The sequence below is a fragment of the Streptomyces sp. NRRL F-2664 genome, from assembly GCF_000719345.1.
Classification (GTDB): Bacteria; Actinomycetota; Actinomycetes; order Streptomycetales; family Streptomycetaceae; genus Streptomyces.
On the sequence record NZ_JOFX01000024.1, the window covers coordinates 56,033 to 112,973 of the forward strand.

Sequence of the window (56,941 nt, forward strand, 5' to 3'; positions counted from 1 at the left end):
CCGGGTCGACCTGAACTTCCTCGCCCACGCCAAACTCTGCGAGGGCCGCCCCGCCGAGGCGGCCGCGCTCTTCCACCGCATCGGCAGCCACGCCACCCGCGCTCCCTGGTCCTATCCCGACCTGGACCCGCAGAAGGCCTTCCTCGCCGCACGCAACGTGGCACTGGGCACCGCCTGACCCCCACGCCCCACCCCCGCACCACCCCACCCATCCGCCCCCGAAAGAACCGCGCCCCCGAAAGGACGCCGCCATGCCGACGGGCAGATCCACCACGCTTCAGGAGCCGGCCGAGATACGCACCTACAAGGGCCAGGACCGCGCGCTGCGCGCCGACCGCCTCGGCACCGCCGGCCTGCTGCTCTCCGCACTCGCCGCGAGCGCCCCCCTCATGGTGGTCGCGGGTGTCATGCCCACGACCTTCGGGCTCATGGGCGTCGTCGGCCAGCCCCTGCTCTTCGTCATCCTCGGCCTCGTCCTCGCCCTGTTCAGCGTCGGCTACGCCGAGATGAGCCGCCACGTCCACAACGCCGGTGCCTTCTACGCCTACATCGCCCGCGGCCTCGGCCCCACCGCCGGCGTCGCCGCCTCGCTCGTCGCCCTCGTCGCGTACAGCGCCATGCAGGTCGGCGTCTACGGCATCCTCGGCTTCGAGATCTCCGGCCTCTTCGCCACCTACCTCGACACCGAGATCGCGTGGTGGATCCCCGCCCTGCTGGCGGTCGCCGCCACCGGCGCCCTCGGCTGGCTCAAGATCGACCTCAACGCCAAGGTCCTCGGCGTCCTCCTCCTGATCGAGTGCGCCCTGGTCGTCGTCTTCGACGCCGCCGCCCTCGCCCAGCCCGGCCCCGAAGGCCTCTCCCTCCACGCCTTCAACCCCGAGACCCTCAGCGGGGCCGGTCTCGGCACCGCCCTCTGCTTCTGCATCGCCGCCTTCGTCGGCTTCGAGCAGTCCCCGGTGTACGCCGAGGAGACCAGCAGGCCGCACATCGTCGTCTCCCGCGTGATGTTCCTCGCCGTCGGCTTCGTCGCCCTCTTCTTCGCCTTCAGCGCCTGGGCGCTCACCGTCGCCACCGGCCCCGGCGAGGTCGTCAGGACCGCCGGCGAAGCCGGTCCCGGCCTGCTCTTCCAGCTGACCGAGTCCCGGCTCGGCACCACCTTCACCGACGTCCTGCACGTCCTCTTCGTGACCGGCATGTTCGCCGCCATGCTCAGCTTCCACAACGTCGTCTCCCGCTACGCCTTCGCCATGGGCCGCGAGGGACTGCTCCCGGCCGCCTTCGGCCGCACCAACGCCGGCACCGGCGCCCCCGCCACCGGCTCGCTCCTGCAGACCGGCATCGCGACCCTCGTCGTCCTCGCCTTCGCCGTCACCGACGACCTGCCCGCCGGCGACCCCACCGCCCCCGTCCTGCACCTGTTCACCTGGATGGGCAGTGTCGGCGCCCTCGGTGTGACACTCCTCATGGCCGCCGCCTCCTTCGCGGTGATCGCCTTCTTCGTGCGCCGCGGCACCGCCGGCGCCCAGGTCTGGCGCCTCGTCGCCGCCGGCGCCGCCGGCCTGGCCCTGCTCGGCATCGCCGCCTACACCGTCAAGGACTTCGGCGTCCTCGTCGGCGCCGAGAAGGGCTCCGCACTCAGCTGGGTCCTGCCCGGCATCATCGCCGCCGCCGCAGTGGCCGGACTGCTGTACGGGGCCTTCCTGCGGCGCAACCGCCCCGACGTCCACGCCCGCATCGGCCTCGGCAACGAAGCCTTCCGTCTGGATCAGGTGGCGGAGGCCACACCCGGCGACTGAGCCCTTTTCCCAGGCTGCGCCCGGCCCCCGGCGACCGTTTCCAAGGTCGTCGGGGGCTCGCGCGTTCAAGGTCGATTTTGGCGGCCGGCCGAGCCTCGTGGTCTCCTGGGTCGATCAAAACACCCGGAACGCGCCACAGAGGACACCACCCAGCTCCTCTGCGCGGCGCTCCGGGCTGCCTGTCCCACCCACGAAGGCGAAGTCATACATGAGTGACCGCACCTTGACCGAGGCACCCGCCCCGGCGTCCTCCCGCCATGTCGACGCCGGTGACGAGGGCTACAGCAAGGACCTGAAGTCCCGCCACATCAACATGATCGCGATCGGCGGGGCGATAGGCACCGGCCTGTTCCTCGGCGCCGGCGGCCGCCTCGCCGGAGCCGGCCCCTCCCTCGCGATCGCCTACGCGGTCTGCGGCGTCTTCGCCTTCTTCGTCGTCCGGGCCCTCGGCGAGCTCGTCCTCTACCGGCCCTCCTCCGGTGCCTTCGTCTCCTACGCCCGCGAGTTCATGGGCGAGAAGGGCGCCTACACGGCCGGCTGGCTGTACTTCCTGAACTGGTCCACCACCACCGTGGCGGACATCACGGCCGCCGCCGTGTTCGCCCACTACTGGTCGGCGTTCACCGACGTGCCCCAGTGGGTCCTCGCCTTCATCGCCCTCGCCATCGTCCTCACCGCGAACCTGATCTCGGTGAAGTACTTCGGCGAGATGGAGTTCTGGTTCGCGATCGTCAAGGTCGGCGCCCTGGTGATCTTCATGGCGGTCGCCATCTACCTGGTCGCCACCAGCCACCCGATCGACGGCCACACTCCCGGCCTCGCGACGATCACCGACAACGGCGGCCTCTTCCCCTCCGGCGTCATCCCGATGCTCATGGTGGTCCAGGGCGTCGTCTTCGCGTACGCCTCCGTCGAGCTGTGCGGCGTCGCCGCGGGCGAGACCGAGAACCCGGAGAAGATCATGCCGAAGGCGATCAACTCCATCATGTGGCGCGTCGGCGTCTTCTACGTCGGCTCGGTCGTCCTGCTGGCCCTGCTGCTCCCGTACACGGCCTACTCCGCCGACCAGTCCCCGTTCGTGACGGTCTTCGACAAGCTGGGCATCCCCGGCACCGCGGGCATCATGAACCTGGTCGTCCTGACCGCCGCCCTCTCCTCGCTGAACTCCGGCCTGTACTCCACCGGCCGCATCCTGCGCTCGATGGCCCTCTCCGGCTCCGCCCCGAAGTTCACCGGTGTCATGAACAAGGGCAAGGTGCCCTACGGCGGCGTCCTGTTCACCGCCGCCTTCGGCGTCGCCGGCGTCGGCCTGAACTACTGGATGCCCGGCGAGGCCTTCGAGATCGTCCTCAACCTCGCCTCCATCGGCATCCTCGGCACGTGGGGCATGGTCATGCTCTGCTCGCTCTTCTTCTGGCACCGCTCGAAGAACGGCCTGGTCACCCGCCCGTCCTACCGCCTGCCCTGGGCCCCGTACACCCAGATCGTGACCCTGCTCTTCCTGGCCACGGTCCTGGTCCTCATGTGGAGCGACGGCGGCGTCGGCCGCACCACGGTCATGCTCCTCCCGGCCATCGCCGCCGCCCTCGTCGGCGGCTGGTTCCTGGTCCGCGGCCGAGTGGCCGCCATGTCGTCCCCCCGCGACTGACGCCGCCCAGGACGCCACGAGACCCCCGCACCGTTCCGGTGCGGGGGTCTCGCCGCTTCTCGACGGACACCCGCCGTCCCGGCACCGCATCAGGTCCGCGGACATGCGAAAGGCCGGTCAGGGAGTTCCTGACCGGCCTTTGCCGTGGTGTCCGAGGGGGGACTTGAACCCCCACGCCCGATAAAGGGCACTAGCACCTCAAGCTAGCGCGTCTGCCATTCCGCCACCCGGACCGGGTGTGTGTCCTGCGGCCTCGCGGGCCGTTGCGACGAGCGAAACACTACCAAACATTCCGGGGTCGCCGCCGCCGTCGGCGGCCCGGTCCCGGGAACGCGGAAGGACCCCGCCGCAGCGGGGTCCTTCCGTTGGTGTCCGAGGGGGGACTTGAACCCCCACGCCCGATAAAGGGCACTAGCACCTCAAGCTAGCGCGTCTGCCATTCCGCCACCCGGACCGGGTGTGTGCCCTCCGGCCCTCGCGGGCCGTTGCGACAGGGAAAACACTACCGCACGGCCGGGGCCCCCGATCACACCCCCCGTACGGCCGGGGATCGCCCTTGGGGAGAGCGGCCCCGGGGCGCGAGGATGGGAGCGTTCGGTACTGAGTGGATCAGTGGGAGGAAGCAGCGTGAGCGAGTCGAGCGCGGGCAGGACCGTATCCGGCGAGGACGAGGTCGTCGACCTCTGCCGGGACCTCATCCGGATCGACACCAGCAACTACGGCGACCACTCGGGCCCCGGTGAGCGCAAGGCGGCGGAGTGGGTCGCCGAGAAGCTCGCCGAGGTCGGGCTGGAGCCGCAGATCTTCGAATCGCACAAGGGCCGTGCCTCCACGGTGGCGCGGATCGAGGGGGAGGACCCCTCGCGGCCCGCGCTGCTGATCCACGGGCACACCGACGTGGTTCCGGCCAATGCCGCGGACTGGACGCACGACCCGTTCTCGGGCGAGATCGCCGACGGCTGCGTATGGGGCCGAGGCGCCGTCGACATGAAGGACATGGACGCGATGACGCTGGCCGTCGTCCGCGACCGGATGCGCAGCGGCCGCAAGCCCCCGCGGGACATCGTCCTGGCCTTCCTCGCCGACGAGGAGGCGGGCGGTATCTACGGCGCCCGGTACCTCGTCGACAAGCACCCGGGGCTGTTCGAGGGCGTCACGGAGGCGATCGGCGAGGTCGGCGGCTTCTCCTTCACCGTGAACGAGAACCTCCGCCTCTACCTCGTGGAGACCGCCCAGAAGGGCATGCACTGGATGCGGCTCACGGTCGAGGGCACCGCCGGCCACGGCTCCATGACCAACAACGACAACGCGATCACCGAGTTGTGCGAGGCCGTGGGTCGGCTCGGCCGCCACCAGTGGCCGGTGCGCGTGACCAAGACCGTACGGTCCTTCCTGGACGAGCTCTCGGACGCGCTGGGCACCCCGCTGGACCCGGACGACATGGACGCCACGCTGGCCAAGCTCGGCGGCATCGCCAAGATGGTCGGCGCGACCCTGCGGAACTCGGCCGCCCCGACGATGCTCGGCGCCGGCTACAAGGTCAACGTCATCCCGGGCCAGGCCACCGCCCACGTCGACGGCCGCTTCCTGCCGGGCTACGAGGAGGAGTTCTTCGCCGACCTGGACCGCATCCTCGGCCCCCGGGTGAAGCGGGAGGACGTGCACGGCGACAAGGCGCTGGAGACGGACTTCGACGGCCGACTGGTCGAGGCGATGCAGGGCGCCCTGACGGCGGAGGACCCGATCGCGCGCGCGGTCCCGTACACGCTGTCGGGCGGCACGGACGCCAAGTCCTTCGACGACCTCGGCATCCGCTGCTTCGGCTTCGCCCCGCTGCAGCTGCCGCCGGAGCTGGACTTCGCCGGCATGTTCCACGGCGTGGACGAGCGGGTTCCGGTGGACGGGCTGAAGTTCGGCGTGCGGGTGCTGGACCGGTTCATCGACAACGCGTGACATTCGAGAAGGTGTGCGCATTCCACTGAGAAGAGTGAATGCACTCATACGCTCGTAGCCCCGGTGATCCTTCCTCGTTACAGGTGATGCGGTCCGCGGCTGGGACCGCACATTGCCTACTAGGAGGAACAATGCTCAAGAAGGTTGTCGCCGCTGCGGCTGCCACCGGTGGTCTGGTTCTCGCGGGTGCCGGCATGGCCGTCGCGGACGCGGGTGCCCAGGGTGCGGCCATCGGCTCCCCGGGTGTCCTGTCCGGCAACGTCGTCCAGGTCCCGGTCCACATCCCGGTCAACGTCTGCGGCAACACCGTGAACGTCATCGGCCTGCTGAACCCGGCCTTCGGCAACACCTGCGTCAACGCCTGACGCATCTGAAGTCTTCGGCCCCGGACGCACTCCAGCGTTCCGGGGCCACCGGCCTTTTACGGCCCGGAAAACCACTTTTTCGGCGTACCAGGCGGGGGAGCCTGGCCGGCCGGAGCGCCGAGGGCGCACCGGCCGGACACGTACACACCAGGGGACGAGTACAGATGCGACGACCGGCACAGGTCACCAGGAAGACCCTGTTCACCATGGCTGCCGCGGGGGGTGTCCTCGCGTTGGCCGGGGGCCACGCGCACGCGGATTCCGCCGCTACGGGGCATGCGAAGAACTCTCCGGGCCTGCTGTCCGGGAACACCGTGCAGGCGCCCGTGGAGGCGCCGGTGAACGTCTGCGGGAACAGCGTGACGGTGGTGGGAGGCCTCAACCCGGCCTTCGGCAACCACTGCGCCAACGGCTCCGGACCCACCGAGCCGGGTAACCCGGGCAACCCCGGCAACCCCGGTAACCCCGGTAACCCCGGTAACCCCGGTAACCCGGGCACTCCTGGAAACCCCGGGAGCCCCGGCAACCCGGGCCATCCGGGCGACGATGAACCGTGCGACGACCACCCCGGTAACCCGGGCAACCCCGGTAACCCGGGCAACCCCGGTAACCCGGGCAACCCCGGTAACCCGGGCAACCCCGGTAACCCGGGCAACCCCGGGAACCCGGGCAACCCCGGGAACCCGGGCAACCCCGGGAACCCGGGCACTCCTGGGAATCCGGGCAACCCCGGCAACCCCGGGACCCCAAGCACTCCTGGGAACCCCGGCAACCCGGGCACCCCCGGCGCCCCGGGTACCGGTACGGGCACCCCCGTCACCCACCCCGGCACGGGACCCGGCACGGGGCCGCAGCTCGCCGCCACCGGTTCCGGCGACGTCCTGACGGCCGGCCTCCCGGTCGCGGGCGGCCTGCTGCTCGCCGGTACGGTGCTCTACCGGCGGGCCCGGGCCAACGCCGCCTGACGGTCGCTCACCACGCGGGCCCCGCCCCCGGGGCCCGCGTTCACCAGGTGGCGCGGACCTGGCGGATGATCCGGCGGCGCAGCCGCACGCGGCGGCTGCCGTCCCGGTGCAGGCTCAGCCGGTCGATCTCCCAGTTCCCGTACTCGGCATGGTCGGTCAGCAGGCGGGTCGCCTCCTTGCGAGGAACCCCGCGGGGCACGTACACGTCGATGAATTCGTATTCCGGCATCGCATCTATTGTGCGGGCACGGGCCTGCTACGGATAGCGTCTGCTCCATGTCTGATGCCGCTCTGCCCACTGTTGCCGAGGTCCGCGCCGCCGCCGAGGCGGTCAAGGCCGCGCTCGACCGCCACCTTGCCGCGGTCGAGCGCAGGACCGGGGACGAGGATCCGGACGTCTACGCCGCCTTCAACGAACTCGCCGCCGCCGCCGAGGAGTACGACGAACTCCTCTACGACCGCTACGACGAGGTCACCCCCTTCGAGATCCCGACGCCCGAGGACGGCGTCCCGTACACCGGTCCCGCCGAACCCGCCGCCTTCAGCGTCCTCATCCGCCGCGACTACGCCGTCGTCGAACCGGCGCGGCTGATCGCCCAGGCCGAACGGGTCGCCGCCCACGACCGGGACGCCGACTTCGGCCACGACGGCGGCACCGCCGACGCCCTCGGCGTCCTCTACGGGGAGTACGAGCCCGACGAGATCGCCTCCCGCTCCAAGGACTTCGGGCTGGAGGAGGGTGACTCCACGCTGTGGATCGCCACCGCGGAGGAGATGGCCGAACCGGGGGAGTGGCTGGGCTCGCCCTTCGGGCACATCGATCCGCAGGACGTGCTGCACCGGTTCGACGTCAGCTCCGTCTTCGACGAGGAGCCCGACGCGTTCGACGACGCCGACGACGAGGACGAGACCGCCCGGCGGGGACTGACCCCCGCCTGACCTCCGCCCCGTTGCCGGACACCGCGGCCCCCACGCCACCGGGCGGCGGGCCGCGGTGTCCGGCGCTGCCGGCCTCCCGCCGCTACGGCTCGGACTGCTCGCTCGCGGCCGCGAGCCCCTTCAGCAGTCCCGTCAGCCGCGTCGTACGCGGCTTCGGGAGCACTTCGGAGACCGCCCGCGCCAGCGCCTGGTCCACCCCGTGCACCACCGACAGGTGCCGCTCGGCCCGTCCGAACGCCGTGTAGACCCAGTCCCGCGACAGCGCCGGCGCCGCATCACCCGGCAGGACGACGACCACCGCCGGCCACCGCGCCCCCACCGCCTGGTGCGCTGTCACCGCCCAGCCGTGCCGCACCTGGGACTCGACGAGCTCCTTCGCCACGACGACCCGCGCGCCCCCGCGGTCCAGGTGCAGCCCCTCCGCATCGGCCGACACCACGCGCGCCGGCAGGGCCCGCCCCGGCGACGGCACATAAACCACCCGGTCGCCGGGGTCGAAGCCCCCGAACCGGCCCGGGCCGGGATTGAGCCGCTCCTTCAGCGCGGCGTTCAACGCCCGCGTCCCCGCCGAGCCGCCGTGCCCCGGGGTGATCACCTGCACGCTGTCCGCCGGGATCCCGAAGGCCCGCGGCACCGACTCCGCCACCAGCTGCACCGCCCGGTGCACGGCCTCCCCGGCGTCCTGCACCGGGACGATGACGACCTCCTTGCCGGGAGCGTCGACCTGGTTCAGCTCACCGATCCCCACGCCGGAGACGAGCTCGCCGAGGGGACCCGGGTCCGGGGTGCGGGAGACCAGCTGGGGGCAGGTACGCGCCGCCAGCACATCGCCGAACACCCGGCCCGCCCCCGCGGAGCCGAGCACCCCGGGATCGCCGGACAGGACCAGCCGGGCCCCGTCCCGGACGCCTTCGACCAGCGCCGCCGCGCTCTCCACGTCCAGCTGCGGCGCGTCCAGCACGACCAGCAGGTCCAGCTCGAACTGCCCGTCCGCGTCGCGCGGCGGCCCCTCCCGGCCGGACAGCAGCCCGGCCACCGTCACCAGGTCGTCCGGGCCGTCGGGCGCATGCGCGGCGACGCAGACGCGCAGACCCAGCTCACGGGCCGCCGCGGCCAGGGCGAGCGGTTCGGCCCGGGCGGCCTCCCCACCCGTGTGGGCGACCAGCCCGTGGGCGGCGACCGCGCGGATCAGCTCGGCGCAGGACCGGTCCGGCGCGGCCGCGGCGGCCTGCTCCCAGTCCGCCGGGCCCTCGAAGGTGCCGGCCAGCCGGGCCAGACCGTCGGCCAGGCTCTCCTCGGCCATCGCGGCGCCCTCCAGGCCCACCAGGATCCGTACCGGCTGCTCCTCACCCTCCTCCGCCGCGGGCGCGTCGCCGAGCGGCTCGTGGAAGACCAGGACCGACGCCTCCGCGATCGAGTGCTCCAGCGCCGCGGCCGGATCCGGCACGCCGTACTGGGCCAGGGCCTTCTCCAGGACCGGAGCCTCCAGTGCGGTGTGCCCCTTCACGCCCGCCTGGGCCAGCAGCCAGCCCACCAGGACGGTCGTGCGTCGCTCGTCCCCGGGAGCGGCCGCCGGTCCCAGCAGGGCGCGGGCGAAGCCGTCCGCCTGCGTCGGGCGTACGGCGGGGACCGCCAGAAGCCGCCACGGGTTCTGCGCGAGCTCCTGCGCGGCGCCGTCGCCGAGGGCCGTCGCGACCGGCGCGGCGAGCGACTCGGGCGCGCCGCCCCGGGCCAGGACGGCCCGTACGGCCTCCACGGCCTCGGCGGAGGGGGCGGCTGCCGGCGCAGGGGTGGGGGCGGGGGCGGTCGGGCGCGGCGGTGGGGGAGCGGGGGCCGCCTTGCGGGGCGCGGCGGGAGCGTCGTCGAAATAGGCGGTGGAGGGCTTCGCGCCGCTCTCCACGGCCCGTACGGCCGCCAGCAGGTCGGCGGCTTTCCCGCTGAGCTTCGCCCCGGCCTCGACGGGCGCGTCCCGCTCGGCCTTGCGCCGGGCGATCCGCTCCCGCTCGACCCGCTGCGCGGCGAGCTCGGCCTGTGCCTCGCTGATCCCCCCGCCGGGTTCCTGCGCCTCGCCGGCTGCGCCGCCCGGGTCGGCCTGTGCTTGCGTAGCCCTGCCGTCCTCACCGCCGTGCGCGGGTGCCTCGGGGGCGCCCGGTGCCGGCCGTTCCCCCTCCGGGGCGTCGGCCGAGGGGGCGGGGTCGGCGGCTTCGCCGTGCGGCGGGAGGGCGCCGGCGGACTGGTCGTGAGGCGTGGCCGGATCGGCCCCGGGGCCGGTCGGGGCCTCCGCGGCGGCGGGGGCGGCTTCGGCCTGACGGTCCGTGCTCACAGCGTGCTCCAGTCCTGATCGGGATAGCGGTGCTCCGGTGCCGACACGTCGTCCAACGCCCGGCAGATCTCCTCGGGAAGACTAAGCGCCTCCACCGACAACGCCGCCGCCAGCTGCGCCGATGTCCGCGCGCCGACGATCGGCGCGACGACCCCCGGCCGGTCCCGGACCCACGCCAGAGCCACCTGGAGCGGGGTCACGGCCAGCCCCTGCGCCGCCGTCACCACCGCATCCACGATGCGGCCCGCCGCGTCGTCGAGGTACGGGTCCACCAGCGCGGCCAGGGACTCCGAGGCGCCCCGGGAGTCGGCCGGGGTGCCCTCCCGGTACTTGCCGGTCAGCACTCCGCGCCCCAGCGGGGAGGACGGCAGCAGCCCCACGCCCAGGTCCCGCGCGGCCGGCAGCACCTCCCTCTCCACCCCGCGCTGGAGCAGTGAGTACTCCATCTGCGTCGAGGCGATCCGGGTCCGTACCCCGGGGGCCGCCAGCTGCCAGGTCGCCGCCTTCGCCAGCTGCCAGCCGCAGAAGCCCGCCACGCCCGCGTACCGGGCCCGGCCGCTGCTCACCGCCAGGTCCAGGGCCTGCAGGGTCTCCTCCACCGGGGTCGCCGGATCGAAGGCGTGCACCTGCCAGAGGTCGACGTAGTCGGTGCCCAGCCGGTCCAGCGAGTCGTCCAGCGCCGCGAGCAGATGGCCGCGCGAGCCGTCGAAGCGCCGGCAGGGGCCGGGCACGCTGCCGGCCTTGGTCGCGATCACCAGGTCCCGGCGCGGTACGAGCCCGCCCACCAACTGCCCGAGGAGGTACTCCGCCTCACCGCCGCCGTACACGTCGGCGGTGTCGACGAGGGTGCCGCCCGCCTCCCAGAACGTCTTCACCTGTTCGGCGGCGGCTTCCTCGCCGGTGTCGCGGCCCCAGGTGAGGGTGCCGAGGCCGATCCGGGAGACGCGCAGTCCGGTGCGGCCGAGATGCCTCTGCTCCATGAGCGCTGAGACTACTGGGGCGCTGACGCGGAGCACTCGGGCGCGCTACAGTCCCCGCACATCAACGTTACTGATCGGTACACCGGTAAGGGGACGACACATGCGGCTCGGCATCAATCTCGGTTATTGGGGCGCGGGCATGGACGCCGACAACCTCGCAGTGGCCCAGGAGGCCGACCGGCTCGGCTACGACGTCTGCTGGGCCGCGGAGGCCTACGGCTCCGACGCCCCGACCGTCCTCGCCTGGGTCGCCGCCCAGACCGAGCGCATCGACGTCGGCTCGGCGATCCTCCAGATCCCCGCCCGGCAGCCCGCCATGACCGCGATGACCGCGGCCACCCTGGACTCGCTGACCAAGGGCCGCTTCCGCCTCGGCCTCGGCGTCTCCGGACCGCAGGTCTCCGAGGGCTGGTACGGCGTCAAGTTCGACAAGCCGCTCGCCCGCACCCGCGAGTACGTGGAGATCGTCCGCAAGGCCATGTCCCGCGAGCGGCTGAGCTACGAGGGCGAGCACTGGACGCTGCCGCTGCCCGGCGGCCCGGGCAAGCCGATCAAGCTGACCGTGCACCCGGAGCGCGAGCACATCCCGCTCTACATCGCCGCCATCGGACCCAAGAACCTGGAGCAGACCGGCGAGATCGCCGACGGCGCCCTGCTGATCTTCCCGGCGGCCGAGCACCTGGAGGCCACCGCACTCACCCACATCCGAGCGGGCCGCGAGAAGGCCGGGCTGACCATGGACGGCTTCGACGTCTGCCCGACCGTGCCGCTGGCCCTCGGCGACGACGTGACCGCCCTCGCCGACATGTTCCGCCCCTACACCGCCCTCTACGTGGGCGGCATGGGCAGCCGGAAGCAGAACTTCTACAACCAGCTCGCCCAGCGCATGGGCTACGAGAAGGAAGCCGCCGAGATCCAGGACAAGTACCTGGCCGGTGACAAGAACGGCGCGGCCGAGGCCGTCCCGCACTCGCTCATCGACTCCACGACACTGCTCGGCCCGGTCGAGCGGATCGCCGACGGAATGCGCGCCTACGCCGAGGCCGGGGTCACCACCCTCACGCTGGCCCCGGCCGGCTTCACCCTCGACGAGCGGATCGCCGCCCTGCGCGCCGGCACGGAGGCCCTGGAGCGCGCCGGCCTCGCCTGAACCGCCCGGGGTGACCCGGACGGCTGGGGCGCGTGGACGGCGAGCCGGCCCGCGCACGCCCTCGGGAGTTCTGCGGCCGTGGTGGGGGCTCGGGGGGTCTTCCCCGCCACGGCCGACACAGCAGACAACGTGCCGGACGTCCCCGGGGTTACGCGCGGCGGCCCGGCCGGAGGTTCGTTCATTCGGACGAGTCGTGCCACTCCTCGGTTGCCCGCCCCGCGGGCCGGCGTTTGACTCGTTCCATGCTCTCTGCCCGCAGCCTGTTCCAGGAGATCGTCGACAACGACGACTCCTTCCAGCTGTTCTGCTCCATCGCCGCCAGCGGGGAAGCCCAGGGCGGATGGGAGAACGCGCGTATCGCCGCCCTCGTCCCGGACGGCATGCGCGACCTCGCACCCAAGATCACCCGGCACGGAGCCGACGAGGACAAGCACGGCCGGATCTTCCACGCCCTGCTCCGCAGACGCGGCCTGGAGGCGGTCCCCGTGCCGCCCGAGACGGACTACACGATGCTGCTGGAGCGCCGCGGCATCGGGCTCGCGCACGACAAGCTGCGCCGCGAGGAGGCGCTGAGCGAGGAGGACATCGTCGTCTACCTCGCGCACAGCCGCGTCACCGAACAGCGCGCCGCCGACCAGATGGACATGCTGGTCGGGTACTTCGGCGACCACCCCGAAGTGGGCAGGGCCCTCCGCATGATCAGCAACGACGAGGACAACCACCTCGCCTACTGCCACGAGGAACTGCTGCGGCTGGCCCGCACCGGCCACGGCCGGACCATCCAGCGGGTGCTGCGCGAGAGCGCCCTCGCCGAGATCGCCGTCCACCGCGACGTCAGCCTCGCCGTCATGGACCACATGGGGCGGCTGCTGAACTGGCCCGCACCCAAGGCGGCGCTGCTCGCCGCCGGCATCCGCGCGACGTACGCGTACGAGCGCTTCAGCGGCTGGCACCGGATGGTCCGGCTGGCCATGCCCGCACGGCGCGACGCCCTCGGCGGCGCGCCGGTCACCGCCCCCGGATTCGCGTAGGGGGTGTCAGAGCCAGCCGCGGCGCTTGAACAGCCGGTGCAGGCCCAGGCAGGCGCCCGCCATGAGCAGCAGGACCCCCGGATAGCCCCACCACCGGTGGAGTTCCGGCATGTGGTCGAAATTCATGCCGTAGATCCCCGCGACCATCGTCGGGACGGCCGCGATCGCCGCCCACGCCGAGATCTTCCGCACGTCGTCGTTCTGCCGCAGACCCGTCTGCGCGAGGTGCGCCGACAGGGCGTCCGACAGCAGCCGGTCCAGGCCCTCGATGTACTCGCTCGCCCTGGTCAGGTGGTCGGCGACGTCACGGAAGAACGGCTGGGCGTGCGCGTGGACGAAGGGCACCTCCCCGAAGGCGAGCCGGTCCATCGGCGCCAGCAGCGGGTTCGTGGCCCGCCGGAACTCCAGCACCTGCCGCTTGAACCCGTAGATCCGGGCTGCGGTGTTCTTGGCGTCCGGGGCGTGCGGGGCGAAGACCTCGGCCTCCAGCTCCTCCAGGTCCGCCTGGAGCTCGGCCGCCACCTCGATGTAGTGGTCCACCACCGCGTCCGACACCGCGTACAGCACCGCCGTCGGGCCGTGCCGCAGCACCTCCGGCTCCTGCTCCAGCCGCCGGCGCACCGCCGCCAGCGGGGCCCCCGCGCCGTGCCGGACCGTGACGACGAAGGAGTCGCCGATGAACAGCATCAGCTCGCCCGTGGAGACCGTGTCCGTGTCCTCCGCGTAGAGCACCGGCTTCAGCACCACGAACAGCGAATCGTCGTACACCTCCAGCTTGGGGCGCTGGTGGGCGTTGAGCGCGTCCTCCACCGCCAGCGGGTGCAGGCCGAACTCGCGGCGCACATGATCGAACTCCTCCTCCGTGGGCTCGTACGTGCCGACCCACACGAAGGCGTCACCGCTCGCACGGGCCTCGTCCAGGGCGTCGGAGAAGTCCTCCGGGCCCTCGGAGCGGCGGCCGTCCCGGTACATCGCGCAGTCGACAATCACGCCGAACATTCTCCCCCGCCCCCGACCGGCCCGCACCGTCCCGCACCCCGCCCGCACCGCCTACGCTGGCCCCCATGGCCACGCTGATCCTCGTACGACACGGGCGGTCCACCGCCAACACCGCAGGGCTGCTCGCCGGATGGACCCCCGGCGTGGCCCTCGACGAGCGCGGCGCCGAGCAGGCCGCCGCGCTCCCCGGCCGCCTCGCGGGCGTGCCGCTCGCCGCCGCCGTCACCAGCCCGCTGCAACGCTGCCGCGAGACCCTCGCCCCCCTGCTGGCCGCGCGGCCCGAGCTGGAACTGCACACGGACGAGCGGATCGGCGAATGCCACTACGGCGACTGGTCCGGGCGCAAACTGTCCGAACTCTCCGAAGAACCCCTGATGAAGGTCGTGCAGCAGCACCCGTCGGCAGCCGCCTTCCCGGGCGGCGAGTCCATGCGGGCCATGCAGGCGCGCGCCGTGGACGCCGTACGCGACTGGAACACGCGGATCGAGGAGCGGGACGGCAGCGACGCCGTCTTCCTCATGTGCTCCCACGGCGACATCATCAAGTCCCTTGTCGCGGACGCCCTGGGCATGCACCTGGACCTCTTCCAGCGCATCCACGTCGACCCCTGCTCCGTGACGGCCATCCGCTACACGCCGACCCGGCCCTTCGTGTTCCGCCTCGGCGACACCGGAGACTTCGGCTCCCTCGTGCGGCGACCGGCCGCCCCCGAGCCCATCGCCTCCGACAAGGACGCGGAGGACACCGGGAACGCGGTCGTGGGTGGCGGCGCGGGCGCGGCGTGATCGCACGGCGCAGTAGGGTGGACGGGCCCACACAAGGGCGCAGACCCGCCCCGCCGCCGAGACTTGGAGACTGGACGTGCCCCGTCAGGTGTTCCTCTACGACCCGCCGGACCGCTTCGTGGCCGGCACGGTCGGCTTGCCGGGACGCCGTACGTTCTTCCTGCAGGCCTCCGCCGGCCCCCGCGTCACCAGCGTGTCCCTGGAGAAGACCCAGGTCGCCGCACTCGCAGAGCGGATGGACGAGCTGCTGGACGAGGTCGTACGGCGGACCGGGGGAAACGCCCCGGTCCCGGCCGTGGCCCCCGTCGAGGCCGCCGACACCGCTCCGCTGGACGTCCCCGTCGAGGAGGAGTTCCGCGTCGGCACCATGGCCCTGGCCTGGGACGGCGAGGAACAGCGGATGATCGTCGAGGCCCAGGCCCTGGTGGAACTCGACGCCGAGTCCGACGAGGACCTCGCCGAGGCGGAGGAGCGGCTGCTCCAGGACGAGGAGAACGGCCCGCCGATGCTGCGGGTCCGCCTCACCGGCGCCCAGGCCCGCGCCTTCGCCAAGCGCGCCCTGGACGTGGTCAACGCCGGCCGCCCGCCGTGTCCGCTGTGCAGCCTGCCGCTGGACCCGGAGGGCCACGTGTGCCCGCGCCAGAACGGCTACCGGCGCCAGGCGTGACCGGGCAGGGGGACATGGAGGAACTGCTCGCCCGGGGCGAGCTGACCATCGTGGGCCGCATCCGCGAGGCGTCCAACGCGGTCCTGCTCTGCACCGTCACCCACGACGGCGTGAGCACCGACTGCGTCTACAAGCCGGTCAAGGGGGAGCGGCCCCTGTGGGACTTCCCCGACGGCAGCCTCGCCCAGCGGGAGGTCGCCGCCTACCTGGTCTCCGAGGCCACCGGCTGGGGCCTGGTGCCCGCCACCGTGCTGCGCGACGGACCCTACGGGGAGGGCATGGTCCAGCAGTGGATCGAGGCCCGGCAGCCGCAGGAGGACTCCCCGGAGGAAGGGCTCCTCGCGCTCGTCGACGGCGAGGAGGCCGGTGAGGGCTGGAAGCCCGTGGCCTTCGCCCAGGTCGAGGAAGGCCGCACCGCGCTGCTCGTGCACGCCGACGACCCGAGGCTGCGCCGGCTCTCCGTGCTCGACGCCGTGATCAACAACGGCGACCGCAAGGGAGGGCACCTGCTGCCCGCGCCCGACGGACGGATCTACGCCATCGACCACGGCGTGACCTTCCACACCGAGGACAAGTTGCGCACCCTGCTGTGGGGCTGGGCGGGAGAGCCGCTGACGCACGAGGCCCGCGAGGCCCTCGCCGCGCTGGCCGCGGAGCTGGCCGACGGCGCCCCCCTCGCCACCCGGCTGGCCGAACTGATCACGGCGGCCGAGCTGGCCGCCGTACGGGAGCGGGTGGCGCACATGCTGCGCACCGGAACGCACCCGCTGCCCTCCGGGCAGTGGCCGTCCATCCCCTGGCCGCCGGTCTGAACGGGCCTTCGGCCGGGCAGGCGGGCAGCAGGGGGGTGGGGTGGGTGGCAGGGCAGGCGACAGGCAGCGGGCAGCAGGCAGTAGGCAGCACAGACCCGGCCGGGCCGCAAGAGTGCCGATCAGGACAACAGTGCAGGTCCAGTTCGTTACCGGAACATCCGTCCGGTTAGGCTCGACACATGCATGCCTGGCCCGCTTCTGAGGTCCCCGCCCTGCCCGGCAAGGGCCGCGACCTCCAGATCCACGACACCGCGACCCAGGGGACGATCACCCTCGCCCCCGGTCCCGTCGCCCGCATCTACGTCTGCGGCATCACCCCGTACGACGCGACCCACATCGGTCACGCGGCGACCTACAACGCGTTCGACCTCGTGCAGCGCGTGTGGCTCGACACCAAGCGGCAGGTCCACTACGTCCAGAACGTCACGGACGTCGACGACCCGCTCCTGGAACGGGCGCTGCGCGACGGCCACGACTGGACCGAGCTGGCCGAGCGCGAGACCGCGCTCTTCCGTGAGGACATGACGGCCCTGCGGATGCTGCCGCCGCAGCACTACATCGGAGCCGTCGAAGCCATACCGGGCATCGTGCCGCTGGTGGAGCGGCTGCGGGACGCGGGCGCCGCGTACGAGCTGGACGGCGACACCTACTTCTCCGTGGAGTCCGACCCGCACTTCGGAGGCGTCTCCCACCTCGACGCCGAGGCGATGCGGCTGCTCTCGGCGGAGCGCGGCGGCGACCCGGAGCGCCCGGGCAAGAAGAACCCGCTGGACCCGATGCTGTGGATGGCGGCGCGCCCGGGCGAGCCGAGCTGGGACGGCGGCTCGCTGGGCCGCGGCCGGCCCGGCTGGCACATCGAGTGCGTCGCGATCGCCCTCGACCACCTGGGCATGGGCTTCGACATCCAGGGCGGCGGCTCCGACCTCGCCTTCCCGCACCACGAGATGGGCGCCTCGCACGCACAGGCGCTGACCGGCGAGTTCCCCATGGCCCGGGCGTACGTCCACGCGGGGATGGTCGCCCTGCACGGCGAGAAGATGTCGAAGTCGAAGGGGAACCTCGTCTTCGTCTCGGCGCTGCGCCGCGCCGGGGTCGACCCGGCGGCGATCCGCCTGGCCCTGCTCTCGCACCACTACCGGGCGGACTGGGAGTGGACGGACGCCGTCCTCGACGAGGCCGTGGCCCGGCTGGAGCGGTGGCGCGCGGCGGTCTCCCGCCCCGACGGCATCCCCGCGGACGCGGTCCTCGAAGAGGTCCGCGAGGCCCTGGCGAACGACCTGGACGCCCCCGCGGCGCTGGCGGCCGTGGACCGCTGGGTCGACCGGCAGAACGCCACCGACGGCGACGACGAGTCGGCCCCGGGCCTGATCTCCCGCACGGTCGACGCCCTGCTCGGCGTGGCCCTGTAACACCCCGCTGCGGGTCGTGTCCGGGGGCGCCGCCCCGGATCCCGCGCCTCAAACGCCGGCGGGGCCGGATCTTCCGGCCCCGCCGGCGTTACGCGTGGAGGCCCGGCACACGGCGGACGGGCCGAAAGACAGCCCCGCCGGCGTTCGAGGCGCGGGGCGCGGGGCGGGGCCCCACGAGCCCCCGGCTACGCCTCCGGGGTGTCCTCACCCGGCTCCTCCGGCTGCGGTGGGGACACCGGCGGCTGCGGCTTCGGGGGCCGGGGGAGACCCCCGCTCGTGTCCCGCAGGTACGAGCCGTCGCCCGGCTCCGCCGCCGGGCCCGCCGCGGGGTCCCGCCGCCGCAGGTAGCGCTCGAACTCCCGGGCGATCGCGTCCCCCGAGGCCTCCGGCAGGTCGGCGGTGTCGCGCGCCTCCTCCAGGGTCTGGACGTACTCCGCCACCTCGCTGTCCTCGGCGGCCAGTTGGTCCACGCCCAGCTGCCAGGCCCGCGCGTCCTCCGGCAGCTCGCCCAGCGGGATCCTGATGTCGATCAGGTCCTCCAGCCGGTTGAGCAGGGCCAGCGTGGCCTTCGGGTTCGGCGGCTGCGACACGTAGTGCGGCACCGCCGCCCACAGCGACACCGCCGGCACGCCGGCATGCGTACAGGCCTCCTGGAGGACGCCCACGATGCCCGTCGGCCCCTCGTACTTGGTCTCCTCCAGGTCCATCGTCCGCGCCAGGTCCGCGTCCGACGTCACCCCGCTCACCGGCACCGGCCGGGTGTGCGGGGTGTCCCCGAGGAGCGCCCCGAGGATGACGACCATCTCCACGCCCAGCTCGTGCGCGAAGCCGAGGATCTCGTTGCAGAACGACCGCCACCGCATGGACGGTTCGATTCCGCGTACCAGCACCAGGTCGCGCGGTGTGGGACCGCCGATGCGCACCACCGAGAGCCGGGTCGTCGGCCACGTGATCTTCCGTACCCCGTTGTCCAGCCACACCGTCGGCCGGTTGACCTGGAAGTCGTAGTAGTCCTCGGCGTCCAGAGCCGCGAAGACCTCGCCCTTCCACTCCCGGTCCAGGTGCGCGACCGCACCGGAGGCCGCGTCACCCGCGTCGTTCCAGCCCTCGAACGCGGCCACCATGACCGGGTCGATCAGCTCGGGCACGCCCTCAAGCTCGATCACCCAGGTCTCCTTCCGAAGTTCCTTGCGTACGTGGGCCAGCCTAAGCCTTGAGGGGACACCGGCCACAGCCCACGACAGAGGGGCGGTTCCCCTCGGAACCGCCCCTCTTCCCCACCTGCCTGAGAGCTATGCCTTGCGGGCCAGCATCTCCGCGACGCGGGCCTTGACGGAGTCGTCGTCCAGGCCGCGGATCGTCACCGTCGTCCGGCGGCGCAGCACGTCGTCGACCGTCTCGGCCCACTCGTGGTCCCGGGCGTAGGCGACCTGCGCCCAGATCTCCGGGCCGTCCGGGTGGATGCGCTCGGCCAGGGCCGGGTCCTCGTTCGCCAGGCGGGCGATGTCGAAGGCCAGCGAACCGTAGTGGGAGGCCAGGTGGCGCGCGGTCAGCGGGTCCATCCGCGTGCCGGGCTCACGGTCCACCAGCAGCCGGTGCGCGACCGCGTTCGGGTTGGCGACACCCGGCAGGGCGATCCGGCGCACCAGGGACTTCACCGGCTCCATGTCCTCGGTCAGCGGGCTGCCCGGGAGCTTGGCCAGCTTGTCCATGACGACACGGCCGATGTGGCGGTACGTCGTCCACTTGCCGCCGGCGACCGACAGCATGCCGCCCGCGCCCTCGGAGACGACGGTCTCGCGCTTGGCCTTCTCCACCCCGCCGGGGCCGCCCGGCAGCACGCGCAGGCCGGCGAAGGCGTACGTCATCAGCGAGCGGTCGAGGTCGGCGTCCTTCACCGAGAAGGCCGCCTCGTCCAGGATCTGCTGGATGTCGGACTCGGTGGCGCGCACGTCCCCCGGGTCGCCCTCGTACACCTCGTCGGTGGTGCCGAGCAGCAGCTGGTCCTCCCACGGGAGGGCGAAGGTGATGCGGTACTTGTCGATCGGGGTGGCCATGGCGGCCTTCCAGGGCGACTTGCGCTTCATGACGATGTGCGCGCCCTTGGAGAGGCGGATCGACGGCATCGAGTGCTTGTCCTCCATGCGCCGCAGGTGGTCCACCCACGGGCCGGTGGCGTTGAGCACGACGCGCGCGTCGATGCCGAACTCGGTGCCGTCCAGGCGGTCCTTGAGCTCGGCGCCGGTGACCCGGCCCTGCGTCTTGCGCAGACCGGTGACCTCGGCGTGGTTGAGGACGACCGCACCCGACTCCACGGCCGCGCGGACCGTCATCACGGCCACGCGGGAGTCGTTCATCTGGTGGTCGTAGTAGACCGCGACGGCCTTGAGGTTGTCGGTCTTCAGACCGGGGTTGTCGGCGACGGCACGGGCCGGGGATATGACCTTGCCCATGCCGTCGCCGAAGGCCGAGAGGGCGGAGTAGGCGAAGACGCCCGCGCCCAGCTTGGCCGCACCCACCGGACCGCCCTTGTAGACCGGCAGGTAGAAGGTGAGCGGGTTGACCAGGTGCGGGGCCACGTCCTTGGCCAGCACCCGCCGCTCGTGGTGGTTCTCCGCGACCAGCTTGACCGCGCCGGTCTGCAGGTAGCGCAGGCCGCCGTGGACGAGCTTGGAGGAGGCCGAGGAGGTGGCGCCGGCGAAGTCGCCGGCGTCCACCATGGCAACCCGCAGACCCGACTGCGCGGCGTGCCAGGCCACCGAGGTGCCCAGGATTCCACCACCGATGACCAGCAGGTCGTACGTGGCCTTCGCCAGCTGCTCGCGGGTCTCGGCACGGCTCGCGTTCGCGCCGGCGGTCGGGTGCGTACCCAGGGCGGGGACGCTCTGCAGGGTGCTCATATCTCTTTCAGCTCCTCGTCGATTGACTCAGCTGGTGCGGTCAGCTGGCGTCTTCGTCGTCGACCCAGCCCATGGACCGCTCGACGGCCTTGAGCCAGCTCTTGTACTCGCGCTCCCGCTGCTCGGCGGGCATCCGCGGGGTCCACTCCGCCGCACGGCGCCAGTTGGCGCGCAGGGCGTCGGTGTCGGGCCAGAAGCCGACGGCCAGGCCGGCGGCGTAGGCGGCGCCGAGACAGGTGGTCTCGGCGACCATCGGGCGCACCACGGGGGCGTCCAGGAAGTCCGAGAGCGTCTGCATCAGCAGGTTGTTGGAGGTCATGCCGCCGTCGACCTTGAGGGCGGCGAGCTCGACGCCCGAGTCCTTGGTCATGGCGTCGGTGATCTCGCGGGTCTGCCAGGCCGTGGCCTCCAGGACGGCACGGGCGATGTGCGCCTTGGTGACGTACCGGGTGAGGCCGGCGATCACACCGCGGGCGTCGGAGCGCCAGTACGGGGCGAACAGGCCGGAGAAGGCCGGGACGAAGTAGGCGCCGCCGTTGTCCTCGACGGAGAGGGCCAGGGTCTCGATCTCGGCCGCGGACTTGATCAGGCCCATCTGGTCGCGCATCCACTGGACGAGCGAGCCGGTGACGGCGATGGAGCCCTCCAGGGCGTAGACCGGCTTCTGGTCGCCGATCTGGTAGCCGACCGTGGTCAGCAGGCCGCTGTAGGAATTGATGATCTTGTCGCCGGTGTTCATGAGCATGAACGTTCCGGTGCCGTACGTGGACTTCGCCTCGCCCTCGGCGAAACAGGTCTGGCCGAACAGGGCGGCCTGCTGGTCGCCGAGCGCCGAGGCGACCGGCACGCCGGCGAGGACGCCTTCCTTCACGTGGCCGTAGACCTCGGCGGAGGACTTGATCTCCGGGAGCACGTTGAGCGGGACGCCCATGGACTCCGCGATCTTCTCGTCCCAGGCGAGGGTGTGCAGGTTCATCAGCATGGTGCGCGAGGCGTTGGTGACGTCGGTGACGTGCGCACCGCCCTGGGCGCCGCCGGTGAGGTTCCAGATGACCCACGAGTCCATGGTGCCGAAGAGGATGTCGCCGGCCTCGGCGCGCTCGCGCAGGCCCTCGACGTTGTCGAGGAGCCAGCGGACCTTCGGGCCGGCGAAGTAGCTGGCCAGCGGCAGGCCGGTCTCGCGGCGGAAGCGGTCCTGGCCGACGTTGCGGCCGAGCTCCTTGCAGAGGGCGTCGGTGCGGGTGTCCTGCCAGACCAGCGCGTTGTGGACCGGCTCGCCGGTGTGGCGGTCCCACAGCAGCGTGGTCTCGCGCTGGTTGGTGATGCCGATCGCCTTGACGTCGGCGGAGGTGATCTCGGCCTTGGCGATGGCGCCGGCGACGACCTCCTGAACGTTGGTCCAGATCTCGGTGGCGTCGTGCTCCACCCAGCCCGGCTTGGGGAAGATCTGCTCGTGCTCCTTCTGGTCGACGGCGACGATGCGGCCGTCGCGGTCGAAGACGATGCAGCGCGAGGAGGTGGTGCCCTGGTCGATCGCGGCGATGAAGGGGCCGGTGCTGCTGGTCATGATGGCTGCTCCTGGCAGGTCTGGTGAGTAGGCGGAATCAGGCGTGCGGTGCGGATCTTACGAGCGCGGCAGGTGCTGATCAGGCGAACGCGATGTTGTACAGACCGCCGGCGAGCACGGCACCGACGAGCGGGCCGACCACCGGGATCCAGGAGTAGCCCCAGTCGGAGCCGCCCTTGTTCGGGAGCGGCAGCAGGGCGTGGACTATTCGGGGTCCGAGGTCGCGGACCGGGTTGATGGCGTAGCCGGTCGGACCACCCAGGGAGAGGCCGATGCCGACGACCACGAAGGACGTGATCAGGACGCCGACGACACCGAGCCCCTTGCCGCCGTCCTGCAGGCCCTGCGTCAGGATCGCCAGGACCAGGACGGCGGTGCCGATGATCTCGGTCGCGAGGTTCTGCACGACGTTGCGGATCTCGGGGCCCGTGGAGAAGACGCCGAGCACCGGGCCGGCGACGTCGTGCGGGTGCGGGTCCTCGGGGCCGAGCTTGGCGTCGCGGATGTGCTCGGGGTCGGAGAGGTGCGCGCGGAACTGACCGAAGTAGGTCACCCACATCACCACCGCGCCGAGCATGGCGCCCAGCAGCTGGCCGGCGAAGTAGACGGGCGCGTCGCCCCACTCGCCGGTCTTGACGGCGAGGCCGACGGTGACCGCCGGGTTCAGATGCGCACCGGAGAGCGGTGCGGAGACGTAGGCCGCGATCAGGACCGCGAAGCCCCAGCCGAAGGTGATCGCGAGCCAGCCCGCGTTGCGGGCCTTGGAGCTCTTGAGTGTCACTGCGGCGCAGACGCCACCGCCGAGAAGGGTGAGCAGGGCGGTACCGATGGTCTCGCCGATGAAGATGTCGGAGCTGGACACCCGCGACTCCTTACGTACGTCCAGGGGTGGGCGGAAACCGGGTCCCTCCGGTGGTTCCGCGCACTCGGTGAGTGCTGCACCGGTCCTTGGCCTTGTCGCATCCTAGCGCGTATTGCCGGTAGGTGTTCGACAATGTCGACCGGTGAACGGCAGTTTTCCGCCCAGGTGAAGAATGCGTCAAGGGTCGGCCGGGCCAATGTTCCGGATCGTTACCGGCACGTGCGATCAGCCAAAACCGGCCAACTGAAGGTCGGGATAGGCCGAAAAATGGTCAGAAGGGGGCCAGGTGGTGGCCGAAGCCTGCTAAAGAAGGGTCAGAACCGGCCTGCACCGAGGTCGCGCGAAACCGCGCGCGCACAGTCCCGCACCGAAGCGACGAGCGCCGCCCGGGGCTCCCCGGCCTCGCCGCAGACCCGCTCCACGGCGCCGGCCACCGCCACCGCGCCCACCGGCATCCGGCGCCGGTCGTGGATCGGCGCCGCCACCGAGGCGATGCCCTGCCACGTCTCCTCGACATCGGCTGCCCACCCGCGGGCCCGGGTCAGCCCCAGGATCTCCTCGAAGCCCGCGGCGTCCGTGACCGTGCGCGGGGTGAACGGGTCCCGGTCCACCTCCATCGCCTGCGCGTGCGCGACGGGGTCGTACGCCGACAGCACCTTGCCCAGCGCGGTCGAGTGCAGCGGCTGCATGGCCCCGACCTCCAGCACCTGGCGGCTGTCGTCCGGACGGAACACGTGGTGCATGATCAGCACCCCGCTCTGGTGGAGCACGCCGACGTACACGCTCTCGCCGCTCGCCCGGGCCAGGTCGTCCGTCCACACCAGGGCGCGGGCGCGCAGCTCGTGCACGTCCAGATAGCTGTTGCCCAGGCGCAGCAGCTCGGCGCCCAGCTGGTAGCGCCCGGAGGCCGGGTCCTGCTCCACGAAGCCCTCGGCCTGAAGGGTGCGCAGGATGCCGTGGGCCGTGCCCTTGGCCAGCCCGAGCGAGGACGCCACGTCCGAGAGGCCCAGCCGGCGCTCCCCGCCCGCCAGGAGTCGCAGCATCGCAGCGGCTCGTTCGAGCGACTGGATGTTCCGTGCCATCGCGCAGCCTCCTGCTGACCTTCGGTTCAACAACCATCTTGACGTGGTTCGACAATGCTGAACAGTATCGGTCGATGTCGACCTTGTGCACCGTCGGTGATCTGTTCGCCGTACCGCCACCGGGACACCCACGGCAAGCACCCGCCACAGAATGCAGTCCGCCACGTGGGACACCCACACCGGGGCCGGTGCCGCGCGGTTACCCTGGCCGCGTGCACCCTTGACACAGCGGGGGTGCAAAGCCGACAGCCGTCGCATCCCAGGGAGCACTCATGGCCTCGTTGCCGAACCCGCCCGCCGACACCCAGACCCGGGCCGATGCCCTCCGGGAGGCACTCGCGACCCGCGTGGTCGTCGCCGACGGAGCCATGGGAACGATGCTCCAGGCGCAGGACCCCACCCTCGACGACTTCCAGCAGCTCGAAGGCTGCAACGAGGTCCTCAACATCACCCGCCCGGACATCGTCCGCACGGTGCACGAGGCGTACTTCTCGGTGGGCGTGGACTGCGTCGAGACCAACACCTTCGGCGCCAACCACGCCGCCCTCGCCGAGTACGACATCGCCGAACGCAACTTCGAGCTCTCCGAGGCCGGCGCCCGCATCGCCCGCGAGGTCGCCGACGCCTTCACCGCCTCCACCGGACAGCAGCGCTGGGTCCTCGGCTCCATCGGCCCCGGCACCAAGCTGCCCACCCTCGGCCACATCACCTACGCGCAGATCCGCGACGCCTACCAGACCAACGCCGAGGGCCTCCTCACCGGCGGCGCCGACGCACTGCTCGTCGAGACCACCCAGGACCTCCTGCAGACGAAGTCCTCCATCATCGGTGCCCGCCGCGCCATGGAGGCCCTCGGCGTCCAGGTCCCGCTGATCTGCTCCGTCACCGTCGAGACCACCGGCACCATGCTGCTGGGCTCCGAGATCGGCGCGGCCCTCACCGCCCTGGAGCCCCTCGGCATCGACATGATCGGCCTGAACTGCGCCACCGGCCCCGCCGAGATGAGCGAGCACCTTCGCTACCTCGCGCGCAACGCCCGCATCCCGCTCTCCTGCATGCCCAACGCCGGCCTGCCCGTCCTGACCAAGCAGGGCGCGCACTACCCGCTGACCGCCCCCGAGCTCGCCGACGCCCAGGAGACCTTCGTCCGCGAGTACGGCCTGTCCCTGGTCGGCGGCTGCTGCGGTACCACCCCCGAGCACCTGCGTCAGGTCGTCGAGCGGGTCCGCGGCACGCAGGTCGCCCCGCGCGACCCGCGGCCCGAGCCCGGCGCCGCCTCCCTCTACCAGACCGTGCCCTTCCGCCAGGACACCTCGTACATGGCGATCGGCGAGCGCACCAACGCCAACGGCTCCAAGAAGTTCCGCGAGGCCATGCTGGAGGCCCGCTGGGACGACTGCGTCGAGATGGCCCGCGACCAGATCCGCGAGGGCGCGCACATGCTCGACCTCTGCGTCGACTACGTGGGCCGCGACGGCGTCGCCGACATGGAGGAACTCGCCGGCCGCTTCGCCACCGCCTCCACCCTCCCGATCGTCCTGGACTCCACCGAGGTCGCCGTCATCCGCGCGGGCCTGGAGAAGCTCGGCGGCCGCGCGGTCATCAACTCGGTCAACTACGAGGACGGCGACGGCCCCGACTCCCGCTTCGCCCAGGTCACCCGGCTGGCCCAGGAGCACGGCGCCGCGCTGATCGCGCTGACCATCGACGAGGAGGGCCAGGCCCGCACCGCCGAGCACAAGGTCGCCATCGCCGAACGCCTCATCGAAGACCTCACGGGCAACTGGGGGATCCGCGAGTCGGACATCCTCATCGACACGCTCACCTTCACCATCTGCACCGGCCAGGAGGAGTCCCGAGGCGACGGCATCGCCACCATCGAGGCGATCCGCGAACTCAAGCGCCGCCACCCCGAGGTCCAGACCACCCTCGGCCTCTCCAACATCTCCTTCGGCCTGAACCCGGCCGCCCGCGTCCTGCTGAACTCGGTCTTCCTCGACGAGTGCGTCAAGGCCGGCCTGGACTCGGCCATCGTCCACGCCTCCAAGATCCTGCCCATCGCACGGTTCGACGAGGAGCAGGTCTCCACCGCCCTCGACCTGATCTACGACCGGCGCACCGGGGACTACGACCCGCTGCAGAAGCTGATGGCCCTCTTCGAGGGCGTCAACACCAAGTCGCTGAAGGCGGGCCGCGCCGAGGAACTGCTCGCCCTGCCCCTGGAGGAGCGGCTGCGGCAGCGCATCGTCGACGGCGAGAAGAACGGCCTGGAGGCCGACCTCGACGAGGCCCTGCTGACGCGCCCCGCCCTCGACATCGTCAACGACACCCTCCTGGAGGGCATGAAGGTCGTCGGCGAGCTCTTCGGCTCGGGCCAGATGCAGCTCCCCTTCGTCCTGCAGTCCGCCGAGGTCATGAAGACGGCCGTGGCCCACCTCGAACCGCACATGGAGAAGACGGACGACGACGGCAAGGGCACCATCGTCCTCGCCACCGTCCGCGGCGACGTCCACGACATCGGCAAGAACCTCGTCGACATCATCCTGACGAACAACGGCTACAACGTCGTCAACATCGGCATCAAGCAGCCCGTCTCCGCGATCCTCGAAGCCGCCCAGGAGCACAAGGCCGACGTCATCGGGATGTCCGGCCTGCTCGTGAAGTCGACCGTGATCATGAAGGAGAACCTGGAGGAGCTCAACCAGCGCAAGCTGGCCGCCGACTACCCGGTGATCCTCGGCGGCGCCGCCCTCACCCGCGCCTACGTCGAACAGGACCTCCACGAGATCTACGAGGGCGAGGTCCGCTACGCCCGCGACGCCTTCGAGGGCCTGCGCCTCATGGACGCCCTCATCGCCGTCAAGCGCGGCGTGCCCGGCGCCGCCCTGCCCGAGCTCAAGCAGCGCCGGGTCGCCAAGCGGGACACACCCCTCCAGGTGGAGGAGCCGCAGGAGCCCGGCGGCCGCTCGGACGTCGCCGTCGACAACCCGGTGCCCACCCCGCCCTTCTGGGGCACCCGGGTGGTCAAGGGCATCCCGCTCAAGGACTACGCCTCCTGGCTGGACGAGGGAGCCCTCTTCAAGGGCCAGTGGGGCCTGAAGCAGGCCCGCGCGGGCGGGCCCACGTACGAGGAGCTCGTGGAGAGCGAGGGCCGCCCGCGCCTGCGCGGCCTGCTGGAGAAGCTGCACACCGAGAACCTGCTGGAGGCGGCCGTCGTCTACGGCTACTTCCCCTGCGTCTCCAAGGGCGACGACCTGATCATCCTCGACGACGACGGCAACGAGCGGACCCGCTTCACCTTCCCCCGCCAGCGCCGCGGCCGCCGTCTGTGCCTCGCGGACTTCTTCCGGCCCGAGGAGTCCGGCGAGACCGACGTCGTCGGCCTCCAGGTGGTCACCGTCGGCTCGAAGATCGGCGAGGCCACGGCCAAGCTCTTCGAGTCCGACTCCTACCGCGAATACCTGGAGCTGCACGGCCTGTCGGTCCAGCTCGCCGAGGCCATGGCCGAGTACTGGCACGCCCGCGTCCGGGCCGAGCTCGGATTCGGCGGCGAGGACCCGGCCAGGGTCGAGGACATGTTCGACCTGAAGTACCGCGGTGCCCGCTTCTCCCTCGGCTACGGCGCCTGCCCCGACCTGGAGGACCGTGCGAAGATCGCCGACCTCCTCCAGCCGGAGCGGATCGGCGTCCACCTCTCGGAGGAGTTCCAGCTCCACCCGGAGCAGTCCACCGACGCGATCGTGATCCACCACCCCGAAGCGAAGTATTTCAACGCACGCTGACCTCCGCCGACGTACACTTGTCGGTCCCATACAGGCCGGTCGCCTGTTCCCCGGGGGATGCCCCGTGGGAAGAGGTGACCGGCCTTCTCGTCCCCTACGAGAGGTACGCGCATGACGAGCACCGTTCCCGCCCCGGTCACCCGCACGGCCGACGGCTCGGCCCTGCAGGCGGTACTGCTCGACATGGACGGCACCCTGGTGGACACCGAGGGCTTCTGGTGGGAGATCGAGGCGGAGGTCTTCCGCGAACTCGGCCACCGTCTGGAGGACGCGTGGCGCGACGTGGTCGTCGGCGGCCCCATGACCCGCAGCGCCGGCTTCCTCATCGAGGCGACCGGCGCCGCCATCGGCATCGCCGAGCTGAGCGTCCTGCTCAACGAGCGCTTCGAGGCGCGCATCGCCGACCAGGTCCCCCTGATGCCCGGCGCCGAGCGGCTGCTGAGCGAGCTGGCCCGCCACAACGTGCCCACCGCCCTCGTCTCCGCCTCGCACCGCCGGGTCATCGACCGGGTCCTGCTCACCCTGGGCCGCGACCGCTTCACCATGACGGTCGCCGGCGACGAGGTCGCCCGTACCAAGCCGCACCCCGACCCGTACCTGCTCGCGGCGCAGACCCTGGGGGCCCACCCCTCGCGGTGCGCCGTCATCGAGGACACCAGCACCGGTGTCGCGGCCGCCGAGGCCGCGGGCTGCCGGGTGGTGGCGGTGCCGTCGGTCGGCGTCATCGAACCGGCTCCGGGGCGCACGGTCGTCCGCTCGCTGGAGGACGTCGACCTGGCGTTCCTGCGGTCCCTCATCGTCCCGCTGAACTGACGGTCCGCATCACCCACAGTGACGACGGGGCCGGCGTGGCGACTGCGCCACCCTCAGGGACACATCGGCATGCAGCGCCCCACATCGGTATGCATCACCACGCTTCGGAATCCCCTCAATACGCTCCGTGCCGAACGGAAACGCGGTCGATCCCCGCTCTGGCGGAAGGATCTTCCGTCGTATGCCCCGGAGGCTGAAATTCCATCCTCTCTCCGGCAGTTGCACAGAGTGACCTTGGTCACGCGTCACAGCCCCGACGGCCCTGTCCCCGGCCCCACGCGGCTTCCCATGTGTCCGCATTGATCAGCCCGTGACCGAATCTGCGCAGCCCTGTGGTTGAACAGGCAGTTCGCTCCGATCACGGTGCGATTACGCCCCAAGTCCGGCCAGTTCCAGCCATCCCGTCCCGGGCCACTAGTGTCGAGCCGGGCACTGCGCCGCACCCAGCCGTCCCGGACACACACCCCTGTGCCGGAACCGCGTGGACCGATCGTCACAACATCCGGCCCGATCGTTCCGCCCCGAACGGGCGACCGCCGCGAAGTGCCCTTCACACCGCTTTGAGCAAGTGCCGGTTACAGGGAGTACTTCCAGCATGAACCGCAAGACCATGGTGCTGACGGCCGCGGCCGGACTGCTCACCCCCGCGCTGGCCGCATGCGGCACCGCGAGCGGCGGAGGAGCAGGATCCGCAGCGATCGTCGTCGGGACCACCGACCGGTTCGAGGCCGCAGACTTCGCTCCCGCCCCCTTCGACCCGGCCTACGCCTACGACGCCGGCGCCTGGAACATCCTGCGCCAGACCGTCCAGACGCTGATGCACACCCCGCGCGGCGGCGGCCAGCCCGTCCCCGAAGCGGCCTCCGCCTGCCGCTTCACCGACTCCGGCAACCAGAGCTACCGCTGCACCCTGTGCCCCGGCCTGAAGTTCGCCGACGGCGATCCCCTCACCGCCAAGGACGTCAAGTTCTCCATCGACCGCGTCCGCGCGATCAAGGACGAGAACGGCCCCTCCTCCCTCCTCTCCACCCTCGACCGCGTCGAGGCCAAGGGCGAGGACACCGTCGTCTTCCACCTGAAGACCCCGGACGCGACGTTCCCCTTCAAGCTCTCCACCCCCGCCGCGGGCATCGTCAGCGAGAAGGACTACGACGCCAAGAAGCTCCGCGAAGGCTTCGAGGTCGCCGGCTCCGGGCCCTACACCATGAAGGCCGAGGTCAAGGACAACCGCCTCGTCCGCGCCGTCTTCAGCAAGAACCCCCACTACAAGGGCGACCTCAAGCTGCAGAACGACAAGGTCGAGCTGCGCACCTACCCCGACTCCGCGACCATGGGCAAGGCCCTCACCGACGGGAAGATCCACATGGTCTCCCGCACCCTGTCGCCCGCCCAGATCAACGAGCTGAACGCCAACCCGCCCAAGGGCGTCAAGCTGGTCCCGATGCCCGGCCTGGAGATCCGCTACATCGGCTTCAACACCGACGCGCCCGTCGTCAAGGACAAGGCCGTCCGCCAGGCCCTCGCCGCGGCCGTCGACCGCAGCGCGCTCATCTCCAAGGTCTACGGCAAGTCGGCCCAGCCGCTCTACTCGCTGGTCCCCACCAGCGTCACCGGCCACGTCAACTCCTTCTACAACAAGTACGGCGACGCCAACACGCCCAAGGCCGCCGCACTCCTGAAGGAAGCCGGCATCAAGACCCCGGTCAAGCTGACCCTGCACTACACCAGCGACCACTACGGCGACGGCACCGCGGCCGAGTTCGAAGCCCTCAAGGCCCAGCTCAACGCCACCCAGCTCTTCGACATCACCGTCCAGGGCAGCGAGTGGTCCGAATTCCGCCCCGCGCAGAAGAAGGGCGACCACGCCGCCTACGGGCTCGGCTGGTTCCCCGACTACCCGGACGCCGAAAACTTCCTCGCCCCGTTCCTGGAGCAGGACAACTTCCTGGGCACGCCGTACGCCAACACCGCGGTGCGCACCAGGCTCCTCCCCGAATCCCGGCGCGCGGTCGACCGTAACGTCGCCGCCCCGGCGGTCACGGAGATGCAGGACATCGTCGCCGAGGACGTACCCGTCCTGCCCCTGTGGCAGGGCAAGCAGTACGTCGCCGCACGCGACGGGATCACCGGAGTGGAGTGGTCGGTCAACGCCATCTCCGACCTCCAGCTGTGGGAGCTCGGCCGCGGCGTAAGCGGCTGAGCAAGGCAGAGACCGGCAGCGGATGTCGCGGGCCGGAGCAACGAAACAGTTCGACTGTGAAGGACGTTCGCGTGAATCGACGTAACCAGTGGCTGGCGGCCCCGCTCGGCGCAGCCACCGCCGCCGCGCTGCTCAGCGGTTGCGGTTCGACCGATGGCTCCAATGCCGGCAGCGGCAAGGGCGTGGTCATGGGCATATCCGACAAGGTGAAGTCCACCGACCCGGCATCCGGCTACGACCCGGGCTCCTGGCTGCTCTTCAACAACGTCTTCCAGTCGCTGCTGAGCTTCCCCAAGGGCGGCACCACCCCCGAGCCCGACGCCGCCCAGAGCTGCGCCTTCGAGGGCGGCGACAGCAAGCTCTTCAAGTGCACGCTGAAGAAGGACCTGAAGTTCAGCAACGGGCACGAGCTCACCTCGAAGGACGTCAAGTACTCCTTCGAGCGCACGCTGAAGATCAACGACGAGAACGGCCCCGCCGTCATGCTCTCCTCGATCGCGGGCATCGACGCCCCCGACGAGCAGACCGTCGTCTTCCGCCTGAAGGCCTCCGACGCCACCTTCCCCAGCAAGATCGCCTCGGGTGCCGGCTCCATCGTCGACCACCGCGAATACCCGGCCGACAAGCTCCGCACCGACAACAAGGCCGTCGGCTCCGGCGTCTACAAGCTCGACTCCTTCAGCGAGAAGAGCGCCACCTTCTCCGTCAACGAGTCCTACACGGGCAAGGCCAAGGCCAAGAACACCGGCGTCACCCTGAAGTTCTTCAACGGCGACCAGGCCGGCCTCAAGACCGTCCTCGAAAGCGGAGACGTCGACTTCGCCTTCCGCGGCCTCGCGGCCAAGGACATCGCCGCCCTCGCCTCCAGCAAGACCGGCGACGACAAGGTCGACGTCGTCCAGGGCACCGGCGCCGAGGTCGAGCACATGGTCTTCAACATGAACGACCCCGTCGTCGGCAAGCTCCCCGTCCGCAAAGCCATCGCCTACCTCGTGGACCGCGAAGCCCTCGTCAAGGACGTGTACGCCGGCACCGCCACCGCCCTGTACTCCATCGTCCCCACCGGCATCGCCGGCCACACCACGCCGTTCTTCGACCGCTACGGCGGCAGCCCGCAGCCCGAGAAGGCCAAGGCCGTCCTCAAGGCCGCCAACATCAACGGCAAGGTCAAGGTCACCCTCTACTCGACCCCGTCCCGCTACGGCCCCTCCACCGACCAGCAGTTCGAGGTCATCGCCAAGCAGCTCAACGACAGCGGCCTCTTCGAGGCCGACGTCAAGTCCGTCGAGTACGAGCAGTACGAGAAGGACATCCAGGCCGGCAAGTACGGCATCTACGTCAAGGGCTGGGTCCCCGACTACCCGGACGCCGACAACTTCACCCAGCCGTTCTTCGGCCCCGGCAACGTCCTGAACAACAACTACGACAACAAGGAGATCACCGGGACGATCATCCCGTCGACCTCCGCCAAGTCCGACCGCACCGCGGCCAACACCGACTACAACCGGCTCCAGGACATCGTCGCCGACGAGCTCCCGCTCCTCCCGCTCTGGCAGGGCAAGCAGTACGCCGTCACCCGCCAGAACGTCAACGGCCTGCAGTGGTCCCTCGACGCCTCGACCGTCTTCCGCTTCTGGGAGATCAGCAAGGGCTGACCCCCGGGACCGCACCCCGGCACACCACGGGGCCGCACGCGCGACGACTGACTCGCGCGTGCGGCCCCGCGGCCGTCCCCGACCCGGCCCCACCCCGAGCTCCTGCACCCGGCGCGGCCACCGCCGGAAAGCTACTGCGCTCCCGGGCGCACCAGCCCGCTCTCGTACGCGTACACCGCCGCCTGCACCCGGTCCCGCAGCCCCAGCTTCGTCAGGACGTGCCCCACGTGCGTCTTGACCGTCGTCTCGCTCACGAACAGGTCCGCCGCGATCTCCGCGTTCGACAACCCCCGCGACACCAGCTTCAGCACCTCCACCTCGCGCTCGGTCAGCGTCCCCAACGTGTCCGGAACGCGCTCCTCACCCGACGGCAGATGCCCCGCGTACTTGTCCAGCAGCCGCCGCGTGATGCTGGGCGCGAGCATCGCCTCACCCGCCGCCACCACCCGGATCGCCTGCACCAGCTCATGGGCCGGCGCGTCCTTCAACAGGAACCCGCTCGCCCCCGCCCGCAGCGCCTCCACCACGTACTCGTCCAGATCGAAGGTGGTCAGCACCAGCACCTTCGCCGGACCGTCCCGGCCCGGACCCGTGATCTGCCGGGTCGCCTCCACCCCGTCCATCCGCGGCATCCGGATGTCCATCAGCACCACGTCCGGCTGCAGCGCCCGCACCTGGTCCAGCGCCTGCAGGCCGTCCCCGGCCTCCCCGACCACCGCCAGGTCCCCCTCCGCCTCCAGGATCATCCGGAAACCCGTGCGCAACAGTGGCTGGTCGTCGACCAGGAGAACGCGGATGGCCACGGGCAGTACCTCGTATTCGTCGGACAGCAGCGGCGGACACGCCCATTCTGCCCTGACCCGACGATCAAGAAATCCCGCCCCCGCGACCGCCCGCTAACTGCCCGCGGAAGCACCCCCGGGCCGCGGCACCACCGGCAGCGGATACACCGGGGGAGTACCGCCGAACTCCGGACACGACCCCTGGTGATCACACCACCCGCACAGCTTCGTCGGCCGCGGCCGCCACTCACCCGTCCGCGTCGCCTCCCGGATCGCCTCCCACAACGCGAGCAGCTTGCGCTCCACCCGCTCCAGATCCGCCATCACCGGGTCGTACGTCAACACGTCCCCACTGCCCAGATACACCAGCTGCAGCCGCCGCGGCACCACCTGCTTCAGCCGCCACACCACCAGCGCGTAGAACTTCATCTGGAACAGCGCACCCTCCGCATACTCCGCCCGCGGCGCCTTCCCCGTCTTGTAGTCGACGATCCGCACCTCACCCGTCGGCGCCACGTCCACCCGGTCGATGATCCCGCGCAGCCGCAGCCCCGAATCCAGCTCCGTCTCCACGAAGAACTCCCGCTCCACCGGCTCCAGCCGCGTCGGATCCTCCAACGTGAACCAGCGCTCGACCAGCGCCTCCGCCTCCGTCAGCCACCGCGCCAGCCCGGCCCCCTCGTCACCCTCCGGGAACAGCTCCGCCAGCTCCGGCCGCGCCCCCAGCAACCGCTCCCACTGCCCCGGAAGCAGCTCCTTCGCCCGCGGCACCGTCCGCTCCTGCGCAGGATGGTCGAAAAGCCGCTCCAGCACCGCGTGCACCAGCGTCCCCCGCGTCGCCGCCGCACTCGGCTTCTCCGGCAGCCTGTCGATCACCCGGAACCGGTAGAGCAGCGGACACTGCATGAAATCGCTCGCCCGGGAAGGAGAGAGGGAAGAGGGTGCCACAGCACCCGGGCTCGCGGCGTCGGCCGCGCCGGGCGCGGCACCGGGGCTCGTCGTCATGGACAAAACCCTACGACCCGCGACCGACAGCACGCGCATACCATCGACGCAAAGCCCCCTCGCACTGCATGATCGGAGCATCACCAGGCGCTGCGCAGACCCCGCCGCACCCGACGACGACACCCCAGCGACCCCGGCGACCGAGCCCAGCGAACCCCCGGCGCACCACCGGCACCGAACGAAGGACAGACGTGGCAGACACCGACCAGACCGACGAGCGCGAAAAGCGGCGCTCCGGACCGGGCGGCGGACTCCTCATGGGCCGCCCCTTCGGCGTGCCCGTCTACGTCTCACCCAGCTGGTTCCTCGTCGCCGCCCTCATCACCTGGGTCTTCGGCGACCAGCTCGACCGAGTCCTGCCCGACCTCGGACCCGTCCGCTACCTCGTCTCCCTCTTCTTCGCCGTCGCCTTCTACGCCTCCGTCCTCGTCCACGAGCTCGCCCACACCGTCGCCGCCCTCCGCTTCAAACTCCCCGTCCGCCGCATCCAGCTCCAGTTCTTCGGCGGAGTCTCCGAGATCGAGAAGGAGACCGAGACCCCCGGCCGCGAATTCGTCCTCGCCTTCGTCGGCCCCCTGCTCTCCCTGCTCCTCGCCGGAGCCTTCTACCTCGGCATGAACGCCGTGGACCCCGCCACCGTCCCCGGCGTCCTCCTCGCCGGCCTCATGATCTCCAACCTGCTCGTCGCCGCCTTCAACCTCCTGCCCGGCCTCCCCCTCGACGGCGGCCGCATGCTCCGCGCCGTCATCTGGGGCATCACCGGCAAACCCATGGCCGGCACCGTCGCCGCCGCCTGGGTCGGCCGCGCCCTCGCCGTCGCCGTCCTGCTGGGCCTGCCCCTCCTCACCCACACCGGACTCCTCGGCAACCGCACCGACGAGATCGGCGGCATGGACACCGTCATGGACGCCCTCCTCGCCGCGATCCTCGCCGCCATCATCTGGACCGGAGCCGGCAACAGCCTCCGCATGGCCCGCCTGCGCGAACACCTCCCCGAACTGCGCGCCCGCACCCTCACCCGCCGCGCCATCCCCGTCGAGAGCACCACCCCCCTCAGCGAAGCCCTCCGCCGCGCCAACGAAGCAGGCGCCCGCGCCCTCGTCGTCGTCGACGGCCAGGGCGACCCCACCGCCATCGTCCGGGAGAGCGCCATCGCCTCCGTCCCCGAGCACCGCCGCCCTTGGGTCGCCGTCAGCACCCTCGCCCAGGACCTCACCGACGGCATGAAGGTTTCCGCGGAACTCACCGGCGAGGCACTCCTCGACCACCTCCGCGCCACCCCCGCCACCGAATACCTCGTCCTCGAACCCGACGGCGCCATCTACGGCGTCCTGTCCACCCTCGACGTCGAGAAGGCCTTCGTGAAGGCCATGGCACGGCCCCAGTCCTGAAGCCAATACACTGGTCACATGTCCGAACCGACCGGTGCCGCCCGCCGACGCGGGCCCTTCAAGGTCGGGGACCAGGTTCAGCTCACCGACCCCAAGGGCCGCCACTACACGTTCACGCTCGAAGCCGGGAAGAATTTCCACACCCACAAGGGTTCCTTCCCCCACGACGAGCTGATCGGTGCTCCCGAAGGCAGTGTTGTCCGTACCACGGGGAACGTCGCGTACCTCGCGCTGCGCCCCCTGCTCCCCGACTACGTCCTGTCCATGCCCCGCGGCGCCGCCGTGGTCTACCCCAAGGACGCGGGCCAGATCCTGGCCTTCGCCGACATCTTCCCCGGCGCCCGCGTCGTGGAAGCGGGCGTGGGCTCCGGCTCCCTGAGCAGCTTCCTGCTGCGCGCCATCGGCGACCAGGGCATGCTCCACAGCTACGAGCGCCGCGCCGACTTCGCCGAGATCGCCACCGCCAACGTGGAACGCTACTTCGGCGGCCCCCACCCGGCCTGGCAGCTCACCGTCGGCGACCTCCAGGACAACCTGTCCGACACCGACGTCGACCGCGTCATCCTCGACATGCTCGCCCCCTGGGAATGCCTGGACGCCGTCTCCAAGGCCCTCGTCCCCGGCGGCATCCTCTGCTGCTACGTCGCCACCACCACCCAGCTGTCCAAGACCGTCGAGTCCATCCGCGAGATCGGCTGCTTCGCCGAGCCGCAGCCCTGGGAATCGATGATCCGCAACTGGCACGTGGAAGGCCTCGCCGTCCGCCCGGACCACCGCATGATCGGCCACACCGGCTTCCTCGTCACCGCCCGCCGCCTCGCGGACGGCGTCGAGCCCCCCATGCGCCGCCGCCGCCCCGCCAAGGGCGCCTACGGCGAGGACTACGACGGCCCCGGCAGCGACCGCTCCGCCTGACGCCCCCGGACCGCATCCCGGCCCCGGCCGAGGCTCCCCGGTGCGACCCAACACGACGGCGCTGCGGCGCAGTTCCCCCCACCCCGGAGGAACTGTGCCGCAGCGCCTTTTCGTTACCCGTGCGACGACCTCGGACCCTGCCGTTCCACCCCCGTGTGAGATGTGGCACGATGCTGGCTCCCCGTCACCCTTCGCACAGGAGACACCCCGCGTGCAGCACACCCCCGCCACGCCGGCAACCACGGCCCCCCGGGCCCACACCCGGACCAGGCCCCACCACTGGCTCGCCACGGCCACCGCCCTGGCCGCCGTGATCGCCGCAGCGGGACTCGTGCAGCCGGCCACCGGAACCCCCGCCGCCCCGAGCGGCACCACCGCCGCCGGCCGGGAACCCGCCGCGAAGGGCCCCCGAGCCGCCGCCCCCGACGCCGCGGCCGCCGCATTCCCCCTCGACTGCAAGGGCGCACCCCGCACCGTCACCGCCACCGCCCACGGCGACCTCGACGGCGACGGCCGCCCCGAAACCGTGGCGGCCGTCCGCTGCGACGCCGGCTCCGGCACCCCGCCCCACGCGCTCTACGTACTCACCCAGGACACCGCCGAAGGCAGCCGCCCCCGCGTCGTCGCCACCCTCCTGGACACCCCGCAGCGCCGGACCGCCACGGAACTCACCGTGCGCGACCGGACCGTCACCGCCGACCTCCTCGGCTACTCCGGCCCCGACGTCCCCCGCTGCTGCCCCGACACCAAGCAGCTCGCCAAGTGGCGCTGGACCGACGGAAAATTCCGCCAGGAGCTGACGGACTCAGCCGCCCGGAGTGTTTGAAACGTCACTCCGCGTCCGGACCGAAGACCTCCACCCCGTCCGAAACGCGCCTTACGTGAATGCAGTCACCCGGACATTCCTTCGCCGAGTCCACCACGTCCTGGAGCAGCGGCAGCGGGACCGGAGTGGTCGCCCCCACCTCCTGCAGCAGCTCGTCGTCCGCGCTCTTCACGTACGCCAGACCGTCGATGTCCAGCTCGAACACCTCCGGCGCGTACTGCGCGCAGATGCCGTCCCCGGTGCAGAGGTCCTGGTCGATCCAGACCTCAAGCGGCTCGCCCGTCCCACCGGCGCCGCCCGTCGGAGCCTCCTGCTGCACGGTCATATCTCCTGCCGTTCCCTGCGGTGAGTGATCCATCCCGGTCAGGACCCGCAGCAAGTCGCACGAGCCCTGACGGGTGTTGAACACTTCGACCTTACAACCGGCTGCTTCCCGAGTTTGATGGGTGGGTATTTCCTTGGCGTGAGGGAGTACGCAAGGGTGAAGATCGGACACACCTCTATCGTCTTTGTGATCTAGGGGTTTCAATCACCACCAGCCCAGGTAGGGTCAGGAAGCGTCCAGCTCCCCTTGGAGGAGGTGAGGACCGTGGCAGCCCACGACGACGACATCAACCGCGGCATCCGGCCCGCGCGAGGGTCCGAGGACCCCGCCGGCCAGGTTGCCTATCTCGAGCAGGAAATCGCCGTCCTGCGACGCAAGCTCGCCGACTCTCCGCGACACACGAGGATTCTCGAAGAGCGGATCGTCGAGCTCCAGACAAATCTGGCCGGCGTCTCCGCACAGAACGAACGACTGGCGAATACCCTCCGTGAGGCCCGCGACCAGATCGTGGCCCTCAAGGAAGAAGTCGACCGGCTCGCACAGCCGCCGGCAGGCTTCGGTGTCTTCCTCCAGGCGAACGAGGACGGCACCGTCGACATCTTCACCGGAGGCCGAAAGCTCCGCGTGAACGTCAGCCCCAGCGTCGACCCGGAAGACCTCCGGCGCGGCCAGGAGGTCATGCTCAACGAGGCCCTCAACGTGGTCGAGGCCATGGAATACGAGCGGGCCGGGGACATCGTCACCCTCAAGGAGATCCTGGAGGACGGCGAGCGCGCCCTGGTCGTCGGGCACACCGACGAGGAACGGGTGGTGAGGCTCGCCGAGCCGCTCCTGGACACCACCATCCGTCCCGGCGACGCCCTCCTGCTCGAACCCCGCTCCGGCTACGTCTACGAGGTCGTCCCCAAGAGCGAGGTCGAGGACCTGGTCCTCGAAGAGGTCCCCGACATCGACTACGACAAGATCGGCGGCCTGGGCGACCAGATCGAGCTGATCCGCGACGCGGTCGAGCTCCCGTACCTCTACCCCGACCTGTTCAAGGAACACGAACTGCGGCCCCCGAAGGGCATCCTGCTCTACGGCCCGCCCGGCTGCGGCAAGACGCTCATCGCCAAGGCCGTCGCCAACTCCCTTGCCAAGAAGGTCGCCGAGGTGACCGGACAGGCCCAGGGCAAGTCCTACTTCCTGAACATCAAGGGCCCCGAGCTCCTCAACAAGTACGTCGGCGAGACCGAGCGGCACATCCGCCTGGTCTTCCAGCGGGCCCGCGAGAAGGCGAGCGAGGGGACACCCGTCATCGTCTTCTTCGACGAGATGGAATCCCTCTTCCGCACCCGCGGATCCGGCGTCAGCTCCGACGTCGAGAACACCATCGTCCCCCAGCTCCTCGCCGAGATCGACGGCGTCGAGGGCCTGGAGAACGTCATCGTCATCGGCGCCTCCAACCGCGAGGACATGATCGACCCGGCCATCCTGCGCCCCGGCCGACTCGACGTGAAGATCAAGATCGAGCGCCCGGACGCCGAGGCGGCGAAGGACATCTTCGCGAAGTACCTCAAGGCCTCGCTGCCCCTGCACACGGACGACCTGTCCGAACACCAGGGCTCCACGGCCGGCACCGTCCACAGCATGATCCAGACCGTCGTCGAGCAGATGTACGCCGAAAGCGAGGAAAACCGCTTCCTCGAGGTCACGTACGCCAACGGCGACAAGGAAGTCCTCTACTTCAAGGACTTCAACTCCGGCGCGATGATCCAGAACATCGTCGACCGGGCCAAGAAGATGGCCATCAAGGCCTTCCTCGAACACAACCAGAAGGGGCTCCGCGTCTCCCACCTCCTCCAGGCCTGCGTGGACGAGTTCAAGGAGAACGAGGACCTGCCCAACACCACCAACCCGGACGACTGGGCCCGCATCTCCGGCAAGAAGGGCGAGCGGATCGTATTCATCCGCACACTCGTCACCGGAAAGCAAGGCGCGGACACCGGACGCTCCATCGACACGGTGGCGAACACCGGCCAGTACCTCTGAACCGGAGCGGCTGCGGATGCCCTCCCCGGGCATCCGCAGCCGACTGCTTTACCCCACCGCATGACCGGCCGTATTCCGGCCGGTGACAGGGCGGATTCAATGACGGAAATGATCTCCCCACCAGCGCGCAGTGGTTCTAGGCTCTTGCGTACCGCCGGTCGCGCAGTGCGGGGACGGGCACCGCACAGTCACACGCACCGGAGCACCAGCGGTACTTGAGCGCCGCCCCCGTCAGGGGGGCGCCGCCGGGCAAGGAGGGCCGCATGACCGTACGGCGAGTAATGGGGATCGAGACGGAGTACGGGATCTCCGTCCCCGGTCACCCGAACGCCAATGCCATGCTCACCTCGTCCCAGATCGTCAACGCCTACGCGGCGGCGATGCACCGGGCGCGACGCGCCCGCTGGGACTTCGAGGAGGAGAACCCGCTGCGGGACGCCCGCGGCTTCGACCTCGCCCGCGAGGCCGCCGACAGCAGCCAGCTGACCGACGAGGACATCGGCCTCGCCAACGTCATCCTGACGAACGGCGCACGCCTCTACGTCGACCACGCGCACCCCGAGTACAGCTCCCCGGAGATCACCAACCCGCTCGACGCCGTCCTCTGGGACAAGGCCGGCGAACGGATCATGGCCGAGGCCGCAGAACGGGCCGCCCAGCTGCCCGGGGCCCAGCCGATCCACCTCTACAAGAACAACACCGACAACAAGGGCGCCTCCTACGGCACGCACGAGAACTACCTGATGAAGCGGGAGACCCCCTTCTCGGAGATCGTGCGCCACCTGACCCCCTTCTTCGTCTCGCGACAGGTCGTGACCGGAGCAGGGCGCGTGGGCATCGGCCAGGACGGTCGCGAGCACGGCTTCCAGATCAGCCAGCGCGCCGACTACTTCGAGGTCGAGGTCGGCCTGGAGACCACCCTGAAGCGGCCCATCATCAACACCCGCGACGAGCCGCACTCCGACGCCGAGAAGTACCGCCGGCTCCACGTGATCATCGGCGACGCCAACCTCTCGGAGATCTCCACCTACCTCAAGCTCGGTACCACGGCGCTCGTCCTGTCCATGATCGAGGACGGGTTCATCGGCGTCGACCTGGCCGTCGACCAGCCCGTACGCACCCTCCACCACGTCTCCCACGACCCCTCCCTGAAGTACCTGATCACGCTGCGCAGCGGCCGGACACTGACCGCGGTGCAGCTGCAGATGGAGTACTTCGAGCTGGCCAGGAAGTACGTGGACGAGCGTTTCGGCACGGACGCGGACGAGCAGACCAAGGACGTGCTGTCCCGCTGGGAGGACGTGCTGGGCCGGCTGGAGAGCGACCCGATGAGCCTGTCGGGCGAGCTGGACTGGATCGCCAAGCGGGAGATCCTGGAGGGCTACCGGCGCCGGGACGGCCTGGACTGGGACGCGGCGCGGCTGCACCTGGTGGACCTCCAGTACTCGGACGTACGGCCCGACAAGGGCCTGTACAACCGCCTGGTGGCCCGCGGGAAGATGAAGCGGCTGGTGGAGGAGTCCGCGGTCGAGCGGGCTCGGAGCAAGCCCCCGGAGGACACGAGGGCCTACTTCCGCGGGCGCTGCCTGGAGCAGTACGCGGACGACGTGGCCGCGGCCTCCTGGGACTCGGTGATCTTCGACCTCCCGGGCCGGGACTCGCTCCAGCGCGTCCCGACCCTGGAGCCCCTGCGGGGGACCCGCAACCACGTCAAGGAGCTCCTGGACCGCTGCCGCACGGCGGAGGACCTGGTCCGGGTGCTTTCGGGGCGGTGAACGCGGCTGAAAGCCCTCCGGGCCGGGAATCATGAAGAGAACCGGACTGTGAAAGTACCGGGACGAATGTCGGACCCTCCTAGTAGGGTCCGACATAGGGTCTGATCTTGAGAGATCCCGAATTCCCTGGGTCTCTCGACGTGAGCGTGCGAACCGAGCGGGGTGAGGTAGACATGGCGACCAAGGACACCGGCGGCGGACAGCAGAAGGCGACGCGCTCGACCGAGGAGGTCGAGGAGGCGGCGGTCGAGGAATCGACCGACCTCAAGGAGCGCCAGGAGAAGCTCTCCGACGACGTCGACTCCGTACTCGACGAAATCGATGATGTGCTCGAGGAGAACGCCGAGGATTTCGTGCGCTCCTTCGTTCAGAAGGGTGGCGAGTGATTCCTCCTTCGATTCGAAGGTGGGGTGACTCGGGGAGGGTGAGTGGTGGGGGCGTCGAAGCAATGTCCACGATGCGGCTTACGCAAGTCGTTCGCGGATTTCGCTTCAAATAAGGCCATGCGTGACGGCCTGCAGTGCTACTGCAGGCCGTGCGCGGCCGAGTATCACCAGCAGCGCCAGAAGGCCAAGGGTAAGAGTGTTCGTCCCCGCGTCGAAGCGCCGGTGGGGTACAAGTACTGCCGCCGGTGCGGGGAGATCAAGCCCCACTCGGATTGGGACCGGAACAAGACGGCTTCGGACGGATTGTCGACGCGATGTAAGGCGTGTCGCGCGGTCGAAAGCCGGGTGGGTCATCTGAAGCGCTCCTACGGCATCACAGAGGCGGAGCGCGACGAAATGATCGCGGTCCGGAACGGTCTCTGCTGGATCTGTCTGAAGGCTCCGGCCGTGCATGTGGATCACTGCCACGAGACGGGTAAGGTCCGAGGCGTACTGTGCTTCAACTGCAACTCGGCCATCGGCAAGTTGGGAGACGATCCCGACACCCTGCGTAGGGCCATCTCATACTTGGAGGGACAGGCGTGGAAGCCAACAATCGTGGCACAGGGCGTCTACCGGCAGCCTTCCTGACGCCGGGGTCCTCGTCCTTCATGGACTTCCTGGGCGCGCACTCGCCCGAGATGCTGCCCGGCAACCGCAAGCTGCCGGAGGGTGTCGTCGAGGCGCCGCACGGGACGACCATCGTGGCCGCCACCTTCCCCGGCGGGGTCGTGCTCGCCGGTGACCGGCGGGCGACCATGGGGAACATGATCGCGCAGCGGGACATCGAGAAGGTGTTCCCGGCGGACGAGTACTCCGCCGTCGGCATCGCCGGTACGGCCGGCCTGGCCGTGGAGATGGTCAAGCTGTTCCAGCTGGAGCTGGAGCACTTCGAGAAGGTGGAGGGCACGACGCTCTCGCTGGAGGGCAAGGCCAACCGGCTCTCCACCATGATCCGCAGCAACCTCGGCATGGCGATGCAGGGGCTGGCCGTGGTGCCGCTCTTCGCCGGCTACGACGAGGCCAAGGAGAAGGGCCGGATCTTCTCCTACGACGTCACCGGCGGCCGCTCCGAGGAGCACGGCTACGCGGCGACCGGTTCCGGTTCGATCTTCGCGCGGGGCTCCATGAAGAAGCTCTACCGCCCGGACCTGACCGAGGAGCAGGCCACCACGCTGGTGGTGCAGGCGCTGTACGACGCCGCCGACGACGACTCGGCGACCGGGGGGCCGGACCTGTACCGCCACATCTACCCGATCGTCACCGTCATCACCGACGAGGGCTTCCGCAGGCTGAGCGAGGAGGAGTCGCAGGCGCTCGCCCGCTCGGTCACCGATCGTCGTCTCGAGCAGCCCGACGGCCCGCGCGCCGCCCTGCTCTGACCGCTCGTCACCTCGTCGCCCAGTAGAAAGGGACGGAAAGCCGGTGTCGACTCCGTTCTATGTGTCACCCCAGCAGGCCATGGCCGACCGGGCGGAATACGCCCGGAAGGGCATTGCCCGCGGTCGCAGCCTGGTCGTGCTGCAGTACGCCGACGGCATCGTGTTCGTCGGTGAGAACCCGTCCCGTGCGCTGCACAAGTTCAGCGAGATCTACGACCGGATCGGCTTCGCGGCCGCCGGCAAGTACAACGAGTACGAGAACCTGCGGATCGGCGGTGTGCGGTACGCGGATCTGCGCGGATACACCTATGACCGTGATGATGTGACGGCCCGTGGGCTGGCGAACGTGTATGCGCAGACCCTCGGCACCATCTTCTCCTCGGCCGGTGAGAAGCCGTACGAGGTGGAGCTGGTGGTGGCGGAGGTCGGTGCGACGGCGGCCGGTGACCAGATCTACCGGCTGCCGCACGACGGGTCGATCGTGGACGAGCACGGTTCGGTGGCGGTCGGTGGCAACGCCGAGCAGATCAGCAGCTATCTGGACCAGCGCCACCGGGACGGGATGACGCTGTCGGAGGCGTTGAAGCTGGCCGTGGCGGCGCTGTCCAGTCAGGCCAACGGTGCCGACAAGGCGATTCCGGCGGAGCGGCTGGAGGTGGCGGTGCTGGACCGGACGCGGTCGCAGCAGCGCAAGTTCAAGCGGATCCGCGGCCGGCAGCTGGCGCGGCTGCTGGAGGCGGACGTGCCGGCTGCGGCGCAGGCGGACGCGGTGTCGAACGACGAGGCGCCGGAGGACGACGCCGAGTAGGACGTCGGGCGGGGTCTCTGTGCGGCCCCGGTCGCCCCTTGGGGGTGGCCGGGGCTTCGTCGTGTCCGGGCTCAGGGTGCCGGGGCGGGGCCGGTGGATTCGCGCATGACGAGGGTGACGGGGATGTCGGGGGCGGTCCAGGGGGTGCCTTCCAGGACGGCGAGGAGGGCGGTCATGCCCTGTTCGCCGACGCGTTCGGCGGGGAGGTGGACGGTGGTGAGTTCGGGTTCGACGGCGGTGGCGAGGGCGAGGTCGTCGAAGCCGGTGACGGAGAGGTCCTCGGGGACGCGCAGGCCGAGGCGGCGGGCGGCCTTGCAGGCGCCGGCGGCGAGGATGTCGTCGTCGCAGACGAGGGCGGTGGGTCGGCCGTGGGGGTCCGCGAGGGCGGTCTCCATGGCCGTACGGGCGCCGTGGACGGTGAGGGGGGACCGTACGGTGCGCAGTTCGGTGCCGGGGCCGAGGAGGGCGCCGAGGGCCTGGGCGCGGGTGGTGAAGGTCCAGGAGTCGACGGCGGAGGCGAGGTGGAGGAAGCGTCGGTGGCCGAGGGCGAGGAGGTGCTCGGTGATCTGGCGCATGCCGTCGGCCATGGCGAGGTTGACGTGGGCTGCGGCTGCTCCGGCGCGGGGGTCGCTGTCGAGCATGACGAGGGGGAGGGTGTCGCCGCCGATGGCGTGGAGGGTGTGGGCGGCCATGGAGGAGGCGATGACCCCGTCGAGGGCGGCTCGGGCGGAGGCGAAGGGGTCGCGGGCGGGGCCGGTGCCGTCGGGGGAGGGGTAGAGGACGACGCCGAAGCCGTGCTCGGCGGCGACGCGGGCGGCGCCGGTGTAGACGCGGGCGAAGAACTCGTTGGTGAGAGCGGGGACGACGAGGAGGGCGGTGCGGGTGGAGCCGAGGCGGAGGTTGCGGGCGGCGAGGTTGGGCCGGTAGCCGAGCCGGGTGGCGGTCTCGCGGACGAGGGCGGCGGTGCGTTCGGAGACGCGGCCGGGCCATTTGTCGCCGAGGACGAGGGAGACGGTGGCCTGGGAGACCCCGGCGGCGGTGGCCACGTCGCGGCTGGTGGGTCTCGTCACAGGGGGCTCCTGTCGTGCGAGGTGGGGGGTGGTTCGGTGGCCCGTGGGGTGGACCGGTGGACTGTGGCCATGGTACGTATGACGCGTCGAGTTATACGTATTACCCCGGCTGGGTCCGGGCAGAAGGGGGCCGTCATGGCCGCGGGATACGCCGAGCTGCTGGGTACCCGGCACGCCGCGAGGCTGCTGGTGGGCACGCTGGTCGGCAGGCTGCCGAACGCCACCGCCCCGATCGCGATCGTGCTGTTCACGCGCGCGGAGGGCGGCAGCTACAGCCTCGCGGGCGCGCTGGCCGCCGTGTACGGGTTGGCGAACGCCGTGGGCCAGCCGCTGCTGGGGCGGGCGGTCGACCTGTTCGGGCAGCCGCGGGTGCAGCTGCCGGCGGCCCTGCTGTCCGCGCTGGGCATGGTGTGGCTGGCACTGGCGGGCACCGGTTCGGTGGGGGCGGCGTATGCGGCGGTGGTGGTCGGCGGGCTCTTCACGCCGCCGCTGGAGGGCGGGCTGCGGGCCCTGTGGCCGAGCGTGCTGGGGGGCCGTGAGGAGAAGGTGCACGCGGCGTACGCGATGGACGCGGTGGCCCAGGAGGTGATGTTCACCGTCGGTCCGCTGCTGGTGACGCTGTTCGTGGCGGTGTGGTCGCCGGCCGGGGCGCTGCTGGCGCTGAACGCGATCGGGGTGCTGGGTGCGCTGTCGGTCGTGGTCAGTGAGCCGTCGCGGACGTGGCGTTCGCAGCCGCGGGAGGCGCACTGGCTGGGTGCCCTGCGCTCGCGGGGGCTGTTGGCGCTGCTGGGGGCGTTCTTCTTCGTGGGGACGGCGCTGGGTTCGATCACGGTGGCCGGTGTGGCGTACGCGGACGGCCACGGGGGCCAGGCGGTCTACGGCTGGCTGATGGCGGCGCTGGGACTGGGCGCGCTGGTCGGCGGTGTGGTCTACGGGGCGCGGCAGTGGCCGGGTGCGCCGGAGCGGCGGCTGCGGCTGCTGGTGGCGCTGCTGGCGGTCTGCTACCTGCCGCTGCTGCTGACGCCGGGGGTGGTGGCGATGACGGCGCTGGGGGCGCTGTCGGGGGTGTTCCTGGCGCCTGCGCTGGCGTGTGCGTTCATCGTGGTGGACCGGCATGCGCCGTCGGGCACGGTGACGGAGGCGTTCTCGTGGCTGGTCACCTTCTTCGGGGTGGGCGCGGCCATCGGTACGGCGGCCGCGGGGCCGGCGGTGGAGCTGGGCGGCACGCCGTGGGGCTTCGGGGTGGCGTGCGCCGCGGGCGGTGCGGCGCTGCTCGTGCTGATGGTGACTCAGGGGGTGCTGTCGACGCCGGGGCACGGCCGTGCGGTGGCGGGCTCGGTGCAGGAAGCGCCGGGCGGCCCCGGCGAGGTGGCTCCCCGGGCCCGGTCGGCGCAGTGACGGGCGGGCGCGCCAGGGTGGCGCGCCCGTGGTGTTCGGCGGTCGCCCGCCCGCCGTTCGGCGGCATGCTCGGGGGGACTGATCGAAACGGCGGCGGCGAACCCGGTTTCAGAAGAGGGCAGAAGGCGTAATGTTCAGTCATGGACCGCCGCATTTTCGGGCTGGAGAACGAGTACGGCGTCACGTGCACGTTCAGGGGACAGCGCCGACTGTCTCCTGACGAAGTGGCGCGCTACCTCTTCCGCCGTGTCGTGTCATGGGGCCGCAGCAGCAATGTCTTCCTGCGGAACGGCGCCCGCCTGTACCTCGATGTGGGTTCGCATCCGGAATATGCAACTCCCGAATGCGACAACGTGACCGAGTTGGTCACCCACGACAAAGCGGGCGAGCGCATTCTCGAAGGACTGCTCGTCGACGCCGAACGCCGCCTGCACGAGGAGGGAATCGCGGGCGACGTCTATCTCTTCAAGAACAACACCGACTCGGCGGGCAACTCGTACGGCTGCCACGAGAACTACCTGGTGGCCCGGCACGGGGAATTCTCCCGCCTGGCGGACATTCTCATTCCGTTCCTCGTCACGCGGCAGCTGATCTGCGGCGCCGGCAAGGTGCTGCAGACCCCTCGGGGTGCGGTCTACTGCGTGAGCCAGCGGGCCGAGCACATCTGGGAGGGCGTCAGTTCCGCGACGACGCGTTCGCGGCCGATCATCAACACGCGCGACGAGCCGCACGCGGACGCGGAGCGGTACCGCCGTCTGCACGTGATCGTCGGCGACTCGAACATGTCCGAGACGACCATGCTGCTGAAGGTCGGGGCGACCGACCTGGTGCTGCGCATGATCGAGGCGGGCACGGTGATGCGGGACCTGACCCTGGAGAACCCGATCCGGGCGATCCGGGAGGTGAGCCACGACATCACGGGCCAGCGCAAGGTGCGCCTGGCGTCCGGCCGGGAGGCCTCCGCGCTGGAGATCCAGCGGGAGTACTACGACAAGGCGGTGGACTTCGCGGAGCGGCGGGGCATCCGTACCGGGGTGGTCGACCAGGTGCTGGAGCTGTGGGGCCGCACGCTGGACGCCATCGAGGCGGAGGACCTGGACCGGATCGGTACCGAGATCGACTGGGTCATGAAGTACCAGCTGATCGAGCGGTACCGGGGCAAGCACAACATGACCATGTCGAATCCGCGGGTGGCTCAGATAGACCTCGCCTACCACGACATCCACCGTCGGCGCGGGCTGTACTACCTGCTGGAGCGCAAGGGGCAGGCTGCGCGGATCTGCAACGACCTCAAGATCTTCGAGGGCAAGTCGGTGCCCCCGCAGACGACGAGGGCGCGGCTGCGCGGCGACTTCATCCGACGGGCGCAGGAGCAGCGGCGGGACTTCACGGTCGACTGGGTGCACCTGAAGCTCAATGACCAGGCGCAGCGGACGGTGCTGTGCAAGGACCCGTTCCGGTCGGTGGACGACCGTGTGGAGAAGCTGATCGCCGGCATGTAGCCGCGCGGCGCGACGTCCCACTTCTCGCCGGGGCCCCGTACGTCTCTCGTACGGGGCCCCGTGCACGGCTTAGAGTGGCGGGCGACCGCCTTGCCGTCTGAGATCTGAGGAACACGTGCGCCGACTTGCCGGCCTGCTTGTCGTACCCCTTCTGCTGCTGTCGACAGCGGCGTGTGGCGACGACAGCGGCTCCGACTCCGCCCAGATGAAGAACGGGGCGCCCGCGATCACCAAGGGTGCCGAGTTCGGGGAGACGCCCACCCTGTCGAAGGGGAAGGGCGAGCCGCCCAAGGAGCTGAAGGTGGTGACCCTCAAGGAGGGCACCGGCCCGGTGCTGAAGAAGGGCGACATCGCCCAGGTCAACTACTACGGGCAGGTCTGGGACGGCAGTGAGCCGTTCGACCAGAGCTTCGGCAAGGGCCAGCCGTTCGACGTGACGATCGGCGCGGGCGCCGTCATCAAGGGCTGGGACCAGGGCCTGGAGGGCCAGAAGGTCGGCAGCCGTGTCGAGCTGGTGATCCCGCCGGACCTCGGTTACGGCGCGCAGGGCTCGCCGCCGAAGATCAAGGGGGACGCCACCCTCGTCTTCGTCGTGGACATCGTCAAGGGCGCCTCGGTGCCGGTGTCCGCCACGGGCAAGGAAGTCGCGCAGGACAACAAGGACCTGCCGAAGGTCGGTACGAACACCGACGGCAAGGAAGTCTCGGTGGCCGTCCCGAAGGACGTCACGCCGCCGGCGAAGCTGGTGTCGAACTACGTCCTGGAGGGCGACGGCCCGGCGGTGACGGACAAGAACAGCGTCGTCGTGAAGTTCCACGGCAAGACCTGGAAGGACGACAAGACCTTCGAGAGCACCTACACCTCCGGCCAGTCGGTGACCTGGCCGCTGGAGCAGCTGCAGGTGAAGGGCCTCAAGGACGGCATCGTCGGCAAGAAGGTCGGCAGCCGCATCCTGCTGGTGATCCCGCCGGACATGGGCTTCGGCGACAAGGAGCAGGGGACCATCCCGGCGAACTCGACGCTGGTCTTCAGCCTCGACATCCTCGCGGTGATGTAAGACTGTCCCGGTTGTCCCATAGTTTGAGGAGCAGTTCCGTGAGCGACAAGCTCGAGAAGCCCGAGATCGACTTCCCCGAGGGCGAGGCCCCGCAGGACCTCGTGATCGAGGACATCTGGCTGGGTGACGGTGCCGAGGCCAAGGCCGGCGACATGGTCGCCGTCCACTACGTGGGCGTGGCCTTCTCCACCGGCGAGGAGTTCGACGCCTCCTGGAACCGCGGTTCCGCGCTCCAGTTCAAGCTCGGTGTCGGCCAGGTCATCACCGGCTGGGACCGCGGCGTGCAGGGTATGAAGGTCGGCGGCCGCCGCAAGCTGGTCATCCCGGCGCACCTCGCGTACGGCGACCGCGGCGCGGGCGGCGCGATCGCCCCGGGCGAGACGCTGATCTTCGTCTGCGACCTGGTGAAGGTCGGCTGAGCGGATCGTCCGCGAGCAGTGCAGGGCCCCTACCGTCCGGTGGGGGCCCTCGCTTTTGCCGGGGACCGCCGGGGCGGTACGGTCAACGGTCACGAGTGTGTGCAGAGAACGGGGGATGGGCGTCGATGGCGATTGCCAAGGCCGAGCGGCTGATGAATCTGGCGCTGTGCCTGCTGGGGACACGCCGGCCGCTGAGCAAGCGCGAGTTGCGCGGTTCGATCGAGGCCTACATGGAAGCCGGCAACGACGAGTCCTTCAACCGGATGTTCGAGCGGGACAAGGACGACCTGCGCGAACTGGGCCTGGTCATCGAGACGGTGGAGAACCTGGAGGGGGAGACGGGCTACCTGGCCCGCCGGGACAGCAACAGGCTGCCTCCCGTCTCCCTGGATGCCGAGGAGGCCGCCGCCCTGGGGCTGGCGGCCAAGGTCTGGCAGCAGGCCCGCCTCGCCGGCGCCGCCAGCGGCGCCCTGCAGAAGCTGCGGGCGGGCGGCATGCCGGAGGCCGGCGACCCGCTCGGGGGCCAGCACAGCGCCATCGAGCCGCGCATCCCGGTCCACGAGGCGGCCTTCGAGCCGCTGATGCTGGCCTGCCGGGACCGCCGACCGGTGGTCTTCGACTACCGCAAGTCGACCGCCGCCCGGCCCGAGACGCGTCAGGTGGAGCCGTGGGCGCTGGAGTGCTGGCGCGGCCACTGGTACCTGGCCGGATACGACCGCGAGCGCGGGGCGGAGCGGGTGTTCCGGCTCTCGCGGATCACGGGGAAGGTTCGCTCCCGGGCGGGCACGTACACCGCTGAGGTCCCCGACGTGGTGACCGTGCGGGAGACCGTGGCGAGCTGGGCCGGCGAGAGCGCGGACCGCTCCGCGCTGATCCGGCTGCGGGCCGGGGCGGGCTACCCGCTGCGGGCGAAGGCCACGGCGGTGTGCGAGGGCAGCGACGGCTGGGACGAGCTGGAGATCCCCTACGGCCACGGCCTCGACGCCTGGCTGGTGGAGTTCGGACCCGATGTCGTCGTGGTCGGCCCCGCCGATCTCCGGGCGGACGTGATGGACCGGCTGCGGGCCGTCGCCCAGGCCTGACAGGCTGGGCGGGAAGCGCCGCCCGCGGCGGCGGACGTCCGCCGCCGCACCCTTTTCGAACCGCGACATCCACAGACGTGCCCTGAGGGGGAGACGTACCAGCATGGCCGCCAACGCCATCGACCAGACCCGCCGCATGCTGTCCCTGGTGACATACCTGCGCGAGCGCCCCGGTGCGCACGTCGCCGACGTCGCGCGTGCCTTCGGCATCACCGAGGACGAGCTGATCTCGGACCTCGACGTGCTGCCCATGTGCGGGACCAGCTTCCGCGGCGGGGACCTGCTCGACATCGACACCGACGGGGAGCGCATCTGGTGGCGCAACCCCGACGCCTCGGGGGAGTCCACCGCCGAGCCGCTGCGGCTCGCCGCCGACGAGGCGACCGCGCTGCTGGTCGCCGCGCGCGCGGTGGCGACCCTGCCGGGGCTGCGCGAGAGCGACCGGGACGCCCTGCTGCGGGCCACCGCCAAGCTGGAGGCGGCCGCGGGCGAGGCGGCCGGCGCCAGCTCCCGGCTGTCGGTGACCTTCGAGTCCGAGGGCGGGGTCTTCGCCGACGTGGACCGGGCCATCGCGGAACGCCGGCGGCTGTGGCTGCGCTACTACTCGCCCGCCCGGGACGAGCTCACCGAGCGCGAGGTCGACCCGATCCGCCTCTTCGCGGTGGGCCACACGTACATGGAGGGGTGGTGCCACCTCTCCGAGGCCCGGCGCACCTTCCGGCTCGACCGGGTCGCCGAGATCCGGCTGCTGGACGAGCGGGCCGAGCCGCCCGCCATCGAGCCGCGCGACCTGTCGGTGGGCCTGGTCCAGCCGTCCGCCGAGGACCCCGAGGTCGTCGTCGAGGTGGGGCCGGGCGGCCGGTGGGTCGCCGAGTACTACCCGCACGACAGCGCCGAGGAGCTCGCCGACGGTGGTCTGCGCATCACGCTGCGCACCCCGGACCCGGGCTCGCTGCGGCGCCTGGCGCTGCGGCTGGGCCGCGACGGGCGCATCACCTCGCCCGCCGAGCTGGCGGACAGCGCGCGCAGCGCCGCGCGGGAGGCCCTCGCGGGGTACGGGGAACAGGTCTGAGGGGATCGGGGTCGATGTCGCCAACGTCCGGGCCCGTCGCCTTCAAGGCCTCCTGCCCCGATTGCCGCGCCCGCTTCGAGCTGGACGCCGGCGCCCTGCGGCTGGCCATCGGCGGCAGCCGCCGTGCCACCTTCTACTCCTTCACGTGTCCCGCGTGCGGCGCCGCCGTCCGCAAACCGGCCGGTGAGCGGATCGTGGAGCTCCTGACCGGCGGCGGCGTGAGCACCCTGCGCAGCATCTGAGGCGCCGGTGGCCTAGGCTCGCCCCATGCTGTGGCCGATGTTCGCAATTGCCCTGGGCTTCGTCGGAGTCTGCGTGCTCGCCGTGCTGGCCGCGCGCGTGTACGCGGAGGTGCGCCGGCTCTCCGCGGAGGTCGCGCTGGCCAGCCGGAGGATCACCGCCGCCTCCGGTGAGCTGGAGCGGGAGGCGGCGGGTCTGGCGCGGGCGGGCCGCGACGCGCGGCCGTGACGGACCGGACGGGCATGTCACCGGGGGGTTGACAACGGGCCAGGACGCAAGACCGGGTACGCCGGGGGATTGCCGGGCGTTAACCCCCGGGGGTTACGATCCTCGGTAGAGACAGTCCCAGGCGCCCGTGCCGGTGCGCTGTGTACCTCGGAGAAAAGGAAGATACCTATGTTCGGCAACCTCAGGGGTTGGGAAATCTTCGTCATTCTCGGAGTCATCATCCTGCTGTTCGGCGCCAAGAAGCTCCCCGACATGGCCCGCTCCCTCGGCAAGTCGGCCCGCATCCTCAAGAGCGAGGCCAAGGCCATGAAGAAGGACGGCGAGGCCGACGACGCGGCCGCCGCCCCCGCCGCCGACCCGTCCGCGCAGCAGCCGGTCGCCCCCCGCACCATCCAGGCAGCCCCCGGTGACGTCACCAGCTCCCGGCCGGTCAGCGAGCCGAACCGCACCGCCCAGGGCTGACGGACGCCCTTCACGCCAGTCAGCTGCAACGAGACGAGGGACGTGGGTTGCTCAAGTCTGCCCGCAAGCAGGGAAAACAAGAACGGAAGGCCAAGGACGCCGAAGGGCGCATGCCTCTCGTCGAGCACCTGCGCGAACTGCGTAACCGCCTGCTGAAGTCGGTCCTGGCGATCCTCGTCATCACGATCGTCGCCGCCTTCTTCTACCGGGACATCATCAACTTCCTGCTGAAGCCGATGCTGGACTCCGTCGGCTGCACCAACGGCGTGGTGACCCAGCGCAACGGGCGCCCCTGCGCCGACATGACCGTGAACGGCCTGATCTCGGCGTTCTCGATCGCCCTGAAGGTCTCGCTGATGGCCGGCGTGGTGCTCTCCGCCCCGGTGTGGCTCTACCAGCTGTGGGCGTTCGCCGCGCCCGGACTGCACAGCCACGAGAAGAAGTACGCCCGCAGCTTCGTCGCCGTCGGCGCGCCGCTGTTCCTCGCCGGCGCCGTGCTCGCGTACAAGATCCTCCCGCAGACCGCGACGATCATGCTGGAGTTCACCCCCGACCACGCGCGCAACCTGCTGCCCGTCGACGACTACCTCGACCTCGTCACCCGCATGGTCATCGTCTTCGGCCTGGCCTTCGAGCTGCCGCTGCTGCTGATCCTGCTGAACTTCACCGGTGTCCTCACCGGCAAGCGGCTGGCCGGCTGGTGGCGCGGCATGGTCCTCGGCATCACCCTCTTCGCCGCCTTCGCCACGCCCACCGGGGACCCGCCGACCATGCTCGCGCTGGCCCTGCCCATCGTGGCCCTGTACTTCGCGGCCCTCGGCCTGTGTCTCCTCAACGACCGCCGGCGCCGCCGCAACGACCCCGACGCGGGCCTGAGCGACGACGAGGCATCCCCGCTCGACCTCACCCCGGAGCCCGTCGGCCGCATGGAGACGGTGGCGGCCCCCGCCGCCCTGCCCGGACAGGCCGACGGCGGACGGCAGCGGATCAACGGGTACGACGACGCCACCTGACAGGTACATTCCGGGGGTGAGCTACGAGGTCACCCTTTTCGTGAATCCCACCGCGGGACGCGGCCGGGGCGCGCACGCCGCGCAGCCGGCCGCTTCCGCTCTGCGGGCCGCCGGCTTCTCCGTCCGGACCGTGGTCGGCGCCGACGCGCCCGACGCCCTGGCCCGGCTGACGGCAGCCGTCCGCGAGGGCGCCGGCGCCGTCGTCGCGGTGGGCGGCGACGGAATGGTCTCCCTGGCACTCCAGGCCCTCGCCGGCACCCCGGTGCCCCTCGGGGTGGTCGCCGTGGGCACCGGCAACGACTTCGCTCGGACCACCGGACTGCCCGTACGGGATCCCGCGCGGGCCGGACGGACGGCCGCCGAGGCCCTCAAGGAGGGCCGGATCCGCGAGATCGACCTGGGGCGCGTGGCCGGCACCTGGTACGGCACCGTGCTGTGCTCCGGCTTCGACTCGAAGGTCAACGACCGCGGCAACCGGATGCGGCTGCCGGCCGGCCGCTTCAAGTACGACCTGGCGATGATCGCTGAGCTGGCCGCCTTCCGGCCCTTCCCGTACCGCATCACCCTGGACGACGGCCCGGTGATCGAGACGGAGGCCACGCTGGTCGCCGTCGGCAACGGCTCCTCCTACGGCGGCGGCATGCGCATCTGCCCGGACGCCCGGCCCGACGACGGGCTCTTCGACGTCACGGTCGTCGGCGACTGCAGCCGCGCCACCCTGCTGAGCGTCTTCCCGCAGGTCTACCGGGGCGGGCACGTCTCCCACCCGAAGGTGCGCGTCCACCGCGCCCGGAAGATCACCCTGGAGGCCCCCGGCCTGAGCGCGTACGCGGACGGTGAGCCCCTCGGACCCCTCCCGGTGACGGCCGAGTGCGTGCCCGGGGCGCTCCGGCTCCTCACATAAATGATCGGGACTGTTGTCAGAGCCGACGGGTAGTCTCGACAGCAAGATGACCGAAGAACTCTCACCCGCCGAGCGGTACGCCGCTGCCCGGATCCGCGCCGCCGAAGAGGCCACCGCCCTGGCCCCCTTCCGCGAGATGTACGACTTCGACCTGGATCCGTACCAGGTGGAGGCCTGCAAGGCGCTGGAAGCCGGCAACGGCGTCCTCGTCGCCGCCCCGACCGGCTCGGGCAAGACCATTGTCGGCGAGTTCGCCGTGCACCTGGCCCTCGCCCAGGGGCGCAAGTGCTTCTACACGACGCCGATCAAGGCGCTCTCGAACCAGAAGTACGCCGACCTCGTCAAGCGCTACGGTGCCGACAAGGTGGGCCTGCTGACGGGCGACAACAGCGTCAACTCCGAGGCGCCGGTGGTCGTGATGACCACCGAGGTGCTCCGCAACATGCTCTATGCCGGCTCGCAGTCGCTGCGCGGCCTCGGCTACGTCGTGATGGACGAGGTCCACTACCTCTCCGACCGGTTCCGCGGAGCCGTCTGGGAGGAAGTGATCATCCACCTCCCGGAGTCGGTGACCCTGGTCTCCCTGTCGGCCACCGTCTCCAACGCCGAGGAGTTCGGCGACTGGCTGGACACCGTGCGCGGGGACACCGAGGTGATCGTCTCCGAGGAGCGGCCGGTACCGCTGTGGCAGCACGTCATGGCCGGCCGCCGGATCTACGACCTCTTCGAGGAGGAGTCCGACCACGGCGGCCGCGGCTCCGCGCGCCGCGAGGTCAATCCCGACCTGCTGCGCATGGCGCGCGAGGAGAACAGCCGCACCTACAGCCCGAAGGACCGGCGCCGCGGCAAGATGGTCCGCGAGGCCGACCGCGAGCGCGAACGGCGCTCCCGCGGCCGGATCTGGACCCCCTCCCGCCCCGAGGTCATCGCCCGCCTCGACAACGACGGGCTGCTGCCCGCCATCAACTTCATCTTCAGCCGGGCCGGCTGCGAGGCCGCCGTCCAGCAGTGCCTGTATGCGGGCCTGCGCCTGAACGACGAGTCCGCGCGCCTGAAGGTCCGTGAAATCGTCGAGGCGCGCACCGCCGCCATCCCCGCCGAGGACCTGCACGTCCTGGGCTACTACGAGTGGCTCGAAGGCCTGGAGCGGGGCATCGCCGCGCACCATGCGGGCATGCTGCCGACCTTCAAGGAGGTCGTGGAGGAGCTGTTCGTCCGCGGCCTGGTCAAGGCCGTCTTCGCCACCGAGACCCTGGCGCTCGGCATCAACATGCCCGCGCGCACGGTCATCCTGGAGAAGCTCGTCAAGTGGAACGGCGAGCAGCACGCCGACATCACCCCCGGCGAGTACACGCAGCTGACCGGCCGGGCCGGCCGGCGCGGCATCGACGTGGAGGGCCACGCGGTGGTGCTCTGGCAGCGGGGCATGGACCCGGTGGGCCTCGCCGGCCTCGCGGGGACGCGTACGTATCCGCTGCGCTCCAGCTTCAAGCCGTCGTACAACATGGCCGTCAACCTGGTCAGCCAGTTCGGCCGGCACCGCTCGCGCGAGCTGTTGGAGACCTCCTTCGCGCAGTTCCAGGCCGACCGCTCGGTCGTCGGGATCTCCCGGCAGGTGCAGCGCAACGAGGAGGGCCTGGAGGGCTACCGGGAGGGCATGACCTGCCACTTGGGGGACTTCGAGGAGTACGCGCAGCTGCGCCGCGACCTCAAGGACCGCGAGACGGAGCTCGCCAAGCAGGGCGCGGCCCAACGGCGGGTGCAGGCGGCCGGTTCGCTGGAGAAGCTGAAGCCGGGCGACATCATCCACGTGCCCACGGGCAAGTTCGCCGGCCTCGCCCTGGTCCTCGACCCCGGCGTACCGGCAGGACGGGTGCACGGCCACCGCGGGTACGAGTACGCGGAGGGTCCCCGTCCGCTTGTCCTCACCGCCGAGCGGCAGGTCAAGCGGCTTGCCGCGATCGACTTCCCCGTGCCGGTCGAGGCGCTCGACCGGATGCGGATCCCGAAGTCCTTCAACGCCCGTTCGCCGCAGTCCCGTCGGGACCTGGCGTCCCAGCTGCGCAGCAAGGCCGGGCACATCACCCCGGAGCGGCGCTCCCGCGGCCGGGCAGCCGCCGCCGACGACCGCGAGATCGCCCGGCTG

Annotated in this window: 51 protein-coding genes and 2 tRNA genes (2 of these 53 cut by a window edge); 38 read left to right on the top strand and 15 right to left on the bottom strand. The window is 70.9% G+C overall.

The window, feature by feature from the left end; genetic code table 11:
- The 3 genes from IF89_RS0121085 to IF89_RS0121095 all read left to right on the top strand — a co-directional run.
- Window positions 1–178, top strand: the end of a protein-coding gene (locus IF89_RS0121085; RefSeq protein WP_030770267.1) for a hypothetical protein. 770 nt of this gene lie to the left of the window's left edge; 178 of the gene's 948 nt are visible here — the last part of the coding sequence; the start codon falls outside the window, past its left edge; its stop codon occupies window positions 176–178.
- A gap of 73 nt (window positions 179–251) precedes the next feature.
- Window positions 252–1,796: an APC family permease gene (locus tag IF89_RS0121090; protein WP_030770269.1), complete on the top strand. Its 1,545-nt coding sequence runs from the start codon at window positions 252–254 to the stop codon at window positions 1,794–1,796.
- Window positions 1,797–2,004: 208 nt separating this feature from the next.
- Window positions 2,005–3,444: an amino acid permease gene (locus IF89_RS0121095; protein ID WP_030770271.1), complete on the top strand. Its 1,440-nt coding sequence runs from the start codon at window positions 2,005–2,007 to the stop codon at window positions 3,442–3,444.
- A 145-nt stretch (window positions 3,445–3,589) separates the two neighbouring features.
- Here the strand turns inward: IF89_RS0121095 and IF89_RS0121100 are convergent.
- Together IF89_RS0121100 and IF89_RS0121105 are read right to left on the bottom strand one after the other, a co-directional pair.
- Window positions 3,590–3,677, bottom strand: a tRNA-Leu gene (locus IF89_RS0121100).
- Between the two features lie 133 nt (window positions 3,678–3,810).
- Window positions 3,811–3,898, bottom strand: a tRNA-Leu gene (locus IF89_RS0121105).
- Between the two features lie 173 nt (window positions 3,899–4,071).
- Between IF89_RS0121105 and IF89_RS0121110 the strand changes: the two genes are divergently transcribed.
- The 3 genes from IF89_RS0121110 to IF89_RS46075 all read left to right on the top strand — a co-directional run bounded on the left by IF89_RS0121110 (window position 4,072) and on the right by IF89_RS46075 (window position 6,727).
- Entirely contained in the window at window positions 4,072–5,397 is a 1,326-nt protein-coding gene (locus IF89_RS0121110; protein WP_030770274.1) for a M20/M25/M40 family metallo-hydrolase, read from the top strand.
- 131 nt (window positions 5,398–5,528) lie between these two features.
- A complete protein-coding gene (gene chpH, locus IF89_RS0121115; protein ID WP_030770277.1) occupies window positions 5,529–5,762 on the top strand; it encodes a chaplin ChpH in 234 nt (77 codons plus the stop codon).
- Between the two features lie 206 nt (window positions 5,763–5,968).
- Window positions 5,969–6,727, top strand: a complete 759-nt coding sequence (locus IF89_RS46075; protein ID WP_030770278.1) for a chaplin — start codon at window positions 5,969–5,971, stop codon at window positions 6,725–6,727.
- Between the two features lie 40 nt (window positions 6,728–6,767).
- On the opposite strand, the gene IF89_RS0121125 is transcribed toward IF89_RS46075, so the two are convergent.
- Complete coding sequence (locus IF89_RS0121125; RefSeq protein WP_030770280.1) at window positions 6,768–6,956, bottom strand: DUF5703 family protein; 189 nt, start codon at window positions 6,954–6,956, stop codon at window positions 6,768–6,770.
- A gap of 47 nt (window positions 6,957–7,003) precedes the next feature.
- Between IF89_RS0121125 and IF89_RS0121130 the strand changes: the two genes are divergently transcribed.
- The gene (locus tag IF89_RS0121130; RefSeq protein ID WP_030770283.1) at window positions 7,004–7,666 is read left to right on the top strand and encodes a hypothetical protein; all 663 of its coding nucleotides are present in this window, start codon (window positions 7,004–7,006) and stop codon (window positions 7,664–7,666) included.
- A gap of 82 nt (window positions 7,667–7,748) precedes the next feature.
- Here IF89_RS0121130 and IF89_RS0121135 read toward each other — a convergent pair whose 3' ends face one another.
- Window positions 7,749–9,989 carry an ATP-binding domain-containing protein gene (locus tag IF89_RS0121135; protein ID WP_078628428.1) on the bottom strand — a complete coding sequence of 747 codons (2,241 nt, stop codon included), beginning with the start codon at window positions 9,987–9,989 and terminating at the stop codon, window positions 7,749–7,751.
- Entirely contained in the window at window positions 9,986–10,969 is a 984-nt protein-coding gene (locus IF89_RS0121140; protein WP_030770289.1) for an aldo/keto reductase, read from the bottom strand. The genes IF89_RS0121135 and IF89_RS0121140 overlap by 4 nt, the downstream gene beginning before the upstream one ends.
- A 100-nt stretch (window positions 10,970–11,069) precedes the next feature.
- Here IF89_RS0121140 and IF89_RS0121145 point away from each other — a divergent pair, with 100 nt between their 5' ends.
- Together IF89_RS0121145 and IF89_RS0121150 are read left to right on the top strand one after the other, a co-directional pair.
- A complete protein-coding gene (locus IF89_RS0121145; protein ID WP_030770292.1) occupies window positions 11,070–12,119 on the top strand; it encodes an LLM class F420-dependent oxidoreductase in 1,050 nt (349 codons plus the stop codon).
- Between the two features lie 242 nt (window positions 12,120–12,361).
- Window positions 12,362–13,150, top strand: a complete 789-nt coding sequence (locus tag IF89_RS0121150; protein WP_030770294.1) for a hypothetical protein — start codon at window positions 12,362–12,364, stop codon at window positions 13,148–13,150.
- 6 nt (window positions 13,151–13,156) lie between these two features.
- On the opposite strand, the gene IF89_RS0121155 is transcribed toward IF89_RS0121150, so the two are convergent.
- The gene (locus tag IF89_RS0121155) at window positions 13,157–14,149 is read right to left on the bottom strand and encodes a magnesium and cobalt transport protein CorA (protein WP_030770297.1); all 993 of its coding nucleotides are present in this window, start codon (window positions 14,147–14,149) and stop codon (window positions 13,157–13,159) included.
- 65 nt (window positions 14,150–14,214) lie between these two features.
- On the opposite strand from IF89_RS0121155, the gene IF89_RS0121160 reads away from it, so the two are divergent.
- The 4 genes from IF89_RS0121160 to mshC all read left to right on the top strand — a co-directional run bounded on the left by IF89_RS0121160 (window position 14,215) and on the right by mshC (window position 17,822).
- Entirely contained in the window at window positions 14,215–14,934 is a 720-nt protein-coding gene (locus IF89_RS0121160) for a histidine phosphatase family protein (RefSeq protein ID WP_030770300.1), read from the top strand.
- 76 nt (window positions 14,935–15,010) lie between these two features.
- Window positions 15,011–15,601 carry a DUF3090 domain-containing protein gene (locus IF89_RS0121165; RefSeq protein WP_030770303.1) on the top strand — a complete coding sequence of 197 codons (591 nt, stop codon included), beginning with the start codon at window positions 15,011–15,013 and terminating at the stop codon, window positions 15,599–15,601.
- Window positions 15,565–16,413: an SCO1664 family protein gene (locus IF89_RS0121170; RefSeq protein WP_030770306.1), complete on the top strand. Its 849-nt coding sequence runs from the start codon at window positions 15,565–15,567 to the stop codon at window positions 16,411–16,413. The genes IF89_RS0121165 and IF89_RS0121170 overlap by 37 nt, the downstream gene beginning before the upstream one ends.
- A gap of 179 nt (window positions 16,414–16,592) precedes the next feature.
- Window positions 16,593–17,822 (top strand): cysteine--1-D-myo-inosityl 2-amino-2-deoxy-alpha-D-glucopyranoside ligase, encoded by a 1,230-nt coding sequence (gene mshC, locus IF89_RS0121175; protein WP_030770309.1) that lies wholly within the window; start codon window positions 16,593–16,595, stop codon window positions 17,820–17,822.
- A gap of 185 nt (window positions 17,823–18,007) precedes the next feature.
- On the opposite strand, the gene IF89_RS0121180 is transcribed toward mshC, so the two are convergent.
- The 5 genes from IF89_RS0121180 to IF89_RS0121200 form a co-directional block, all read right to left on the bottom strand.
- Window positions 18,008–18,988, bottom strand: coding sequence for a PAC2 family protein (locus tag IF89_RS0121180; protein ID WP_030770313.1), 981 nt, complete (start codon window positions 18,986–18,988; stop codon window positions 18,008–18,010).
- A 126-nt stretch (window positions 18,989–19,114) separates the two neighbouring features.
- On the bottom strand, window positions 19,115–20,722 hold the full coding sequence (locus IF89_RS0121185; protein WP_030770316.1) for a glycerol-3-phosphate dehydrogenase/oxidase: 1,608 nt from the start codon (window positions 20,720–20,722) through the stop codon (window positions 19,115–19,117).
- Window positions 20,723–20,762: 40 nt separating this feature from the next.
- Window positions 20,763–22,289: a glycerol kinase GlpK gene (gene glpK / locus IF89_RS0121190; protein WP_030770319.1), complete on the bottom strand. Its 1,527-nt coding sequence runs from the start codon at window positions 22,287–22,289 to the stop codon at window positions 20,763–20,765.
- 79 nt (window positions 22,290–22,368) lie between these two features.
- Window positions 22,369–23,151 carry an MIP/aquaporin family protein gene (locus tag IF89_RS0121195; RefSeq protein ID WP_030770322.1) on the bottom strand — a complete coding sequence of 261 codons (783 nt, stop codon included), beginning with the start codon at window positions 23,149–23,151 and terminating at the stop codon, window positions 22,369–22,371.
- A 314-nt stretch (window positions 23,152–23,465) separates the two neighbouring features.
- A complete protein-coding gene (locus IF89_RS0121200; RefSeq protein WP_030770323.1) occupies window positions 23,466–24,233 on the bottom strand; it encodes an IclR family transcriptional regulator in 768 nt (255 codons plus the stop codon).
- A gap of 272 nt (window positions 24,234–24,505) precedes the next feature.
- Between IF89_RS0121200 and metH the strand changes: the two genes are divergently transcribed.
- The 4 genes from metH to IF89_RS0121220 all read left to right on the top strand — a co-directional run bounded on the left by metH (window position 24,506) and on the right by IF89_RS0121220 (window position 32,683).
- On the top strand, window positions 24,506–28,015 hold the full coding sequence (gene metH, locus IF89_RS0121205) for a methionine synthase (RefSeq protein ID WP_030770326.1): 3,510 nt from the start codon (window positions 24,506–24,508) through the stop codon (window positions 28,013–28,015).
- A gap of 111 nt (window positions 28,016–28,126) precedes the next feature.
- Entirely contained in the window at window positions 28,127–28,828 is a 702-nt protein-coding gene (locus tag IF89_RS0121210; RefSeq protein ID WP_030770329.1) for an HAD family hydrolase, read from the top strand.
- Window positions 28,829–29,423: 595 nt separating this feature from the next.
- Window positions 29,424–31,028, top strand: coding sequence for an ABC transporter substrate-binding protein (locus tag IF89_RS0121215; RefSeq protein ID WP_030770333.1), 1,605 nt, complete (start codon window positions 29,424–29,426; stop codon window positions 31,026–31,028).
- A 71-nt stretch (window positions 31,029–31,099) separates the two neighbouring features.
- A complete protein-coding gene (locus tag IF89_RS0121220; protein ID WP_030770334.1) occupies window positions 31,100–32,683 on the top strand; it encodes an ABC transporter substrate-binding protein in 1,584 nt (527 codons plus the stop codon).
- Between the two features lie 131 nt (window positions 32,684–32,814).
- On the opposite strand, the gene IF89_RS0121225 is transcribed toward IF89_RS0121220, so the two are convergent.
- Entirely contained in the window at window positions 32,815–33,486 is a 672-nt protein-coding gene (locus IF89_RS0121225; protein WP_030770338.1) for a response regulator, read from the bottom strand.
- Between the two features lie 93 nt (window positions 33,487–33,579).
- A complete protein-coding gene (locus tag IF89_RS0121230) occupies window positions 33,580–34,470 on the bottom strand; it encodes a RecB family exonuclease (protein WP_199820538.1) in 891 nt (296 codons plus the stop codon).
- A gap of 68 nt (window positions 34,471–34,538) precedes the next feature.
- On the opposite strand from IF89_RS0121230, the gene IF89_RS0121235 reads away from it, so the two are divergent.
- The 3 genes from IF89_RS0121235 (at window position 34,539) to IF89_RS0121245 (ending at window position 37,602) form a co-directional block, all read left to right on the top strand.
- The gene (locus IF89_RS0121235) at window positions 34,539–35,861 is read left to right on the top strand and encodes a site-2 protease family protein (protein ID WP_234327835.1); all 1,323 of its coding nucleotides are present in this window, start codon (window positions 34,539–34,541) and stop codon (window positions 35,859–35,861) included.
- An 18-nt stretch (window positions 35,862–35,879) separates the two neighbouring features.
- Window positions 35,880–36,776 carry a tRNA (adenine-N1)-methyltransferase gene (locus IF89_RS0121240; protein WP_030770348.1) on the top strand — a complete coding sequence of 299 codons (897 nt, stop codon included), beginning with the start codon at window positions 35,880–35,882 and terminating at the stop codon, window positions 36,774–36,776.
- A gap of 211 nt (window positions 36,777–36,987) precedes the next feature.
- Complete coding sequence (locus tag IF89_RS0121245; protein ID WP_030770350.1) at window positions 36,988–37,602, top strand: hypothetical protein; 615 nt, start codon at window positions 36,988–36,990, stop codon at window positions 37,600–37,602.
- A 4-nt stretch (window positions 37,603–37,606) separates the two neighbouring features.
- Here the strand turns inward: IF89_RS0121245 and IF89_RS0121250 are convergent, their stop codons facing one another.
- Entirely contained in the window at window positions 37,607–37,927 is a 321-nt protein-coding gene (locus tag IF89_RS0121250) for a ferredoxin (RefSeq protein WP_030770353.1), read from the bottom strand.
- A gap of 264 nt (window positions 37,928–38,191) precedes the next feature.
- Between IF89_RS0121250 and arc the strand changes: the two genes are divergently transcribed.
- The 6 genes from arc (at window position 38,192) to prcA (ending at window position 44,348) form a co-directional block, all read left to right on the top strand.
- The gene (arc, locus tag IF89_RS0121255; RefSeq protein ID WP_030770358.1) at window positions 38,192–39,958 is read left to right on the top strand and encodes a proteasome ATPase; all 1,767 of its coding nucleotides are present in this window, start codon (window positions 38,192–38,194) and stop codon (window positions 39,956–39,958) included.
- A gap of 263 nt (window positions 39,959–40,221) precedes the next feature.
- Complete coding sequence (gene dop, locus IF89_RS0121260) at window positions 40,222–41,733, top strand: depupylase/deamidase Dop (protein ID WP_420706951.1); 1,512 nt, start codon at window positions 40,222–40,224, stop codon at window positions 41,731–41,733.
- Between the two features lie 173 nt (window positions 41,734–41,906).
- Complete coding sequence (locus IF89_RS0121265) at window positions 41,907–42,119, top strand: ubiquitin-like protein Pup (RefSeq protein ID WP_030233608.1); 213 nt, start codon at window positions 41,907–41,909, stop codon at window positions 42,117–42,119.
- Window positions 42,120–42,236: 117 nt separating this feature from the next.
- A complete protein-coding gene (locus IF89_RS0121270) occupies window positions 42,237–42,749 on the top strand; it encodes an endonuclease VII domain-containing protein (protein ID WP_078628430.1) in 513 nt (170 codons plus the stop codon).
- Window positions 42,701–43,540, top strand: coding sequence for a proteasome subunit beta (gene prcB, locus IF89_RS0121275; RefSeq protein ID WP_030770363.1), 840 nt, complete (start codon window positions 42,701–42,703; stop codon window positions 43,538–43,540). Before IF89_RS0121270 ends, prcB begins: the two co-directional genes overlap by 49 nt.
- Window positions 43,541–43,583: 43 nt before the next feature.
- On the top strand, window positions 43,584–44,348 hold the full coding sequence (gene prcA / locus IF89_RS0121280) for a proteasome subunit alpha (RefSeq protein ID WP_030770365.1): 765 nt from the start codon (window positions 43,584–43,586) through the stop codon (window positions 44,346–44,348).
- A gap of 71 nt (window positions 44,349–44,419) precedes the next feature.
- Here the strand turns inward: prcA and IF89_RS0121285 are convergent, their stop codons facing one another.
- Window positions 44,420–45,418, bottom strand: a complete 999-nt coding sequence (locus tag IF89_RS0121285; protein ID WP_030770367.1) for a LacI family DNA-binding transcriptional regulator — start codon at window positions 45,416–45,418, stop codon at window positions 44,420–44,422.
- A 135-nt stretch (window positions 45,419–45,553) separates the two neighbouring features.
- Here IF89_RS0121285 and IF89_RS0121290 point away from each other — a divergent pair, with 135 nt between their 5' ends.
- From IF89_RS0121290 to IF89_RS0121345, 12 genes are all read left to right on the top strand, one after another.
- Window positions 45,554–46,816: an MFS transporter gene (locus tag IF89_RS0121290; protein ID WP_051807375.1), complete on the top strand. Its 1,263-nt coding sequence runs from the start codon at window positions 45,554–45,556 to the stop codon at window positions 46,814–46,816.
- A 140-nt stretch (window positions 46,817–46,956) separates the two neighbouring features.
- The gene (gene pafA / locus IF89_RS0121295) at window positions 46,957–48,318 is read left to right on the top strand and encodes a Pup--protein ligase (protein ID WP_030655944.1); all 1,362 of its coding nucleotides are present in this window, start codon (window positions 46,957–46,959) and stop codon (window positions 48,316–48,318) included.
- Window positions 48,319–48,433: 115 nt separating this feature from the next.
- Window positions 48,434–49,375, top strand: coding sequence for an FKBP-type peptidyl-prolyl cis-trans isomerase (locus IF89_RS0121300; RefSeq protein ID WP_030770372.1), 942 nt, complete (start codon window positions 48,434–48,436; stop codon window positions 49,373–49,375).
- 38 nt (window positions 49,376–49,413) lie between these two features.
- Window positions 49,414–49,794 (top strand): FKBP-type peptidyl-prolyl cis-trans isomerase, encoded by a 381-nt coding sequence (locus IF89_RS0121305; protein ID WP_043194213.1) that lies wholly within the window; start codon window positions 49,414–49,416, stop codon window positions 49,792–49,794.
- A gap of 125 nt (window positions 49,795–49,919) precedes the next feature.
- A complete protein-coding gene (locus IF89_RS0121310; protein WP_030770378.1) occupies window positions 49,920–50,876 on the top strand; it encodes a helix-turn-helix transcriptional regulator in 957 nt (318 codons plus the stop codon).
- Window positions 50,877–50,979: 103 nt separating this feature from the next.
- The gene (locus IF89_RS0121315; protein ID WP_030770380.1) at window positions 50,980–51,948 is read left to right on the top strand and encodes a helix-turn-helix transcriptional regulator; all 969 of its coding nucleotides are present in this window, start codon (window positions 50,980–50,982) and stop codon (window positions 51,946–51,948) included.
- A 14-nt stretch (window positions 51,949–51,962) separates the two neighbouring features.
- Window positions 51,963–52,190, top strand: coding sequence for a hypothetical protein (locus IF89_RS0121320; RefSeq protein WP_030770382.1), 228 nt, complete (start codon window positions 51,963–51,965; stop codon window positions 52,188–52,190).
- Between the two features lie 37 nt (window positions 52,191–52,227).
- A complete protein-coding gene (locus tag IF89_RS0121325) occupies window positions 52,228–52,416 on the top strand; it encodes a hypothetical protein (protein WP_420706952.1) in 189 nt (62 codons plus the stop codon).
- 168 nt (window positions 52,417–52,584) lie between these two features.
- Window positions 52,585–52,878: a Sec-independent protein translocase subunit TatA gene (gene tatA, locus IF89_RS0121330; RefSeq protein WP_030770387.1), complete on the top strand. Its 294-nt coding sequence runs from the start codon at window positions 52,585–52,587 to the stop codon at window positions 52,876–52,878.
- Window positions 52,879–52,925: 47 nt separating this feature from the next.
- Window positions 52,926–53,891, top strand: a complete 966-nt coding sequence (tatC, locus tag IF89_RS0121335) for a twin-arginine translocase subunit TatC (protein WP_030770390.1) — start codon at window positions 52,926–52,928, stop codon at window positions 53,889–53,891.
- A gap of 16 nt (window positions 53,892–53,907) precedes the next feature.
- A complete protein-coding gene (locus IF89_RS0121340) occupies window positions 53,908–54,795 on the top strand; it encodes a diacylglycerol kinase (RefSeq protein ID WP_030770393.1) in 888 nt (295 codons plus the stop codon).
- Between the two features lie 46 nt (window positions 54,796–54,841).
- A protein-coding gene (locus tag IF89_RS0121345) for a DEAD/DEAH box helicase (RefSeq protein WP_030770396.1) crosses the window boundary here: on the top strand, window positions 54,842–56,941 show its 5' portion. 741 nt of this gene lie beyond the right edge of the window; 2,100 of the gene's 2,841 nt are visible here — the first part of the coding sequence; it begins with the start codon at window positions 54,842–54,844; the stop codon falls past the right edge of the window.

What these genes read in the sequence shown, in the direction of transcription:
- IF89_RS0121090 (WP_030770269.1), top strand. Translation starts at nt 252, where the DNA reads ATGCCGACGGGCAGATCCACCACGCTTCAGGAGCCGGCCGAGATACGC.
- IF89_RS0121095 (WP_030770271.1), top strand. Translation starts at nt 2,005, where the DNA reads ATGAGTGACCGCACCTTGACCGAGGCACCCGCCCCGGCGTCCTCCCGC.
- chpH (WP_030770277.1), top strand. Translation starts at nt 5,529, where the DNA reads ATGCTCAAGAAGGTTGTCGCCGCTGCGGCTGCCACCGGTGGTCTGGTT.
- IF89_RS46075 (WP_030770278.1), top strand. Translation starts at nt 5,969, where the DNA reads ATGGCTGCCGCGGGGGGTGTCCTCGCGTTGGCCGGGGGCCACGCGCAC.
- IF89_RS0121125 (WP_030770280.1), bottom strand. Translation starts at nt 6,956, where the DNA reads ATGCCGGAATACGAATTCATCGACGTGTACGTGCCCCGCGGGGTTCCT.
- IF89_RS0121130 (WP_030770283.1), top strand. Translation starts at nt 7,004, where the DNA reads ATGTCTGATGCCGCTCTGCCCACTGTTGCCGAGGTCCGCGCCGCCGCC.
- IF89_RS0121140 (WP_030770289.1), bottom strand. Translation starts at nt 10,969, where the DNA reads ATGGAGCAGAGGCATCTCGGCCGCACCGGACTGCGCGTCTCCCGGATC.
- IF89_RS0121145 (WP_030770292.1), top strand. Translation starts at nt 11,070, where the DNA reads ATGCGGCTCGGCATCAATCTCGGTTATTGGGGCGCGGGCATGGACGCC.
- IF89_RS0121150 (WP_030770294.1), top strand. Translation starts at nt 12,362, where the DNA reads ATGCTCTCTGCCCGCAGCCTGTTCCAGGAGATCGTCGACAACGACGAC.
- IF89_RS0121155 (WP_030770297.1), bottom strand. Translation starts at nt 14,149, where the DNA reads ATGTTCGGCGTGATTGTCGACTGCGCGATGTACCGGGACGGCCGCCGC.
- IF89_RS0121160 (WP_030770300.1), top strand. Translation starts at nt 14,215, where the DNA reads ATGGCCACGCTGATCCTCGTACGACACGGGCGGTCCACCGCCAACACC.
- mshC (WP_030770309.1), top strand. Translation starts at nt 16,593, where the DNA reads ATGCATGCCTGGCCCGCTTCTGAGGTCCCCGCCCTGCCCGGCAAGGGC.
- IF89_RS0121185 (WP_030770316.1), bottom strand. Translation starts at nt 20,722, where the DNA reads ATGAGCACCCTGCAGAGCGTCCCCGCCCTGGGTACGCACCCGACCGCC.
- glpK (WP_030770319.1), bottom strand. Translation starts at nt 22,289, where the DNA reads ATGACCAGCAGCACCGGCCCCTTCATCGCCGCGATCGACCAGGGCACC.
- IF89_RS0121200 (WP_030770323.1), bottom strand. Translation starts at nt 24,233, where the DNA reads ATGGCACGGAACATCCAGTCGCTCGAACGAGCCGCTGCGATGCTGCGA.
- metH (WP_030770326.1), top strand. Translation starts at nt 24,506, where the DNA reads ATGGCCTCGTTGCCGAACCCGCCCGCCGACACCCAGACCCGGGCCGAT.
- IF89_RS0121210 (WP_030770329.1), top strand. Translation starts at nt 28,127, where the DNA reads ATGACGAGCACCGTTCCCGCCCCGGTCACCCGCACGGCCGACGGCTCG.
- IF89_RS0121215 (WP_030770333.1), top strand. Translation starts at nt 29,424, where the DNA reads ATGAACCGCAAGACCATGGTGCTGACGGCCGCGGCCGGACTGCTCACC.
- IF89_RS0121230 (WP_199820538.1), bottom strand. Translation starts at nt 34,470, where the DNA reads ATGACGACGAGCCCCGGTGCCGCGCCCGGCGCGGCCGACGCCGCGAGC.
- IF89_RS0121235 (WP_234327835.1), top strand. Translation starts at nt 34,539, where the DNA reads ATGATCGGAGCATCACCAGGCGCTGCGCAGACCCCGCCGCACCCGACG.
- IF89_RS0121240 (WP_030770348.1), top strand. Translation starts at nt 35,880, where the DNA reads ATGTCCGAACCGACCGGTGCCGCCCGCCGACGCGGGCCCTTCAAGGTC.
- IF89_RS0121250 (WP_030770353.1), bottom strand. Translation starts at nt 37,927, where the DNA reads ATGACCGTGCAGCAGGAGGCTCCGACGGGCGGCGCCGGTGGGACGGGC.
- dop (WP_420706951.1), top strand. Translation starts at nt 40,222, where the DNA reads ATGACCGTACGGCGAGTAATGGGGATCGAGACGGAGTACGGGATCTCC.
- IF89_RS0121265 (WP_030233608.1), top strand. Translation starts at nt 41,907, where the DNA reads ATGGCGACCAAGGACACCGGCGGCGGACAGCAGAAGGCGACGCGCTCG.
- IF89_RS0121270 (WP_078628430.1), top strand. Translation starts at nt 42,237, where the DNA reads ATGCGTGACGGCCTGCAGTGCTACTGCAGGCCGTGCGCGGCCGAGTAT.
- IF89_RS0121290 (WP_051807375.1), top strand. Translation starts at nt 45,554, where the DNA reads ATGGCCGCGGGATACGCCGAGCTGCTGGGTACCCGGCACGCCGCGAGG.
- pafA (WP_030655944.1), top strand. Translation starts at nt 46,957, where the DNA reads ATGGACCGCCGCATTTTCGGGCTGGAGAACGAGTACGGCGTCACGTGC.
- IF89_RS0121310 (WP_030770378.1), top strand. Translation starts at nt 49,920, where the DNA reads ATGGCGATTGCCAAGGCCGAGCGGCTGATGAATCTGGCGCTGTGCCTG.
- IF89_RS0121315 (WP_030770380.1), top strand. Translation starts at nt 50,980, where the DNA reads ATGGCCGCCAACGCCATCGACCAGACCCGCCGCATGCTGTCCCTGGTG.
- IF89_RS0121320 (WP_030770382.1), top strand. Translation starts at nt 51,963, where the DNA reads ATGTCGCCAACGTCCGGGCCCGTCGCCTTCAAGGCCTCCTGCCCCGAT.
- IF89_RS0121325 (WP_420706952.1), top strand. Translation starts at nt 52,228, where the DNA reads ATGTTCGCAATTGCCCTGGGCTTCGTCGGAGTCTGCGTGCTCGCCGTG.
- tatA (WP_030770387.1), top strand. Translation starts at nt 52,585, where the DNA reads ATGTTCGGCAACCTCAGGGGTTGGGAAATCTTCGTCATTCTCGGAGTC.